Source organism: Acidobacteriota bacterium (assembly GCA_016208495.1).
Taxonomy (GTDB): domain Bacteria; phylum Acidobacteriota; class Blastocatellia; order Chloracidobacteriales; family Chloracidobacteriaceae; genus JACQXX01.
On sequence record JACQXX010000110.1, the window covers coordinates 1 to 57,671 of the forward strand.

A 57,671-nucleotide genomic window follows, 5' to 3' on the forward strand; every position below is an offset into this window, starting at 1 on the left:
CAGTTTGCTTGAATATTTTTTTGAGTCGTCGCTCATCGTGCCGACTCAACCCCAGTTCTGATGGACTCCTCGCTTTTCTCATCCGTCGAGCTTAACTCTCATTCGCTATTTTTCAAATAACTTTTGCTAACTCACTTAGGTGCGCGGTTCGGGAAAAACGTCGCCTTGTTTTATGGCCGATACCCTCAACCCTGGTTTTTCTATGGTTTCACGTGAATTGATCGAATATGTACTGTGCCAATTTCAACTGAGTCACCGAGGGATCCACGGCGTGTCGCACTGGGCACGCGTCCGGGATAATGGTCTGAGGCTGGCCAAAGTAACCGGTGCAAATCCAACTGTTGTGGAGCTTTTTGCCGTGCTTCACGATTCCCAGCGCCATTTAGATACCTGTGATGATGATCATGGGCTGCGAGCCGCGATGTTTGCCGCCCAGTTGCAGGGGAAATATTACGACCTCCCGCCAGATGATTTGCGGTTGTTACAACTTGCCTGCGAAGGCCATAGCCACGGCAAAACACAGGGCGAGATTACGGTGGTGACCTGTTGGGATGCCGACCGGCTCGACCTTGGCCGGGTTGGAATCCCGCCACTCGCCAAATACCTTTGTACCCGTCCAGCCAAAGACCCAAAAATGATTGCCTGGGCTTACAACCGCAGTCTGAAATGGAAAGAGCGGTTTGATGGAAAAGACTGGCTGCCAGTGATACTTGAAGAATTCCTTGAACCGCGAACGGAAGATTTGGAATTGAGGGAGTCGGGTTGAAGACGTCAGGCGGAGGAAAATGGTCTCTCGCCCCAGACTCGAAGGCTTCAGCCCGAAAAACTCATGCGCATTTCCGGTGTCGTGACTTACCGTTTTCCGTCAAGATTGGCCCACTCGCCGGATTGAATAAAAGACGCCCAGTAGAACGGATGATTCCAGCGTCGGCTTTTGAGCAGTTCAAGTTGAGTATTTTGGAGCGCGTCGCTTCGGCCTTCGCCAGCTTTCAACCGACGATAAAAACCGCTCATCAATTCTTTTGTTCCTGCTTCTACCGGATTTTGTGTTATGCCAGGTCAACGTTGGAAGTAAAGAACTTGTCAGTACCACCCGCGTGAGCGGGTGGGGTTAGAAAGAAGCAAGCCAGCCCACCCATTGACGCGGGTGGTACTGACTGATTGGTTCTTCTGATTTGTCTCCAACACAAAATCCGGTAGAAGCAGGCCCATTTCACGGCATCTGCATTCTGAAGCAGGTCTGTAAGCTCCTGTTCTGTTTGCTCGATTTTGGTCGGAGTCTGTAACTCGCTGACCCTCACTTCATATCTTCCCGCAGGTGCGGTTGTATCAGTGGAAACAACCTCGACGTGATAGGTGCCGGCTCCAGGTAAAATACCAGCCAGTACTTTGGATCCCTGAGGGCCGTTTGGAGTATCAATTTCAGTCAGTTGCTTTGAATCAGGTCCGAACAGTCGCAGGTTGACGTCAATTCCTTTTGGTTTGACCACAAGGTTTAAGTACTGGCTGCTTTTCACCGTGATCTGATAAGTACCTTGTCATAAATTTCCTGAGATATTGGGTTTGGTAAGTGGTTGATCTTTTTCGTGTTTTTCGTGTTTTTCGTGGTTAAAATGTCTGGAAACTTTCGGTAAGGTACTTAGAAATGACGCTCGCCGCCGTTGAGATCGCGTTCCTGGTGAAAGCCTTCGATCAACTGAACTTCTGATTGAGTTAATTGAGTGGTGGGAGATGCCGGAGCATTCGTTGACGGGTTTTCCTCGACCCCATCAGCCCTGGTTAACCAAATTGGGGCAAAGACACCGATGAACAAGAGAAACAGTGGGTTGAACACGTGATTCATCACTTGATCCTTGGGCAAATAGATTTTGAAAAGGGGTTGGCCTGAGCAGATTCGTGAAGTTGTGCGGTTGAATCAAAGGAAGGTCGCCTGACAGAATATCATTGAATGAATGAGTCAGGCTATCTTTTCATCAACTGTTCCCTCTGTTGTGGAAAGGTCGGTTTTCGCCCGCAGGGCGCCGGAAAATAGCCGGTGTGGAAGCCGGCTTTGCGGCGCACCCACCGGAATGCGGGCCGTGAAGCGTTCGCGCCCGGCAGGGCGCTGGACCAAAGTCTCAAAAGTTACGGAAAATTGAGGATTCCCGACCGACAAGATGTTCCAGCGCCCATCCGGGCGCGAAGCGATGTGGACCGGGATCCGGTGGTGTGCCCAAAGCGGCAAACCACCGGCTATTTTCCGGCGCCCATTCGGGCGGGAGTTGTCAAGCCCAGGCGACCTTTCCGCAACGAAGATCAACTCTTCCCTCCGTTGTAGAAAGGTCAATCAAACTGGACAAGCCCTATCTGACCAGGATTAAACTGCGCGAGATACGTTCAACCTGGATGAAACCCAGCGGCCCCAGATGAACGTTCCTTTGCACCACAGACTCATTCCCCTCAATATCCCATTCAAAATTCAAAAGGATTCCATGAAACAAAGTATTTTGACAGTATTAGTTTGGCTGGGTATGACAGGTTTCGTTTTTGGTCAGTCTCCGGCATCTCCCCAGTCTCCGGCTGGCAATACCTCAACGACCACTAAAGAACCAACCGAATTGTTTTCCACGATCTCCCGGCTGGACAGCCAGCTTTTTGAAGCGTTCAACACCCGCAACCTTGAAAGAGTAAAAACAATGTTTGCCAAAGATGTCGAGTTTTACCATGACACCGGCGGGGTGGCGAATTACGACCAGACGATTGAAAACCTGAGAAATCTGTTCGAACAAAGCAAAACCAACGGGTTACGAAGAGACCTGGTGAAGGGCAGCCTGGAAGTGTATCCGATCAAAGATTTTGGTGCCATTCAGATTGGCCAACACCGGTTTTGCCACAAGGAAAACGGGCGAGACGATTGCGGCACGTTTAAGTTTGTACACATCTGGCGCTTCAAGGATGGAGAATGGAAGATTTCGCGCGTGGTGAGTTATGGACATTAAGAGCCTGGGGCTGAAGAAAACGGGCTGAAGAGATTGGGCCTGGAGTTGAAGAACCTGAAGTCTTCAGCTCTTGGCCCTAAATCCAGGGGGACGTCCTTAAGTTATATCCAATCACCTATATAAAAAATGATACGATTTCACCTCAATACTGCTTGCCAATGATAGAACCCTCTCCTAATATTGGCTGATCCCCAGAATGATCGAATGATTGACCAATCAGCAAGATACGAAGTATCTTTGCTCGTTTTTGCCGGGTGTCTAGTTTCTATATTTTTGTTGTCAGGCTACACATAGAAAGATGAACACCTGCTTCTGATTTGGGAAAAACCGTAAATTGGAGGGGCAAACCCGATGAAGAAACAGATCTGTCTGGCAGGTGTGATTACTCTTCTCTTTGTACTTCAGGGCTGTTTTCAATCTTACGCAAACTCACAAAAACCTGCACCAAAGCCAAAAGGAAAGCCTGGAGACTTGTGGTATGAAACAAACCGGTTCCAGGTGACCATAACAAGCGCGGACAGGAAGTCAGTTGGAGTATATGAATTTCGAAAAAATAAGAGCGACCTTCGGTTAGAAGTAAATAATCAGGCAGACAATGAATCGGACTCTGGAACCATTCTGGTCATTGAGGATGCGGTATTGCTGATCAAGGAACTGAAAACAGAAAGCGGGTATGAAATAGACGTCCTGGATGTAAACATATTATCGGTCAAACTTGCCTATGCACTTTTAGTCCGAGCTTTCCCAAAGGGCCCCGATTCAATCAGTGATCCCCTCGATGCCAGCATCGTTGAACGGAAGAATGAAATCTCGGTCAACAATATCAGTGCCGGTTTAGAAATTCCTCCACCCTGGAGTTTGAAAGGCACCGCAACCCCGGTTGGTACAGAGTACATTCAATTTGATCTTACCTTTATCTTCCAATCTCCTGACGATGAAAAAGTCAAAGAAACAATGCAGTTCACTGGAAAGTGGTACAAGAACTCACCGGAACTTGAGATTCCAGCCGAAATGCCAATCCAGGACTGGCAGATTTTTTCACTGGGGCCAATCCAATCAACCACCGCTCAAGGTGGGATGATTTTTGATTATTCAGCCATCAAAATGAAGAAACTTGGTACCATTGGTGAACTGAGAAAAGCTTTGCAAGCTGGGAAACAAGGAAAGAAATAGACACCATGGCACAAACTGGCAAGCGGAATTGTGTTTTGTGTGTCCCTGGCTGAGAACTGTTACAACTTTATGGAGATCAACAGGTTATGTCAGAAAACCTCTTTCCACGTGAAACCTACGATCTGGATGAAAGCGGGTACTGGAAGCAAGCCCAGATATTGAGTGGGGTGCTGTTTGGAACCGGGATGTGGGTTGCCGGTGCCGGTGCCTTGCTTTTTGTTTTCAAGGGTTTCGGGAACATTCCCAATGCAGAGGCTGTGCTTTTTGTTGGCACACTGTTGGGTGTTTTAAGTGGGATTTTCTTCGGCCTGACGTGGGGTTGGATCATGCGCCAAAAGGTAAAAAAGTTCATGGATCGGCTTTACTCACGGGATCCGGCACTTGTGGACCTGCCCGAACATGACGAACAGTTCCGATATCGGTTGCCTGGAAGCTATATCCCCACGCCAAATTTCGCTGTGGGAGGCATATGTTACTTTGGTGACTCAGGGTTGCTCTTTATTCCGCACAAAGGAAACCTACCTCGCGATATGAATCGCATTTCCTGGAGTCACACATCAATTCATCAAATCCAGCTTGTCGAGCAGGATTATACGCTGTTGAAGCGGTTGCTGATGAATAAGTTACCTTTCCTTATCGAAGTAACTACTGAATCTGGGAAGGCGCGGTTTTTCTTACCTTGTCCTGAAACAACCATCGGGATTCTGAAAAAAGAGATCAGCCGCAATCAGATTGTTTAACAGGTCCTCAAAACCAAAAGGAGTTTGTATGAATGTGGTTTATCAATCTGGAAATCTCTCACCAGAACTTCAAACCTGCATTGATGAGCTTGTCAGCGGGCATTACTCACACCCGAATAACAACCCAACTGATCCACAGGTGTTTCTGAGACTCAATAAGTTGGGAGATGTTCTGAATGGGACTACATTGAACCCAGATTCCTATCTGGCAGGACCACCATTTGTATTTCTCACCCTTCCACAGGAAATCAGTGGTCTTACTTTACAACAATCTCTCTATAAAGTTGGGTACTCCAGTAACGACATCAAGCAATTTGTGGGTTTACATCCAATGGCAGCCATTGTGTTCAAGTATCCTGATGAAATTCAGTATTCATCAACTGTTACCAGTCAGTGGCAGAAGCAAGTATTTCACTCAACCTGGAGGAATGTTTTTGAACTGGTGGAAAGGGTTTCCAGCCAGGCCGAAATCAGTCCCGGTGTGCTCAATAACCATTCCCAAATTTTCTTTTCATCTTCCCAAGACCGGGACTTTGCCGGTTCTTTTCCCGATTGGGGAAAACTTAGGCTTCAAGGTGTTTCCTATCAAGAGCTTGAAAGAACTGGTGGAGCAGACTGGTACTATCGCAAAGAAATTCTCCAGCGGCGGTTTGACATTACTGAATTATTTAATGGAAGCGGCAGGACCTGGTGTGAAAAACCTGAGTTGGGAAATGCACCAGAATTTCTGGGACCGAATTTCGCTCTGACTGAACTTTCCCATGTGGGAGAACTGGCAATTATTGATTTAGGGCACCTTTCGTAAAGACTTGGGGCTGAAGAACGTAGGTAGAGTCTCTAACCCATATTCTTCAGCCCAATATCTTCAACCTCGGTTTTTCAATGCTTGCCGTATTCCATGGCAACGCCTTTGCGCTGGGCCATGATGTAGGCTTCGATGGCGCGCATTTTCGGGTCATCCGCGTCAAGTTTTTTGCCCCGGGACGGGTTCTCAATGCACCAGTTGATCATGTCGCGGAGCAGGGCCACGCGTTGGAGCTGAATCTGGTACTTGGGATAAGTCTCCGGATGGGTGTTGGCTGCGTTTGGATGGCACATCGCACAGGAGACGCCATTGGTGCTGCCGACAAGTTTGTCATCGTGGAAAATTTGATTGCCATATTCGACTTCGCGGGCAAGTTCACGTTCCCAAACCTGACGCTCTCGGGCCGTAAACACCCCGTCCTGTTCTGACTGACTGGCCGGTGCTGCTTTTTCCGAACCTTTCTTTTGAGCCAGTGCCTCAGCCATTTCCTTTTTCCAGGCTTCGGCGACGTTGGGGTCGGTTTTGGCAAACCACATTGACATCAGTTTATTCGCTGCGGTTTGCGCCTGGTCAGGGGAAAGCCGTTCGTCGGGTTTGACCCCTTTCATTTCAAGGTTGGTTTCACCGTCGCACAACTGAATCACCAGGTTTTTGCCATCGCCAGGTGCTGGCGGATGTTGTGGAAGCGGCGCTGATTTTTGTTGAGCCTGGGCCACGCCATAAATTGTCAGTGCCGCCACCGCGACGATCAGAATGAAACTCAGTTTGAACCACTGCCGTGTTTTCATTGGAACTTCTCCTTTTTCTCCATATGGAACCGATGTGCTCACAACCAGGGCTGAGGGCCTGGGGCTGAAAAACCATATCCAATCCCTACTCCCTATCCCCAGCCCCCTATCATCAGTAAGACGGGATCGTCGTTTTGGCTGGTGAATCTTCCGCGCCGTTGGAATTCAAATAGCGGGCTGAGACTTTCATCGGGTTGCGGTTCCAGAGGTTGTAATCTTTATCAACTCGACCATTCGGTTTCACCTGAATGGTGCCATCGCCCATGCCTTCGGTTTGATTGAACGGGTCAACGCGGTTCATTTGAACTGTCAATTTGGGCAGCCCTTGTGGGGCATATGGCCACGGCCAGGCGGTTGACAGCATGCCGTGGAAGTGGATGTTGTCAATGCGATTGGTCAAAACCTGATGGGTGTGTCCGTGAATGACCGTGACGGTCTTGAAGGGCCGTAACAGCGCCTGGACTTCTTCGGCGTCATCAGTCCAGAAGTTCCAGTTGCGGTAGAGTTTATACAGCGGGGAATGTGAAAAAACGACCAGTGGCGTGTCTTTCGGGACTTTTTCCAGATCGCGTTTGAGCCATTCGCGTTCTTCTTCGCCGACTTCAAAGGCGCTCTGACGACCATCATCCAGACCGGAAACAATCTGCATGCGCTGCATTGGCGTCAGCCCTTTGGCGGTCCAGAAATCCTTTTCATTGACGCTCATCAGGGTGACAAAGTGGATGCCTTTATGGTCAAAGGAATAATAAGCCGGCCCAAACATGTCTTTCCACAAGTCGCCCATATCCAGAAACCAGTCGTGTTCGCCAACCATCATTTTGATCGGTGCTTTGACATCCTTGAGAATTTGGGCACCGATTTTTAATTCGGCTGGTTGACCCAGTTGGGCCAGGTCTCCGCCATAAAGCACAAAATCTGGTTGTGGGTCGAGGGCATTGATGTCGGCCACGGCGCGTTCAAGCTGGCGGACAAATCGTTCGTTGAGCGTTTTTTCATACAAATGCGAATCTGAAATATAGGCAAATGTGAATGGCCGCTCATCGGCCCGAATTGGCTCAGCCGCCTGGACCACTTCCACCAGTTGGAAGGATTGTGGTGTAAATGATTTGACGGCGGCTGCCGCCCCAGCCCAGGCCGTCATTTCCAGGAATCGCCGCCGGCCCATCATGGTTTGGCCGGCCTGCATCAGTTCGTTGAACCACTGTTCACGTTCGCGCAGATACTCTTCGCGTCGCTTGCCCCATTTTAAGGGAAACATAGGTGTTGCCTCCTTCTCGCTATTTCGCGGGTTCGCGGGTTTGCGGCTTGAGCGCCTGCATTCGCTGGCGGCTGGTGTCACTGGTGAGGGTTTTCAAAAACTCGACCAGATCATTCATTTGCGCATCAGTCATTTTGAGCGGACGCATGCCGCCATCCAGATTTGGATTGAGTTCTCCGCCCTTGTCATAAAACTTGACCACATCGAGGAGTGTTTTTTCCGACCCGTTGTGCATATAGGGGGCGGTCAATTCGATATCGCGAAGCATGGACGTTTTAAATGCGCCAATGTCTTTGGGCTGTTTGGTGATGAGATAGCGGCCAAGTTCTGAAAAACCAGGCTGTAAGGCCAGTTCATCCACCACCAGGGCGCTGTCTTTGCCCTGGGCAATCAGTTGCCGGGATTTGCGGGCCAGGGCCGGGAAGTTTTGATCTTTGGCGGCAACGCCGATGTTGTGGAATTTGAAATCGGTGAAGAACGGATTTGATGGGTTGAAGGCATGGCACGAAATACAGCGTGCCTGGCCATTGTATAAATCCCAGCCGCGTTTGGCTGACTCGGAAATGGCGTTCTGGTCTCCGGCGATAAAGCGGTCAAATGGGGCATCACCCGAAAGCTGGGTTCGTTCAAACGAAGCAATCGCCCTGGCAATTGTGTCAATGGTAATGCCTTCATTGCCAAAGACTTTGGTGAATTCGGCTTTGTACTCGGGGACTTCTTTGACGCGCTCGACAACCTGCGCGTGATCTTTCATTCCCATTTCAAGCGGGTTGATAAGCGGGAGTTTGGATTGTTCTTCAAGCGACGGTGCCCGGCCATCCCAGAACTGAACTTCATTAAACATGGCGTTGAGGATCGTCGGCGAGTTGCGAGCACCTTTTTTCAACTCGATACCGATGCCGACCATATTGCCATCGGCAAAACCCATCGCCGGGTCGTGGCAGGTGGCACAACTGACCGTCCGATCAGATGACAGGCGTTTATCAAAGAAAAGCTTTTCACCCAGGGCAATCTTTTCAGGTGTCAGCGGGTTGTCTTTTGGAATTAAGGATTCAAACAAATCCGCCGGGATTCCCTTGGGAATCGCAACGGGCAATTTTTGTGGAACTGAACCGGTGGCGGCATCAGTGTGCTTGCTGATTGAAGTAACTCCAACCGTAGCCAGTGCAAACACAACTAGAATGAAAACTTTCACCCACCATAGCCGGTGACGCGGCTGGGTAGAATCAAACCGCGATGTGAGCACCAGAAGTGTTTTGTGCATAGCGGGCTCCTTCGTTGAAATATTTTGGACTGCGACGGCTTGACGCCGCTCTAGGGACTCAAACAAGTCGAGTGGAAGGGAGGAGATGACTTGTGTGAAGCTGGTCTGCGGGTAAGAACACCCGAGATGGAGGTTTATTCCGTCGAATTTGGAAAAAAGGGAAGGAATTTTTTCTCGGGTGAGGTGTTATATCAGTTTGAAGTCAGTAGTCAGTAGTCAGTAGTTCACTAAGTTTAGTTGGTTGAATCACTTGACTGTTTGCTCACACAAGGATTTCAGTGCAGATTGGTGGTATGCTGCCAGTCACCTTCTTTCACATCACAGGCCGGAAATGAAATCAGACCCGACGCAATCTTCCCAATTTAGTCAGTCAGCGTTGGAGCACCTGGATGCGCTCTACGGCTTTGCCATGGCTTTGACCCGCAACCAGACTGAGGCGGAAGATCTGGTCCAGGAAACCTACCTCCGGGCCGCCCGGGCATTTGGACGATTGCTCCCTGACAGCAATCTGAAAAGCTGGTTGTTTGCCATCATGCGCAATATCTGGCTCAATCAGATCCGTCATCATCGGAGCGGTCCGCAGTTTGTGGAACTGGATGCCGAGGAAGATTCCCGCCGTGACTGGCTTGATTCCGAGCAGAGCAACCCGCACCTGCGACTGGTTCAGAAAATTGAACGTGAACAGGTGCAAACCGCCATCAGCCGACTTTCAGAGACCCATCGCGAAGTGGTGGTCTTGCGCGACATCGAAGGGTTCAGCTATCAACAAATTGCCAGCATTCTGCAATGTCCGATTGGGACGGTGATGTCCCGGCTTGGACGTGCCAGAGAACAGCTTCGATTGTTGCTGAGCCCTTCAGACATGAATCCGTCTCCTGGTGAAAGGTAATCTGGTATTTTCAGCGATGACTCAGTGTGACCGATTTCGAGATCAAATCAGCTTTTACCTGGATGAAGAACTGGGCGAACCAGAACGCGCGCAGCTTGCCGACCATCTGGGTCAATGCGAGTCGTGCCACAAGGTGTTTGAGCAAGAACAGCAGTTTCTGGCGCACATTCGTGCCTGCCAGCCGCTCTACCGGGTCAGCTCCAATTTTCGAGCCAAAATCGAACAGACCATTTCCGAAGTTTCAGCCCCGCACCGGGCACCGGCGTCGCTTCGGGACCGAATCCAAAAATCAATGGACGTTCACAACAGTTCGCCAACGAGTTCCTTCTGGAACTGGAAGCCGCTGGCCGTGGTCGCATCAATTCTGGTGATGGTGCTGATTGGGATTTGGGTTTTGGGATTGCTCCCAATAAATCGCCTGATGCCAACCCCTTCGGAATTTGCCCGAATGGCGGTTGATACGCATGTTCGCCGGTTGCGCGGGCAGCTTCCGCTTGAAATCACGACTGCTTCGCCCGATCAAATCTCAGCCTGGTTTGCCGGGAAAGTCGCGTTCCAATTGAAGTTGCCAAATTATCAGGAATCTTCAGGCCAAACGAGACTATACCAGCTCGAAGGCGCCCGCCTGGTCGGGTTTAAAAATGATTATGCGGCGTTTGTCGCCTATGAAATGCAGCACCGTCCGATCACGCTCGTGGTGACAGCCAATTCAGTCGTGATGCCGTCAGGCGGCGAAGAAATCAAATCAAAGGGGATTACTTTTCACTGTGATTCGATCAATGGGTTGAAGGTGATTTCGTGGGCTGATCGCGGGTTGACCTATGCCCTGGTTTCCGATCTTGAAGAACGCGGGCAGGATTCGTGTTTTGTCTGCCACACTGGCACCAAGGATCGTGATTTCATCGAGAATTTGAAGCTGGCAAAATAATGTCAGTTTATGGTCAGTAGTCAGTGGTTAGTAGTTGATAAGTCAGTAGTCAGTAGTCAGCAGACAAAACTCAGATTGTTGAATCCGTGGAATTCTTGAAAAGGATTGTTCCTAAATAACTCAAAAAGAACCAAATAGACTTGATAGATAATTCAAAATTCCAACACTCAGCTACTGACTACTGACTACTGACTACAAACTGGTATTGGTTAAAAATTCAATGTACTGAGCTGTCATTTCCGGTGTGGTGAACTCAATCAAGATTCGGTTCTCGACCCAAAACTCAATCAACTCAAAGGGGCCACGATGGCACCGCTCGGTTTTCCATCCTTCACGCTCGCCAATCTGTACAATGTGATTACAGGGTGCCGTCACTGAAATAAGGGCATGACTGGCTGAATATGGTGAACCGGGCTGGGTTTGGATAAACGTTGGAATCCCATCTCCAGGTTGAAGTTCCGTACCGTACGGCATCACCTCAATAAAAGAACCGTACTCATCTCTAGCCAGTACAAACCAGGAATCGGACGGGAATTCAGGCGGTGCTGGAGCCACTTGACCACCAATGACTTCTGCCAGGATATCGGCAACTTTTCGGGTATTTTTTGCTGAAATCGAAATATGATGAATCATTGTTACAATCCTTTTGTGCGATGGTAAGTACTCTGTCGTAAGTTTCCTGAGATATTGAATTTGGTAAGTGTTTGATTCTTTTCGTGTTTTTCGTGTTTTTCGTGGTTAAAATGTCTTGGAATTTTCGGTAAAGTACTTATTTAATCTTGATTGAGCTGAGATAGCCTTATTGGTTTTGCCAGGTATAGCCTTTCAGAAAAAGGTTCAGCATATCGTCTTGAGACGAGAGGTTTTTTCTTCCGTCCCACCCAGCGCGTCTCACGCCTGAAGGCGTTACTTCGGAACAGAAATATTTATCTGAAAAGTCATTCATGTCGTTTTCAACGACGCCCAGAAACAATGAAAAACAAGATGGGCAGCGGTTCAGTCAGGTATTTTTCAGAGGAGCTATAGATGGCTGTAGCAGAGTCTTTTGAAGGAAATTTCCGTTGCGGAAAGGTTGGGATTTGCCTGGAAGATGATGGAGAGTGGCCAACTCTTTATGGATAAAGGGCATTCCAGGCTGGTTCTGACCTCAGGGATTATCTGAATCCATTGCGAACTGCTGTCATCCAGAGTTCATTTTTCGGCTGCAATGCGATAATTGCCCGGGGTTCAACGGTTTGATGTGGAACCAACTGAAGTCGCCACTGTTGGGCCAGGGTTGCGATCAGGAGCACCCCTTCCATTCGGGCAAAGCTTTCGCCAATACAAACGCGTGCCCCGCCGCCAAACGGAAAGAAAGAAAACTTTGGGCGTTCGGCTCTGGCTTCGGGTGTCCATCGGTCCGGATCAAAACGGAATGGGTCAGGAAAGTACCGTGGATCGTGGTGCATCACCCAGGGACTGAGCACAATGGTGGCTCCCGCAGGAATGTGATAGCCGCCGATGTCAAACCCGTTGATTGCCCGTCGGCCCAGCGCCCAGGCTGGTGGATACATCCGCATGGCCTCATTGAAAACCATTTCGGCGTACCGCAGGTTTGGCAAATCTTCAAAGGTTGGAGCTCTACCCTTGAGAACCTGGTCAATCTCGGTCTGGAGCGCCGCTTCAGCCGCCGGATTTTGTGAGAGCAAATACCACGTCCAGGTCAAGGCATGGGCTGTCGTCCCGTGCCCCGCCAGAAAGATGGTCATTGCTTCGTCGCGCAACTGACGGTCATTCATTCCGCTGCCGTCGCCTTCTTCGTCGCGGGCAAAGACCAGCATCGAAAGCAAGTCACCGTGGTCGTTGCCGTTGAGCCGTCGTTCTGAAATCAGGCGATAGATCACGCTGTCGAGCATCTCAATTGCCCGCCAAAGCCGAATATTGGACGGGAGCGGCAATTTGTCGAGCCATTCGGCAAACGGCAGCAGCAACCGGTTGAAATTTTGCTCAATGACATTGAGAGCGGCACCAATGTCTTCGGCATCGCCCTCAACATCAGTGTCAAAGAGGGTTTTGCCAACGACAGCCAGTGTCAATCGCATCATTTCTTTCCTCATGTCGAGCCGGTCACCATCCTGCCACCGGGCTCGCATCCGTTGGGCCTGTTCAACCATCACGGTGCCATACGCGGCAATGCGCTGGCGGTGAAAAGCTGGTTGTGAAAGTCGGCGCTGACGGCGCCAGAATTCACCTTCACTGGTTAATAGTCCTTTTCCCAGAAACACTTTTGTGCGTTCGACCCCCCGACTCTTAATAAAATTCTGGTTGCCGGTCATCAATACATCGCGAATGTAATCAGGGTGATTGAGAAGGTAAATCCGCTGATTCCAAAATTTCAGATGGACGATATCGCCGTGCTCAAGGGCCACAGCTCGCAGAAAATCGAGTGGGTCACGACGAAAATCTAAAAAACTCCCAAAAAATGGGATCCCTTTTGGTCCTGGAGGAAGCTTAATCCCGGCTGGTTGGGAAATATCCAGGGATACACTCATTGTGAAAGTCTCCTTTCATTTCAGGTGACGAGAACAGTTATTGAAATAAGCGTTTTTTTGAGCTTTGTATCTGCATCGGACATTACTCTGTCTTGAATCCATACAAATTGATCGTGTTTTCACGCAGCACCATTCTGGCCAGTTTCAGGGCTTGATCCCTTGTGATTTCACCCTCGTTCATCATATCGGTGAGAGCCATCCCAAGTGCCTGCCGGCTGGTTTTCGTGGTAAGCCAGCCGGTTTCCTCCCATCCAATCTCTGGAACCAGACCAAAGGCATCTGTCCCAAACAACACTTTTTCCGGGACAAACTCCAGCCATTGACGGATCACCAGACTTAATTCGTGCGGTTGACGGAGAAATGTCTGAGCGGAAAAATCTACATAGACGTTCGGTTTTGTAAGTAAGGCCGTTGTCTGTGTAGAAAAGGGCCAGCCGCCATGCACCAGCACAAAATTTGTCTTGCGCAAAGTCGGATCATTGAGGGCAGACTCAAGCAAAAGCGGATTGGATCCGGTAACATTGAAATAGGCACCAATACCAATCCCTGTGTGAATATGGACGGCAAGACCAAGGCGGCCTGCTTCTCGTGCGATGGAACGGAAAAGGTAATCTTGCAGTATTTTGTATTCGGTAGCCGGTGGCTCACCACCTCTGACATAGTTTGCATAGATTCTTTTGGCGTCAGCTTCATCGGCATCTGCAAAGTCCAGAGTACGGAGATAAGCCGCTTCAAATTTGACCCCTACGACACCATCGCGTTTTTGTTGTTCCAGAATGGGAGTCACAACCGTTGCCAAATACTTATCCAACGTCGCCGGCAATGATTTAATTCCTAGACTGGCAAGATAGTTTTTTAAAAGGCGCTCTTCATCAAGGTAGAAAGAACAATAATCGGAATTGATGTTTCGTGCCGCTTTTGTGCTCAGGGGGAGCAGTAAGGCATCAACAAAGCTGACCCACCTGAAACGTGGTGATTGAAGACCAGTCCCCATGGCTACCCGGTTGGCAAACATGGTTTCAATCCCCAACTGATCAAGCACCCAGGCTGGATACATATCACCCTGTTTGCTCATTACCTGTCGTCTCAATTCCTTCAATTCACGCAAATGTGCTTCAGTTGCATCGGTGTAAGGATACCCATAGAGAGCCTTCCAGGCTGCAATATATTCGGGGTTATCTGGACGCAAGCGTACAGGGAGGGGAAACGGTTCAATGCCCTCAAGCGTGAGCGCATCTGATTCATTGTCCCCCTCGCCGTCCTTCACCAGCCGCATCGGATGGGCATGGTGGTCAATCGCTTTGATCTGTTTGATCGCAGCCAGCAATGCTGGATCGGGAGTTGTGTGCGCGGCTGGTTGATTTGAGGTGCGAGCATTGGCCAAATTCAGCATCAGAACTGGCAGTGCCAGTACCAGTGTGACGAACAAACGTGGCAATGAGGAAGGATTTGAGTTCATGGCAATGGGTATTTTTTCCTATAAGGTTTGGGATTGAATTTCAGGGAGCCAGGATGATTTCCTGTGTCACACGATTGCCCGAATCGAGCGCCCCTTGCATCCAGCCGGGCCACATTGAGGTGTGCTCTCCGGCGAAATATACTCGACCTTCTGGTCGCGCAATGTGAGGGAAAAGTGAAAACATTTCCCCAGGCTTCAAGATCGAATAGGCACCACACGCCCACTGGTCTTCATCCCAGCAATAACTCACGCCGCTTTCCAGGGTCTCGCTCAGTCCTGGGAAGACTTGCTCAAGCTGGTTGCTCACAGCCGAAATCCGGTCTTTTTCAGAAAGCGCCGACAGTTGCCGGGCTTGAACGCCTGAACGGTAAGAAACGAGTATTCCCCGTTTGCCCGTCTGGTCAAATGTCGGATGCCAGATTTCTTCAGGTAGATCAGTCCTGGCAAAACCACTTACCCCTTCTTTTTCCCAACTCCGCTGGTTTGTTTGAAGGAAGACCCGCGTAACCGAGTCGTAAGCATGGTGATTGATTGCCTGCTGTTTGTCGCTTGAAAATGGTGGGGAAATTTCGATGCGCCGCAGGGTCGTGAACGGAGTGGCACACACCAGATAGTCTGTCGAAAGCTGGCGTGTGGTTCCAGCCTGATGATATGTGATGGTCACGCTTTGGCGGTCGTGCTCAATCCGGACAACCTCAGCGCCATAATGAATTTTCGTAGCCAGCCGCTTTGCAAATGCTTTGGGAAGCAGATCGTTTCCGCCTTTAATTTTATAGTCCAGTTTTTGGTCTTTCAGGAGCGCTGCTTCGCGTAACCACCACAAGGCTGAAATCTGGTCGTCTTCCGGTTTGTAGTAAGGCATTTCCAACAGTGCAATCGCATCGGATGAGGCCCCACACTCACGCAAAAGTTCTGCAAATGTCAGGCGATCAAATTTTCTGAGCGATTCAGAAAGCCAACCTTTCGTTTTAGGACGTCCAATTTCAGTTAAGACAGGTGTGACATAGCGCTCCCACAGGCCAGGTACGCCACCTTTCCTCTCTTCTGGTTTGAGCGACAAAGGTAAACTTGAAAGCTCAATATGCCTGCCAGCAGGAACCTTTATTCGTTTCCCTCTGAGATAAGAAGTATCGGATTGCCCGTAAGGCGAAAATGGAACCAGTGTCAGACCAAAGAGACGAGCATATCTGATTGTTTGGTAATGAATGTCTGGAATGTGAGCCGCACCGGCTTCGGCATACAGCCCATCGGAGAACGGCTCCCGCAACGTGTAAACCCGGCCCCCGGCACGTGTGCGGGCTTCAAGTACCATCACGTCGTGGCCAGCCTGGGTAAGTTCATAAGCGGCTGACAGCCCCGCCAATCCAGCACCGATGATTACAATTCTCTTTCGCGTGCTGGGCCGGTGATGTTTTTGTGCGCCGGAAACACTGACGCTTGAAGGAAAAAGGGCCGCCAGTGCAGCGTGTTTGAGGAATTCTCTTCGGTTAATTGGGTTTTTCATTATGTTTTTTTGGTCAGAAGTGGTGGCGGTTGCCATCACTCCAGCTCTCTGGCCAAATTGGTGCTGCCGCCTTTGGTGTGGCCGGCTGCTGGGTAAAGAGTTACCCCTCGAAACAAGGTTGAATGCGAACCAATTTTCGTCTTTGGATGAAAGTTCTCAATCGCAATGAATGAACGGAAGTCGAGTCAGGGCAATGCTTTTTGGTATTGTTTTAACCGTGTGACAGTTGCCGAGTCGAAAGTAAATGTGGCCGGGCATATGAACCATATGCCCCGAAGCTGGGGCCAGGCGACTGAGCACTCTGGCACTATTGAGTGCTGACTCGGGTTCGTTGGTACCTTCCACGACATGAATCCAGTAATGATGGGCGGCTGCATTGTTGGGGTCGGTGGCGAGGACTTCTTTTACCAGTTCAAGACTCCGTTGGCGATTTTTTGAGGGCTCACCGGTCAACTCAAAGCTATGAGAAAAATCATAGATAAATAAAAATTGAGCCAGAACCAGTTTGGCCTGGATGTCATTGGGATAGCGGGCAATCAGGGATTCCATCTCTTGCTGATAGGCAAGTCGGCCTTTTTCACCGCCCAGTGATTCACGAAGTTCAATCGCTTTAATATATGCCTGTTCCTGAGGAGAAACCTTTGGGCCAAGGTCAAGAGCTTTCTTCAGGAAGCCCTTTTTCTCATCAGGCTTGTCAGCGCCAGTGATTGGATTGGACATAACCTGATACATGCCCCAATACGCCATTGCACAATTGGGATCAAGTCGAATTGCTTCTTGAAAGGAACGCATGGCTTCGTTGCCCCAAAAACAGTGCAGAAGTGCCAATCCCTGGTTGAAGTATCGTTGGGCGCGGGGTGATTTGGTGGTGATTGTGAGTGCGGCTTTCCCAATTCCAGTCATCAAGCGTGGAGGAGACCCTGATTCTGGCAGTGGAAGGTCTGATTTTGAAGAGAGGCAGTGGTTTTTAGAGGGATAGTCCTGAGCCGAAAGCGGAAAAGAACTAATGAAAACGATAGATAAAAGAAGGATTCCTGATCTCATGGATTTACTGAATACACAGAAGATTACCCTGTTGATCGAGATCTTTTGACCAAAGTCCTCAATCAATTCGGATTGAAGTGGACTAAACTGGGTGGGAGTCTTGTGAGAAGGCTATAGTGATTTAGACTTGCAATGGAGTTTGGTGGGGCTACGAGGGAGTGACCAAAAATGGTTTTCGAACTCTGTATTTGCTCAAGTTATTTCTTGATGCCGACCCGGTACTGACCAGAGGTGTTGACAAACCATCAAGGACAACGGGAATTTGGGAGGAACTACCTGCTTCAATCTGACCTGTGGATTCAGTGGTTGTTCAAATTTGTGAACGCGTTCACAACGGGTCAAATAATTGAAAGGATTAGGCTTAAATGGTCCTAGACAGAAAAGATAGGATCATTTTTGGTCAACTGAGCCGGCAGGTCATGACAGTGTACTGTTGCTGGTTGCCAGGTCTTACCAGTTGAGTCCATCCGTGCTTCTTTTTCCCTTTTTGCTTCAAAGAAATAGGGGGTTGTGGTAGCTTAGCGCGGTTTTATACACCATCCGCTGTACTTCATTCAGCATCATTTCAAAAAAGGCGAGGATTCGAAGATCATCATGAGTGTAAATAAAGAAGATTGCATTCTGTTTAGCGGCGGCGCCAACGGTGCCGAAGCTGAATTTGGTGCGGTAGCCGAAGCCTTCGGCATTGAAGAAGTCAATTTTACCTTTGAAGGCCACAATATTGCCCGCCAGCGTGGTCTGCGGGTTCTCAACCACGAAGAGTTGAAAAACGGAGACGTCAGCCTCGAATATATTTCCCGGCTGATGAATCGCCGCTACACCGACAGCCCGATTTTTCGCAAATTGTTACAAAGCATCTGGTATCAAATTAACAATGGCCAGGAAATCTATGTCATTGGCGAGATTTTAGAAGACAAAACCGTCAAGGGCGGCACTGGTTGGGGGGCTGAATTTGCCAAGTTATGCAATAAGCCATTGCATGTGTTTGATCAGAAACGCGATGCCTGGTTTACCTGGAATCAAGTCGAATGGGTTGAATGTACCCAGGATAATCTTCCAGTGATTACTCACACCCATTTTTCCGGTACCGGAACGCGGTTTATCGAAGACAACAGCCGCAAAGCCATCCGGGAATTGTTTGAACGATCATTTTCTTAAAAACCAGGGGCTGAGGGCTTGGGGCTGAAGAAATCGGGTTCAATACTCTGAGCTCAACTTCTTCAGCCCGCTGTCTTCAGCCCAATGTCTTCAGCCCGCTGTCTTCAGCCCCGTTTCTTCAGTCTTCAAACTTGCCTCACGTTCAAATCGCGTAGCGTGATCATAAATCCGTGCTTTTGCTGATTTTCAATAAAATTGATCAGCGTTTCTGATGTGACGGCCACCGTCAACATCACCAGATTGCGAGCCAGCGGATACTCACACACGTCATCCTGGGTCGCTGAAGGCACCCGATACCGTTCATTCCAGGTAATTTCCGCAAAATCAGAAGCCATTCCGGCATGAAGACAGGCCATTGCGTACGTCTCGCACGCCTGTTTGACGGCTGCCCGTGAGAGGCTGTTGTCAAATGTATCAACCACAATCTGGCTTCCTTGCAGAAGTTTACGGGCATTTTCCGAAGTCAATCGGTCAGCAACCGAATCAAGCTGGATTCCCAGTGCCCGAAAAAGAGAATTGGCCAGGATTTTCACCTTGTGGGCGCCGATGTCGCTTCGGTAGTAAGGCTGTGACGACAAATTCCGCTCTTCGACGCGATCAAAGTCAATGACGCGAAGTTTTCGGAATCCAATCCGGGCCAGCGTTTCAATCAGGTTTGCCCCCAGTGCCCCGGCGCCACAGACCGTGACCTGTGTTTCGCGGAGTTTGAGCAAAAGTTCCTGGGTGCGATAGAGCTGTTCGTGAAAAGTAAATGAGTGTGACATACAAATCAGGGTTCAGGGTTTTCGGAAGGGATGAGGGATGAGGGATGAGGGATGAAAAAAATCACCTTTTCACCATGTCATTTTTTCACCATGTCATCCTGTCATTATGTCCTGGTTTTCGCCGCCGCAGCGGTGGTTGAATTGAGGCAGGTCGTTTACGGCCTGAAAAACAGAAAAGACAGAAAGGACATACATTCGAAAACCCGGAACCCAGACCAGATGACCAAATGACACGGTGAGAGGGTGATTTTTTTCATCCCTCATCCCTCATCCCTTCTGAAAACCCGGAACCCGGAGCCCGAAGAATCAGTCTTCAAACCGTTGTTCAATCACATTGACCAGTGACTGCAAATCAAAATCCCGGTCACGTCCACTTAAACAAATCCCCGAGCTCACCACCGTCAAATCGTGCTTATTGATGGCTGAGGTATGCGTTTCGCCGGATGGGGTTTGCCATTCGACCAGCCAGAATTCGTCACGGTCGGTATACTTCATCAGCTTCCCGCCACCCAGTTCCAGGGCCTGTCGCAATCGCTGGTCATTAGTGGTTGCTGGTCGCTGAACGGTACGCCTGGCGGAATCTGACCGAATCGGGGACACACCACTTCTGGCAATTTGATAGGTTTGGCGCATTTCGGGCGTCATCCCGGAAAATTTGAGTTGATCAAACCCGACCAAATTTTCAAACGCTTCTCGCATTGATTCGGCTGGGAGTGGGTCGGCTCGACGATCCAGATCTTCGTACCACCAGACCTGTCCACTGCCACGCACAATGACTGATTCAAACCGGCTGCCTTCGGTGACCAGATGGACCATCATCGGTCGGGCGGAACCAAACCGGGCCTGCATATCAGCCCCATTGACTGGATAGGCAAGCCACGTTCTCCGATCCAGATTGGCAATCAACCGCACCCGAAGTGCCTTGAGTAATGCACAATAGCGAGCAATGACATCAAGAGAAGCTTCTTCGATCAGGTCGGCAGTATTGAGGTCTTTTGGTTGGAAAATACCCCAGCCTTCAAATGTCTTTGGCACTGGGGAAAACGTGCGAACCAGACCCTGAATCCGGGTTTGAACTTTCCCACGAAACACGCAGGGCGCCACAAACCGGGTTGTTTGTAGCGCCTGATCTGCTTCAAGCAGAGATTGAATTAACTGGTTCAGGGTGTTGCGCTGTCTCATAACATATCATTTTGCAATGAAGTGTTCATATGAAAAAGTAGTCAAGTAATTCAATCAGATGGACTTAGTGAATTACTGACTACTGACTACTGACTACTGGCTGATATAAAAAACCACGCTTGCCAAGTCGAGCAACTGATCGAGCGACGCGTTGGCGGGGTGTTTGCAACTGTTCGGAAATCTCTCCGATCAACGCCAGTGGCGATTGAACCACTACATCCAGAACCTGCTGGTCAAACGCCAGTCCTTCAAATTCCTGCTTCAACTGGTTGATAATCACCTCAATCACTGAACCCTGGACAGTTGAGCAGGTACCACCCGTGAAGGTCGCCAGTTCGGAAAAGGCGGCCCGGGCATACACACAGCCACCCATCAACAGACCGTGAATGGTAATCATGTGGGCTTCAGCCTCAGCAGTCACTGACCGGATGGTACTTCCACAGGGACACCCGTTTGGCCAGGCATCGCCATTCATTCTGACTGGACGGTGCTGGTGCTGCCGTCGAGGTTGTGGTTCATCCGAAGCCGGCAGGGTATATCCATGCGGAGGCGCATCTCCGACAAGCAAAATCAATCGGTAACTGGTTGGACGCCACTTGACTTGGGTACAGGCCGCCACAACTCCGTCATAGACGGCTTCCGGGCCATCGCCACCGCCTTGCGGAGACAGTTTCTTGATGTAACTTTCAACCTGTTTGAAATCCCCAGTCGGCACAGAAACTCGCGTCACAAACGAGTTGTCCTGGGGAGGATGGTCACGATATTCAACCAGCCCACAGTGCAAATCAACCTGGGTCAGTTTGGTCAGTTGACTCAAGGCATCCAGCAAATGCTTTTGAGCCTGTTGGATAAACCCACCCATGCTGCCAGTGACATCAATCACAAAACAAAGATCCACCGAATTGAGTCCAGTTGTGTACATAGTAATACCATTTCGGGTTCCAGGTTCCGGAACCCGGAACCCTAACTCGCTGCCTTCAACGCCTCACGTCGAGGCAGCGGCGTTTCCAAAATTTCCATCAACAGTTCAAGTCGTGATGGACGGGTCAACAACGGCACCAGATTTGGCAGTGAGTAGTAGTCACCCGCAAAGGTGAACGTCTCAAAATTGGCCTTTGCCTGCTTCAACTCCTGTTCGAGTTGATTGGTGACGTGTCCAATTTTGACGATGACCACTGTTGGCTGCATCTGAAAGGCTTTACAGTAAGCGTCATACACCTGGGCAAAGTACGGTGACTGGTTTTCACCTTCGTCCGTGACGATGATGATTTGTTCAACCACCTGTTTCCGGTTGAGCATAATCTGCAATGGTGCCCCAATGCTGGTGTTGCCACCTGGAAAAATTCGCTGGAAGGCTTTTTCCCAGTGTGACAGGTCGGTGCCTTCCGCCGTGATTGGATAGGCCATTGAGTCAAAGGCATACACAAACAGGTCAGACGTGGCAATTCCAGAGATCAAAGCTGAAATCTGCTTTCCGACCTCAATCGCTGAATCCATGCTGCTGCTTTTATCAATCAACAGCGCGGTTGGCCGCTTGATGGTGCCGCGTTTGCGAACCTGCCGGTTGGCGATTTCTTCAAGGTGCCTGGTGGTTTTTTGATCCAGGACTGTGACATCAGCCGCTTTCATCGCTTTCAAGGCTGAAACCCGATTTCCGTCGGCTGCCTTTTGGAGTTTACCGTCCACCAGTGCTTTGACTTCGGGGTTGGACATCACTCCCCGGTTTTTCAACGCCCCAAGATTATTGATGATTTCCTGCGGCGTCATCGAGTTGATCAACGCCACCAGAACGGCTGGAGTCAATTGCCGAATTGCCCCAATCGCAATTGTGTAGGGAATCCGGTGCTCGACGATCACTCGTGCCATGTCTGCCGGTTCGGTTGTCTTCGCCAGTTGCTTTAGGACAAACGCCAGGCTGTCTGCTGGCGGCGTGTCTTTAAACAAAACCGCGTTGGCCCGGTCACTGGGCTTAATCCGAAGCGTGGCATACAAATGCTTGAGGGCTTTGCGTCCACGGATTGCCGCCCGGTCAAACATTTCAGGGCGGTCTTCACGAAACCGAAGGTACTGCCGTACCGCAGTCCGTGCCGAACGCGGCATTTTGCTCCGAATCTGTTTCAGGTAATCCACAATTCGCGCCACTTCATAGGGTGGAAATTCCTGGAGGAGCACAAACCCGGCTTCGCGATATTCAGCCACATCGCTGGCTAGCAAATGGGCGACGAAGACTTCTTTGTGGTCGCGCACATCGCCATGTTGTTGATACCAGACAGCAAGATGCGCATAAAACAACGGGTCAAGCTGTTCCAGTTCGGTGTGCAGGGTTGCCACAGCACCCAACTCCCGGTGAGGAGTGGTCAACAAACTGTTGAGCATTTCAACCCGCAAATCGCGTTCAAATTGTGTTGTCATATCCTGAAACCCCGTTAGAAATGAAGAAGGTGGTTAGTGGTTAGTGGTTAGTGGTTGGTGTTTTAGAGCCAACACCTTCCAAGCCCCAAGCCCCAAGAACAAATTACTAACCACTAACCACTTAATGGTTTCTTCATTCTCAAGTCTTCATTCTTCATTCGTTTAAAAGGTTCTGTCCTGCACAAGTTGTAAAAGCAATTAGTGGTTACACACGGGATTTGAACCCGCTACCCTCTGTTCCAAAAACAGATGCTCTACCCAGTTGAGCTAGTGTATGTATGCTTTAACGGTTTGAGTGCAGGACAGAAAAAATTATGAATTAAGTACCTTACCGAAAATTTCCAGACATTTTGAACCACGAAACACACGAAATACACGAAAAAAATCAAACACTTACCAAATCCAATATCTCAGAAAACTTATGACAAGGTACTTATGAATTATGAATTATGAAAAACTGGCTCTGGTTTGGTTGCCTGTGAGTATTCCCCCACCATATGACTGGTCTCCAGAGAGATATTTTTCTTCATTCTTCGTTCGTTTTTAAAGGTTCTGTCCTGTACGAGTTGCAAAAGCTGTTTTGGGTTACACATTGGATTCGAACCAATGAATGTCTGCTTATGAGGCAGGTGCTCTACCACTGAGCGAGTGTATGTAAGCTTTTTCTGTCGGAGTACAGGACAGAACTCAATTTTCAAAAAAAACAAAAAAGGAATTGTAAATCGCTAACCCTTTGAAAATAATGCTTTACTGACTACTGACTACTGACTACTGACTACTGACTACTGACTACTGACTTGTGATTGATCATCTCCGCGCAAGTTACTGAAGCGGTTGTCACTACGTTCAGTGTGTATCCATTTCACCACAAACCCAAATGGTGGATTTGACAGGAGTCGAACCTGCAGAGCCCGTGAGGGCCGCTGAATTAAATTGAGTGTGTATGCTTCACCGGTCAGAGCGCAGAGATGAAAAGATCAAATGTTCATTTATCCATAGACGGCTTCGGGGCGAATGATCACCGTGCCGTTGGCTGTTCGATCCACAACGTAGTTCTTGAGTCGCTCTGGGGCAACATTGAGCAGTGTCGCAACCCGGCGTAAAACATCAGCGTCGGCTGTGGTCGGTCGGATATTGGCCGCCTGCGGCTGGAAATCATAGGACCGTCCTTCAAATCGAATGTGTACCATACGGTGGGTGCTCCTTTGGAATCGGTTCGATCAGCACTGAGCGGCTGTTCTCTGACTGTGAGTAATGGCATTCTGTGTGCCAGTTCCAGCGACGAACTTATAGATTTTTTATAAAATATTGAAAATACAGGGGTAATTTTTTTTCTTAGGTTTTGCTTGCGATATTCTTTGTTGCTTAAAGTAAGAGTTCTTTAGAAAATCAGATAGTTTTCTTTGAATTTTGTCGAGTACTGATTTGATTCTTTCAACTCTGACTTGATTGGAATATTCGCAACCCATTGTTCGAAACTGGGAAACTGACGTGTCAGGAGCGAACACGGAATAAAGCAGCGTTACTGCCGCTTTCATAAGAAGAAATGATATAACCCATTCAATTACAGTAATTTAAACTCATTATTCTTCGTTTTTTATCCATTGGCACATCACTTGCACTTCTGAGTTGGTTTCAACGTCATTTTTATCCCAGTCAGTAGTCAGTAGTCAGTAGTTCACTCAGTTTATTTGATTGAATCGCTTGACTGTTTTCTAATGCAAGGATTCCATTCTAAGTGGGTATAAGGAATGAACATATGAGGTATTCAAAACTTTTGTTTGGGTCGGTGTGTATCGGCATTTTGGCCAGCTTGCTCAGTTGTACACTTTCCCCGCAACTCCAATCTGCAAGTGCCAAAGCCCAGTCACAGAACGTCAATCGGGTTACCATCAAGGAAGCCCAGGCGCTTTTTGCCAGACAGGAATGGGCTCAAACCGCTGTGGTCTGTGAGGAACTGGTCAAGACCAATCCCTATAATGGAGCGATTTGGGACATGCTTGGGTTTGCCCATCATCAACTCAAGCACTTTGACCAGGCCATCCCGGCATTTCAAAAGGCGGCGGAATGCGGCACCAAGCCTGCAACCCAGTTTTATAATATTGCCTGTGGCTATGCGTTGAAGGGCGAGAAAGAACAGGCCATGGCCTGGCTTGAAAAGGCAATGAAGACCCGCTTTTCAGATTTTGAAACACTTCGCAATGATTCCGATATTGACAGCCTGCGCAATGACCCACGTTTTAAAAAAATGATTGGGGAAAAGCCTGAAGGGTCATTCACTCGCGACGAGCAATGGCGCTATGACCTGCACTATCTGGCAAGTGAATTCAAACGATTACATTACAATGTCTACAACAAACTGGATCAGGCCCGGTTTGAAGCCACCCTGGCTGACATTGATCGCAAAATTCCAACTTTGAAAGATCATCAGATTATCGTCGAACTGGTGTGCCTGACGGCTGCGATTGGCGATGGACACACTTTCTTTATGCCTCCAACCAGTGGTCCGGGCGAGTTTCACAAAATCCCGATTCAATTTACCGAATTCAAAGAAGGGATTTTTGTCACCGGAGCGGTTGAAGAATATAAAGCCGCGCTTGGCATGAAGCTGATCAAAATTGGAAAAACCTCCGTCGAACAGGCATATCGGGCAATCGCTAAAACGGTTTCCCGCGATAACGACATCTGGTTGCGAACGCAAGTCCCCCGCCGGTTTGCGGTTCCAGAATATGTGCAGGCATTTGGAATGATTCCAACTCTTGACGAGGTCCCCTATGTGCTGGCTGATGCAAGTGGCAAGGAAGTGACGATCTCGCCCAAACCACGACCGTTTTTGGAGAAAGTCGAACTGATTTCTGTTCGTCCGAGTGGGCCAGAGGTCACGCCCCTCTACCTGAAAAATCAGGAGGATCTGTACTGGTACGAATACCTGAAAGACTCAAAAACTGTCTTTTTTCAATACAATGGAGTTCAAAACAAACCCGATGAGTCAATTGCGGCCTTTGTGAAGAAGATGTTTGCATTTATCAATGCCAACGAGGTGGAACGGCTCATCATTGACCTTCGGTGGAATGGCGGCGGCAATAACTTTCTCAACAAACCGCTGGTTCAGGAAATCATCCGATGTGACAAAATCAATCAACCGGGCAAACTGTTTGTGATCATGGGGCGCAATACGTTTTCAGCCGCGATTTGTGGTGCTTCGGATTTGCAACAACAAACCCAGGCCATGTTTGTGGGCGAACCCTCAGCCTCACCGCCAAACTTTATTGGTGAGACCATTTTTACCACCCTGCCATTCTGCAAATTGCGGGCGAGCATTTCCACACTCTACTGGCAAAATGCGCCTGCGATGGATTACCGAATGTGGATTGCTCCGGATCTGGCTGCCGAACCGACCTACGAAGCTTTTGTCGCCAATCGCGATCTGGCGCTCGAAGCCATCTTCAGCTATGGGAAGGAATGATTTGGGGCTGAGAAAACCAGGGCTGAGGGCTTGGTTTTTTCAGCCTGATATCAGATGAATGGACTGCAGCAACCGGGTTAAATCATCAATGGAGAATGGTTTGACCAGCCGATTGATAAATCCATGTCGCTGTGGAAAAACCATGCATGGGTCGTTGACATGTCCGCTGCAGGCTACGGCCTGGACGGTTGAGTCCAGTTTCTGGAGTTGATGAAGAGTATCCACACCGCCAGTTCCACCTGGAATCGTCAAATCCAAAATGACCAGATGAAACGGGGTATGATGCTGTTGAGCGGCTTGAAATGCAGAGATTGCTTCAGTTCCATCAACCACTTTGGTGACTTCACAGCCCAAACATTCGAGAGAATCCTTGAGTAAATCCCCAACCAGTGGATCATCTTCGAGGACTAAAATCCGGAGGTTTCCAAACTGGGGCGAATTTGAGTCAACGTCAGGTGACAACAACTCAGTTGGTGTGACTGGGATGGCTGGGACCCAAATCGTAAATTGAGTTCCTTGACCGGGTTGGGAATTGACGGTGATGTGTCCACTATGGCGGCGGACAATGGAATGAACCACCGCCAGACCTAACCCGCTTCCATGATTTTTAGTCGTGAAATAGGGGTCAAAAATTTTATGAATGTGTTCAGGTTGGATTCCAACGCCTTCATCTGAAAATCGCAACCGAAGGTAGGCTCCGGCTTTGAGTGGCAGGGGCGAGTCTTCGTCAAGCATTTCGTTGGTGGCTGAGATGGCGATTTGTCCGCCGCCTGGCAAGGCATCACGAGCGTTTAAAACCAGATTTTGAACCACTTGCCCGATCTGGTTCGGATCCACATTGGCCTCCCACAATCCGGAATCAAATTCGAATCGGCATTTCACATTTGACCCGCGCAAGGCAAAGATGGCGGCTTCGGAAAGCACGGAAGTGATATCGGTTGGCATTCGGTGCGGGGCGCCGCCTTTCGAGAACGTCAAGAGCTGCTGGGCGAGTGCCCGTGCCCGATCAACCGCATTTTCAACCACTTGAAGTTTCGCATCAACCTTTGTCGGGTTGTCGAGCATATGTCTGGCGAGCGAAACATTGCCCAGAATCGCCGCCAGCAGATTATTGAAATCGTGGGCAATGCCGCCAGCCAGCACGCCCAAACTTTCCAATCTGGAGAGTTTCTGGCGTTCTTCTTCCTCACGCCTGCGTTCTGTCACATCAATATTGATCCCAACAATCCCACAAATTTTACCTTCATCCCAGATGGGCAGGATCAGTTGCCACAGCACCCGCTCTTCACCATTGACCAGAAACACATTTTCCTCATCAATATGCTCACCATTAAATACGCGAGCGTGATTGGCTTTCCATTTGGCGATGGTTTCCTGGGGCTGGTTGGCTTCATCTGGCAACTGGCCGACAATCGAACCCCAATGTTTGACGGACTGAGCGTTCTGGTAAGTGCATCGGTGACTGATGTCACGGATCCAGATATCAAACGGGATCACCTCCAGGAGGGCCTGAAAATGGGCCCGGCTTTGACGGAGGGCTTCGGCGGCTTCGCGTTGTTCGGTCAGGTCAATCACCAGCCCTTCGAGCAAGATTGGATTTTCTTCGGCATCAAACACAATTCGGAAGCGATCCTGTACCCACCGAATATTTCCGTTTTTATGGATCACACGATAGGTCAATTCACCTTCAGGTTGAACCTTACACTTCTCAACCCGCTGGCGGACGATCCCCAAATCGTCTGGATGAACACACGTTTCCCATAATTGTGGTGTGTGAAAAAAATCAGACGCCGGATATCCGGTAATTCCTTCAATGGCTGGGTTGAGATACAGAGTCCGAAAATCAGGCAATGAAACCGACCACAAAATTTCCCGCATCCAGTTTAAAATACCATTCAGACGACTCTGGCTTTGTTTGAGTGCTTCCAGGGTGGCTCGCTGTTCAGTCACATCTCTGAAGTTCACCACAATGCCTTGAACAATCGGGTTTTCGAGCAGGTTCCGACTGTACATTTCGACCACTCGCCAGTCACCGTTGGTATGTTGGATTCTGGTTTCGATGATGCGGCCTTCATTTGGATGTGACATAAAGATCTGGGTCTGTTCCCGGATCTGTTCCACTTCATCTGGATGGACGTTGGCATAGGGACTTTGCCCAATGATCTGGTTTGGCCGCCGACCGGTAATTTGCTCAATGGGGGGGGTGATATAGGTTACAATTCCGTGTTGATTGACCACGGCCATCGCTTCAAATGATTTCTCCACCAGGGTTCGGAACCATTCCTCACGCTCACGGAGCCGGTCTTCGGCCAGTTTGCGTTCGGTGACGTCATGAAAACTAAATACAATTCCCTTGAGCTTTGGATTCGAAAGGTGATTTTGAGCTTTTCCCTCGATCCAGCGCCAGGTGCCATCTTTATGTTGAATTCGAACTAAGGCCGTTTTGATGATTTCCGGATGAATGAGTAGTTGATCAAATTCTGCCTTTAAGAGTGGAACGTCATCTGGATGAATAAATGTAAACCCATTGATTCCCTGGACTTCAGGTAACTCGCGCCCCAGAACATAGACATTATTTTGACTGGTATATTTGGTTGATCCGTCAGATGAAACCAGCGTGACGGCTTCTGGAATTTCATTGACCAATCGTCGGAGCCGACGATCAAAATATTCGCGATGGAGTTTGGTGATGCATGTCTTGAGTCGCCTGGGTGATTCCAACAAGACATAATCCTGGAGCCGACCTTGTTCAAGCTGCTCAAGTGCGGTGTCTTCTTCCTGGGCTGTGACCACACCAATGATCGGGATGAGATGAAACCGGGTGTTGAGCTGGGTCAACAGCGATGACTCAACGTGTTGAGTCACCACAATATCTGGGATTGCACTGAGTTCGGGGCCAGGAGGTGGCGTGGTCATACTGAACGAGAATCCAGACTGGCTCAGGATGTGGGACAGTGGATCAGGGGCCGTTGAAATCAAGAGAACGTGCGGTAAGAGTAAATCCTCAACTGGAGGTGACGGCTCAAACATAAAGGTACCTGGCAGGAAATCGACTGGCTAAACTTCTCTGTTAATTGATGTTCTCAACATATCAGGAATGAATGAGAAGCAACAATCGTTTTGCGGCACCTCAGAAGGTCAGCTTCTCAAGTGTGGTGGAATTTCGAGTGGACTTATTCAGGATTGGTTCGAGTCGAGGGCAGATTTTGGGTTTCCACCAGATTGGTGCTGGTAAACTCAGCCGTGGGTAAGGCCGCAATCTCCCGATTCTGGTCCGCTGATCGGGCTGAGTGCGGAAATTGATCACTTTCTTCAGGAAGTATATTGAAAATCTGGGCAATCTGGTCCGCAAATTCCTGGGCAGTTGGACGATCAACTGGTTTCTTGGATAACCCACGCAAGACCAGTGCTTCAACGGCCTCAGGAACATATTCAGCAAATTTCCGCACCGGTGGCGGGGGATATTGCAGATGAGCCACCACCAGACTGGCAAACGCCTGGGCATGTTCGGCAAATGGCTGCCTGCCGCACAGGAGTTCATACATCATCACGGCCAGGCTGTAGATATCAGAGCGGCCATCATACGAGTGAGCCGCCAGACGTTCCGGCGCCATATAGGCCGGAGTTCCAACAATACCCCCAGTTGCTGTAAGTTGCATCCATTCGCCAGTATCATCGCCAAACATTTTCGCCACGCCAAAATCAAGCACTTTGACGATCTCTCCGCCTGGTCCCTGGTGCAGAAAAACATTCTCGGGTTTGATATCACGGTGGATGATTCCCTGGGTGTGGGCTTCGATCAGCGCAAAACACACCTGTTGCGCAATCCGCAAACTGTGCCGAACTGACAAAACCGGAGTTTCCTTCAATACCTCGCTTAGTGCCTGGCCCTGTAACAATTCCATCACCAGAAATGCGATACCGTCGGCTGAAATACCTGAGTCAAGAACCTGTATCGCATTCGGATGGATCACTTTTGAAGCCGAAATGCCTTCGCGCCGAAAGCGTTCGATGGCATCCGCACTGTCGTTGCCGGGTGACGGTTTAAACACCTTGACCGCCACCTGACGATTGAAGGCCAGTTGCGTGGCTCGAAACACAATTCCAAACCCGCCGGCGCCGATTTTTTCATCCAATCGGTATTTCTCATCCAGCACCGTGCCCGGCAATGCTTCGGCCAGCGCTGAAAAAATTCGGTCCGCCTGAATTTGGGACACGACCAGTTTCTGGTTCATTTCGGCCAGTTCCTGATTTTTGCGATCCAAAGCTTTATTTTGAATAGCCAGTTGGGCGGCGGCTTCGGCTTTGGCCTGGGCGGTTTCACGTTCGGCACGGGCGGTGAGTTCCGCTTCGCGAAGTCGCGCCCGGGTTTGCAACCGGTGCTGTTGAAACCGAAAGGCGCCGGCCACCATCCCCGTCAACAGACAGGTATATCCCACATACGCCCACCAGGTCCGCCAGGGCGGCGGCAGAATCACCACTCGGAGGGCGATCCCGGCTTCGTTCCACACGCCGTCATTGTTTGAAGCTTTGACCCGAAAGGTGTATTCGCCAGGATCAAGATTGGTATAGCTGGCAAACCGCCGGTGACCACAATAAATCCAGTCGCGGTCAAAACCTTCAAGCTGGTAGGCGTACTGGTTTTTATCCGGCAGATGAAAATTCAAGGCCGCAAATTCAAACGACAGATAATTTTCATCATAACGAAGCGGTGCAATTTCCTTGCCGTTAAAGCCTTCGACCAGATGGTCATACTGTCGAAACTGGGTTATAACGACTGGTGGAATGTACGGGTTATCGGTGATATCACGCGGGTGAAACAGGTTAAATCCATTGATTCCACCAAATAAAAGCTCGCCTTGCGGTGATTTGGCATAAGCGCCGGAATTAAATTCGTTACTCTGCAATCCATCCCGGATGTCATACGCCCGGATCGCTCGGGTGCGGGGATTGTATTTGGCGAGCCCGGTGTTGGTGCTTAACCAGAGGTTGCCATCGTCATCCAGCACAATGCCATAAATGTTGTCATCCGGCAGGCCATTTTGAGTGGTAACGGGCGAAAACTCTCCGGTTGTTGGTGAGAACCGGTTTAATCCCCCGTTGGTGCCAATCCACAGGGTGCCGTCAGCGTCCTCGACCAGACAAAAAACCCGGTTGCTGGTGATACTTTTTGGATCCGTGGGATTGTGAACATAGTGCCGAATGTGGTGTGAGGCCGGGTCATATCGAAACAACCCGGCTGAAGTGGCCAGCCACAGGAGATTGTGTTGACCAAACACAAGCGACCAGATCCGGTTGTTGCCGACTTCAGAGGCTTCTTCGGGAAATGGGCGAAAAACCTGGGCCGTGCCGGTATCTGGATCAAAGCGGTTTAAGGTATAGCCGGAAGATGAAAGCCACAGATTCCCAGTCTGATCCTCGGCAATCCGCATCACCGTGCTGGAGCTTAAACTCTGGGGGTTTTGCGGATCGTGTCGGAAACAGGTAAAGGTGTCGGTGTCGCGTTCATAGCGACAGAGACCCGCGACTGAGCCGAACCAGAGCCGATGGTGCCGGTCTTCAAAAATACAGGTGGCCACTTTGGCTGGAAACCCGGTTTTGCCGGTTATATCAACCGGATACACTTTGACGATGCCGGCAGTCGGATCAATCCGGTTGAGTCCATCAGGCGTGCTGGCCCAGATGAGTCCGCTACGATCTTTATACAAGGCGAAGACCGATTCATGACTCAGTGTATTGGGCAGGTCCGGATTGTGAGTGAAGTGCTGGAAGCGCCGGGCACGGTAATCCAGCCGATTGAGCCCGCCGCCGCTGAGTCCCACCCAGACATTGCCGGCTCGGTCTTGAAAAATGGACCGAATATTGTCATCGCCAAGCGTGGTTGGATCCTTGCGGTCGTGCCGATACTGGATAAAGCTATCGCTTTGTGGGTCATAGAGATTGAGTCCCAATCGGGCGCCAATCCACACTCGTCCCTGCTGATCACAATAGAGTGCCCGAATATTGCTGGCCGTCAGGCTCTTTGGATTGGCCGGGTCGCTGACATAGGTTTTCAGCTCGCCGGTGCTCACCGAGTAGCGGCATAGTTCTTTGGTCGTGCCGATCCAGAGATTGCCCTGGCGGTCAAATTTGAGCGAAATACAATGTGGGCTGGGCGCTTCAGGGTTTTTATCGTCAGTCAGTTTTACAGCGGAGAAAGTCTGGGTATTTGGATCAAACCGGTTGACGCCACCGCCATCCGTTCCAATCCAGAGAATTCCGTTCTGGTCCTGAGCAATCGCTCGAACGTAATTGTGACCAATACTTTGCGGGTTATTTGGGTCGTATTGAAACCGTTGAAATGAATTGGTTTTTGGAAGATATAAATGCAGTCCGTTGGTGGTTCCAAGCCAGATTCGGTGGTTTTGATCTTCAACGATGGCATCAACCCGGCTGGCCGCGAGGGCACTCGGATTGGCCGGGTCAGGATAGAAACGGGTGAACGTGCCGGTTTTGCGGTCAAACCGGGTCGCTCCGCCGCCATTGGTGCCAATCCATAAAAACCCTTGTGAGTCTTCCAGCAGACAATGGACGTCATTATTGATCAAACTATTGGGATTATTTGGGATATAGCGATAAATGAAAAATTCATACCCGTCATAGCGGTTTAATCCATCCTGAGTGCCGATCCACAGGTATCCGTCCTGATCCTGAACCATACACTGGACCGAGGATTGAGACAGGCCCTGTTCAAACGTGATGTGCCGAAAGACAGGGCGGGGAGGTTCAGCGGCAGACACCAGTGCCTGCCAGCCAAAAAGCAGCAATCCCAGACACATCAGACAGGCGAGACGAGGCATAGACAATGAAAAACAGGTTGAGCGAGAATCGTAAAAGCAAAAAATCGTGTAGAGGGTGGGAATAGCTCTGATTGAAAAAAGTGCGTAAGCCTAACTGAAATCAGGACATTTGAAAACCGGGGGTGGTGTTTTCCAGGTGAGGAGGTCAGACTGTCATCGCCTGTTGTTAAGAGAACCATTCTTTTTCGTAGTGGTACACTTTAGTTTTGTGTCACACAAATAAACTTTTGGGAAGTTTCTGATTGTATTTTGGTGTCATCCACCAGTTAGAAAACCTGATTCGGCAGTTACAAAAAAAGGTCAGGAGGTTAAGCCAGATGATCAAAGCACTGTTATCAATAGGAGTTGGGTTCATTCTCTGTTTGCCTGTTTTTGGGAATTCTCATCAGTTGAGTGACTTATCACAGAAAGAAAAAGCTCAATTTCTCATCTATGAGCCAGGCGCTAACCGCTCAACAGTGCTTATTGCTGGACAGTCAGTTCTTGTTTACCCACAACCTGGAGAACTGACTTCGCGTGGGTTTTCCTGGAACAGTGATATTCTCCACTATGGATTCCCAACTATGTCACCCGATGGAACCCGAATAGCGTTTGTGAGACGGTTAAACAGTCAAAGCCAGGATGAAACGATCACGGTTTATTCGTTTGCGTCCAAAACCTATCTCGATGTAATTACCCTACCGCTAAGTGTTTATGCCCTTGCCTGGTCCCCAGTGAATGACACCATCGCTTTTTTGGCCAAAGAGAAAGATGGATATAAGTTCGTTCTTCAACAGGTCAACCTGCAAGGCCAGTCAGCCCCAGAATTGCTGACACCGGCTGTTTTTGGCCCAAACGATTTATTTTCCTGGTCTCCAGATGGGAAAAAAATTGTGATTGAACAGTCCACCCCGAACGAATCTGATCCTGCGAAGGAAAAGCAGTTGTTGATTCTTGATTTGGAAACCAAAACCTTGAAATTTCTGACTTATGGGTACAATCCGTCCTGGTCCCCGACTGAACAAAAAATTGCCTTCCTAGATGTTCAGCAAAAGCATTGTTTTCAAATCAATTCCGATGGCACAAAAAAACAAAAGCTGTTTACCTATCGGGAGTTACTCCCTTCTGGTCACACCTTGGTCGGTCCGTTGGTTTGGTCGCCTGATTCACGATTTCTGGTCTACCATATCACTGACGGGATGAAAGGGGATCGTCGAAAGGTTTTTTGTTTCGAGTTGAAAAATGGAAAAAAACGACGAGTAAAGTGTATTAATTCTTTTTTACTTGTTAGCTGGAAAAAAATAGTGAAATTTTCTGAGAAAAATTAGGTAATGTTATGGAAAAAATATGCTATTCAAAAATAAGACTCATTGGATATATTGCCTGGGTCGCTTCCTCTTTTTTGGCTTTGTCAACCCTAGTATATTCAATTGGGCAAAATTCATTTCAGAAAAGTAAAACTCAATTAATCCAGGAGGTTTTACTGAATCAACCTGATTTTTATGCTCAACTCACAACACTGGAAAAGAAGGAGAAGGGAACTTTTCGTGTTGCTAAGAAAGAGGAATTCCGTCGATTTGAGATTGTTGTTCCATTGGAACGACAACATAAAGAAACAGTTGTTTTGATAACAAAAAATAAGCAAGCAATTGCTTCATTATTGCCAGATAGAAAAGGATTTCTTGATTCCCCAGAAATAGGCTTGCCTGGTAATGTGAACTTTCTTCCTCTGGCACTTCAGATGTGTTGTGATCAACCAACATTGATTGAAAAGGTGGTGGCTGAGAAAGGCATATTACTTTCGGAAGAGGGATCCAAATGGATAGATGGTTATGAATGCCAGGTGATTAAGATAGTTGAGCCGTCATCCAAAGTTGTGTGGCGAATCTTTTGCGCAAAGGAATTGAGCAATTTGATAATCAAAGTTGAAGTACCTTCAGAAAGGTTTTCATATACCTTGAGTGAGATCAAGTTAGTTGTACCACAAGAACTTTTCCAAATTCCTTCTGACTATAAAAAAATTGACTTACTCAAGGACCAGGCCAGGTAAGTTAATGTAAAGTCAACCTTTTTCTCATTCTTGGTCCCCAAGGTTTACTGCAATTTAAACGATGTTTCTGGATATCGTATCTTACCCGTCAGTCCAACCGGGAGTTCTGAGACAAAGATAATTTTCCGGGGAATTTTGAAGGCGCTGATTCGTTCTTTCAAAAAAGTCTCAAGCGCCAGTTCAGTTAAGGTTTCATCTGACCGGGTGACAAACGCCCAGGGAACTTCTGAAGTATCCTTAGATTGAGCCGATATCACGACACAACCCAAAACTGCCGAATGGCTCAGTATGGCTTGCTCGACTTCACCGGGAGAGACGTTGTCTCCGGTGCTCAGGACAATGATGTTTTTCTTGCGTCCGGCAAACCAGAAATATCCTTCATTATCCTGATAGGCCAGATCGCCGCTGGCCAGCCAGCCGTCTACAAAGGCAGCCTGGGTGAGCGGGGCATTATTTAAATATCCAACCATTGTTCTTGGGCTTTTGATGTAAATTTCGCCGACTTCACCAGTGGGAACTTCAATCCCCTGTGAGTCCACCAGTTTAATTTGAATATCGGGGCCCGGTTTTCCCAGCGCCAGGCATTTATCGAGGCGTCCCTCAAAATTCACCAGGGCCCAGCTTGATTCCGTCAGCCCATAACTGACGGCTAACGGCTTTCCAGTGAGCGCAATAAATCTATTTTGAACTCGTGGAGTCACGCGATCAGCCCCTACGGAAGCAAACAATACGTTCTGAAAGCTGCTTTCCGAGATCGCTGGATGATGCAGCAGGCGGTCAAATGGGTTGACGGTCATCATCAAATGCGTCGGCTGGTATTGATCAACGGCAGCCACCAGTGGTTCAAGATCATAAGATTCAAGCAACACGATCCGGCCACCTGCCGCCAGCAATGCCAGACTTTGATGAAGGCCGACGCTTTGAGTCAAACACGATGCCACAACGGCGGTGCTCTCTGGCGTGAGTTTGGTGTGGTTGAGCCGGAAATGTAAGATGTGATTGAGGTTGCGGTATGAGAGCACCACACCTTTGGCATACCCTTCAGAACCCGAAGTGTGCAACACAAACCCTGGGCTGTCTTCTGAAAGGCAGGGGGCAATAAAGTCCCGCCGGGTATTCGTCAATTCATGATAAGTGCGAAAGGGTGCGGACTGCTGGTCTGACTCAATGACATAAATCTGATGAAGGCTGGTCGTGGCAAACTCCACGGGCCACTCGTCAAGGATTTTTCGTGAGGTGATCAGGTTTTTGGCCTGGGTGGCAACCAAAATATGATGTACTTCCGACCAGGTCATTCCCTGATGAAAAGGCATCGGAACAATTCCGGCTTTCAAACAAGCCAGAAAAATACACAAAATTTCAGGGCAATTTGGCAGCCAGATCGCGAGTAAGTCACCAGGGGTGGCAGTTTGCAATAGTCCGCAGGCCAGCCGCGAAACTTCATCTGAGAGGTCTTGATAGGTATAAGTCCAATCCTGATAAACGAGCGCCGTCTTCGCCGCCATAGCTGGAAGACTGGAATCAAGAATGTGGCGCACGTCAATTGTCATAGATCCAAGAGGGTTCAGGGTGTTAGAGGGTTTCAAGACATTGTTAACCACGAAACACACGAAATACACGAAACAAATCAAATACTTGCCAAAACAGGTGTTCAGTAGCTTACTTCAGGCAGCGGAAGGCCGCCGCGAATCGCCCCGGCCTCAGTATTTTGAAAGAAATAGTGTTTGTACCGAGGCGACAGGGGGCGTGAATTGGGCACGGAAAGCCAGATTCGGGACAAATGCCGCCGACAGGCTTCGTTTGTTTGATCATCTTTGAATGCGGCTCGGGCATGAAAGCAGACGAAATTATTCACAAACACCATATCGCCCGGCTGATACTGAAAAGTGAGGTGCCATTTCTCGTTTTGCAATTCGCCTTCAAACGCAGCGATGGCCTGGTGTTGGTGGGGCGTAAGCCGTGGCACTTCAGCAAGTTCCTGGGCCTGATCAATATAAAACCGCGAGTATTTGCAGGCAAAATAGCCTTGTTCCGTACTAAAAGTTGGCATCGAGTACACCCGTTGTTTGGGAAGCAGGTCCTGGTTCATCCCAGTTCGTACAAATAAATAATCCTGATAGGTGTTGGTGAAATCTTGATAGAGCGTTTGTACGTGTTTGGGTGACGATCTGAGCAGCGCATTGTGGATGGCCACGCTGCTGGCAAACAGCCCCTGACCTCCAGACAAAGCTGGTTTAATACATAAAAAGGAAATGGCATCGCACGGGTCGTTGTGAAACGGCAGGGCACGGTTGTGTTTACTGCCACGGCGTTCGATCAGTGATGCCTGCCCGACGTCTTTGATGTCTTGGACCATCTCTCCAAAAACGGTTTGCGGGCGTGGCGTCCCGACATAGCTGGCAATTCCAGCGTGCAGCAACTGTAGTTCCTTACCTGAAAAACCCGAGACCGGCACGCCTTTCAACAAAACCAGGCCATATTTTTCTTCCAGGTCAGTCTGGACTTGTTTGAGTCGCGGGCCCAGGGTTGGCAATGGAAAATTGGCTGGCTGCGGGGTCATATTTCCGTGAAGCCACTGAGCGGTCAGCCCTTGGGAATGGGTGGTATCCTTAAAAAATTCCAGGGCAGAAATCAATTCGGCTTGTTGGGAATCAGTCAGGTGGATAATCCAGGAAGTATCTCGGTGGAGAGTTGCTGCGTCCCAGGCAGCCAGAATTTCAAACGGTTGTATCATAGGGGGATTGGGGCTGAACAGAAAATGCAGAATACCAGGGTATTGACTGGTTGCTGATTAAAGATGGGAACCCCCAATTTTGTCAAATAAGTATGAAAAGAAGAATTTGACCTTCTGGTCCAATCTCATTCGTCTGTACCCGGAAGTCCAACCAGAATTTCACGACAAAGAACATAGAGGAACACCGAGGCATTAAATGGGGGGATGGAATTTCGGTGATTCCGAATTGGCTTTCGCCCGGATGGGCGCCGGACAATAGCCGGTGGTTTGCCGCTTTGGGCACACCACCGGATCTTTGGTCCGCAGTGGGTTGCGCCCGGATGGGCGCTGGAAGCTGGTTCGGGTCCCGGTTTTCGTGGAAGTTTCGACTGCTGGCTTACGACTCCTGTTCCAGCGCCCATCCGGGCGCGAACCCGTGATGGCGGCTCTGTCCGGTGGCCGCGTGTCCAAAGCGACACTTGCCACCGGCTATTCTCCGGCGCCCATCCGGGCGAAAACCAATGTTTCTGCCAGCGAGTGGTCGAATTTCATCCCCCTTTTATAGGGACTTGTACTAAGTTTGGTTGATTGAATTACTTGACTGCTTTTCAATACAAATGTTTCCTTGCACAATGGCATAAGGTTTGAAAATGTGCATGAAAAAGAGGGTTGGGAGATTCCCAACCCTTTCAAGAGGCATTGTTACCCATGCTTTACAATGCACCATTGCAAAAGTGACTCGACCGCGCCCATTGGAACGCTCGTTTTTCAGATAAATAGTTCCTCAGTCCGTATTCGGTTGGAATCTCGGAAATTATTGAAGAAACTGGATTTATTTTCCGTGTAGTTCGTGTATTCCGTGGTTTCTTTTTCTGATAAAGAAATCGTTCTCTCTGACACTACACAGGGAGTCACTTGCCTTATCCAACAACATTCACCTGTCTCAAAAAGACACCCGCTGGATCGTCCAGTAAACCGCGATACAGGCGATCAGCATTGATGCTGGGACGACGATGAGACGGCGGTACCAGTCGCGATGGGCGCAATACCATCCGACAAGCAGAAAAGCTGCCCCGATCACAGCCAGTTGTCCAGCTTCAACCCCGATGTTGAACGTCAACAACGCCATTACAAATTCCGAGCGGGGCAATCCAAGCTCCTGAAGTACTCCCGCGAATCCCATCCCGTGCAGTAGCCCGAAGGCGAAAACCAGAGCCACCCGCCAGGATTTCAGCTCTGAAAGATAGATATTTTCAATGGCGACATACACGATGGAGAGAGCAATGAAGGGCTCGACGATCTTCGGCGACAGGGCAATCAGTCCGTACATGCTCAGCCCCAACGTGATGGAATGAGCGATGGTGAACGCACTGACTTGCCACAGAACGGAGCGAGCACGATTGCTCAACAGGTAAATGCCAAGCACAAACAGAATGTGATCCAGCCCGTAGGGCACAATGTGGGTAAAGCCAAGCGTGAAGTACCGCCAGGCAATCCCAAGCCGATCAACCGATTCTGTCGGCGGAGTCAAGGTGAAGGGAGCGCTGCTTTGACCGCCGTCGAGCCATTCGGTTGTGACCTTCTCAGATGTATCCCAGCCAGACGTCAATGAGTAAGCGGCAAACGTCCAGCTATAATTCCAGGTAAAGTGCCGTGCCTCTGGAGGAATCTGACCGGTCAGTCGGATGGTTGCAACTGCTGGTAACAGGGCATCGCTTGCTGGCGCGACAGAATACGTGATGACCGGACGAACTTCCGACGAATCAAATGCCAGGTTTACTCGCTGGCGAAATTTCTCATCGAAACTGGTAAGTAAAGCCTGAAGATGCGCTGGACTGGTGTCGGCAGGTACCGGGCCACCAGTTGAAGCTTCGAGCTTCTCGACGAGTGTCACCGCATCGGTCACAATTTTGACTTCGTAAGTCCGATCTTGCTGAAAAAAGAGGACTGACACGCGCGTGGTGCCGATTTCATGGGCGCGAACCACGGCACAGCACAGAAACGCAACAACAACCGCGCATAGCGTTGGGCCGATAAGCCACCGTCGCCCCGAAGCTGAACGCACAACCGCCAAAATACTGGTGCCCATTCCTTTATGACCTTTGGATTCTGTGATTCCTCATTCCTATGAGGCACTTTTTGTTCGAAGTTCGAAGGTGAGTGATGCCCAAAAGCTTTCCCATTGGGAGATGGTGCCGGGTGCCGCCGGAACCATATGAACGGCTTTGATCAGCCACATCCCGTTTGGTCGCAACCGGAACCGCACGCGACCATTGGCATCAGTCCGAGCTGACAGTTTTTCGGAAGGGTTCAGACGGTTCATGGCAACGACGAGCGCGCCAGCGAGCGGACGGTTCTGATACACCAGGCAAACCGGGAGATCCTCACCGGCGCGGAGGGTGTACGGATTTCGTTCCGCCACGAGTTCGAGGGGAAAACCGAGGCGCCGATCAGCTTGTGCTTTGCTTGGAGACCCCGACAGCACCAGGCTTTTGGCGCAGCGTGTAAAGAGTTCGCGGGTACTGGCGCCAGTTTCATTGCGACGGGCTCTGAGTGCCGTAATTGTATCGAGCCCCTCCTCTTTCAAATATTGATTGAACTTGCCTGCCGCCAACTCAACAATGCTTGGGTGGCTATAATAACCGATGACGAGCAAGCCGGGCCTGGCTATGCGCAAGAGACCAGCCGGATCAGTGCCGTTCCGACCATAAATCGGATTGCGGCCAGACGTGTCTTCGACGATAAACTGATTGACGAGCGCGGGATTGCGCGGAACTGGATCGCCGAGAAGGTTTTGCCCCAGACGTAATCGCACGCCAACGATTTGACCTCGTTCCGGAGAAAAGGTCGTTGGTTCGATCCATAGATCATGCGCAAGAATGGGTGTTGGAAGCAGAATGGTCACCGCCAGCACCACCAGCCGACGAAATATTGATGGACTCAACCGAAGGGAAATCATGGGTATTCTCACCTGTCTCCAGAAAAAAGTTCAAGCTTTAGCTTGCGAAACTTTTTACTTCAGAGTGCTCAAATTATTGATTTTATTTGAATTATAATAAATAACGGCCCCCGCGAGCGGGGGCCGTTCTGATTCTATCGCTGGCAGGCTATGGGAGCGGGACATCTGGAACCGTCGGTTCGTTGATATCACCATGTCCCTGGAGCAGGCCCTGGTGAGCCGGTGCCAGGAACGGAAACCGGTTGAGATAGTTTTTGTCGTTGACTTCAACGCCTTTGGCGAGACCGGCGGTTGCGTCACCGGCCACGATCAGGCTGATCAGCACACTATTGACATTGACCTGATTGCGGTTTGGCGCCGTTCCGCCACCCAGGCGGCGACCATTGGGGAAGCTCGAATCAATGGCGGCATCGAGCGTAATGACATCGCCCGTGGAACCGTCAGCAACTGGGATTGGCCGTCCCAGGTTGATGGCACTGATGATGTCCATGCGAGGCCCTTTGAGTTTGGCAACGACGCTGTCTGGAACACCAAGGGCTTTATAAATGCCGAGGGCTTCGGCGTCGCGCACAAGCACTGGAAACAGGATATCGGCGCCAAAGTTGGTCACGTCGCGGAGCGGATTGGTGCGCAGATAGAGCGTCTGCCGTTGCGTTCCGACCAGCCCGGCGTTAAACAGCGGCAACGCGTTGCGACCAACCTGGACATACGGGCCAGAACCTTTGATGCCGGTGATGATGTTGCTCATATCAACGACTTGCTTCTTCTGACGAAGGATTTCTGAATGCACCCGAAGCAAGCTGTCGGTTGATTTCGGATCAAGCGTTCCGTTGTGCGGAATGCCGTTCGGGAAAATGTCAGTAATTGGCACTTCAAGCGCAATCGAAAGGACATTGAAGCCCGTGAACACATCTTCCGCTGGGGCGCTACGCCCTCCTGGAATTCCACCAAGATCGTTGCGGTTGAAGTTGACCAGATCGAAAATGCCCTTTTCATCAAGTTGATAGGGATCGTCAAACTGGCCGGCGATGATCCGTCCGCCGTTCGAAAGCGTGTGAATAAAGGAATCCACGAAGGTTTGATCATACAGACCGACAGAACGGCTTGAAGGATCTTTAGAATCGTACCCCGAGAAAGCGCCAAGTTTGTAAATCAGCCGGTCAGTCTGCGGGCCGTGGTTGTTTGGAAGTACTGGAAGGTCTTTGCCCAGGATGACGTCGGGTTGCCCTTTCACGAGCCGGGTAATGGTCAAGGTCTCTGTGCCGCCGGTGAGCTGCCAGAGAAGCTCGTTGCCGCCGCCCAGCGGATCCGTGGCACTGGGGGTTGCTTCTGGCAACAGCGCGTTTTTGAACTCAACGCGATACACCACTTTATCTTCAAGACTGGCGCCGATTCCGATGTGAAACTCATAGCGGTAGCCATTGGAAGTCCGCAGGCCCTGGTTCCCCTGGCCCGGCTCGTGGAGCGGGTTGTAGTTCATGATCAGGTAGAGTTTATCGTGCGTGCCGTCTGACACCCAGGCATAGGTATCAGTATTGTCGGCAGCCGGTTCGTTCAGAACCGCCAGCGCCTCACGGTGGCTTGATGCCTGTAATGGCAACCCCGTTACGACCAGTAGAGTTATTGCAAATAACGCTTTGAATAACAGTTTTTTCATTTCGATCTCCTTTGGGTTCTAAGGTTTGGCTTCAAAATAAATGATGATTTAGATTGAGTAATTTGAACTGAAAACCTCTGTGGAAAAGTGAGGCGCCAGATCCTGGCGTTCCAATGAATAAGGTAAAAAAACAATCAAACCAGAGGACTTCTTCAACTTGCGGTTTCTGAAGCAGAGAAATGATGAAGTTCTTTTGAGGCAAAACCTAAAATTCTCATTTTGTTTATTGAACCCCAGTGAAGGACACTCAATCGGTACAAAGATCCAGGGTTTAAGTAGAAGAGGCTCTGAACTGGGAAATGGTAGGTTGAGTTCTCCGCAAAAATCCTCAAGAAAATCTCAAATTGTTATATGGTAAGGCGGGCTTAAATATTTTTTTGAAGTGAAAAGGAAACTTGCCTGTAGTGCAAACTATTTATAATAAAGAACTTGGTTGAGTTTAGAAAAAAAATGACCATACTCATTTTCTGAAAGGCGATGGTTCAGGGCTGAGCCGAAAAATAATTGCGGCCTGTCGCCTGGGGTGAAATGCTTGCAAAAAATGAAAAGAGCGTGTAGCACTTCAGCCTCACGCTCTTTTTTAGGGTTCCGGTGTTTAAAAGACAATAAGGACGAAAAGGACTTAAATTCGAAAACCCCCGAACCCCCGAAACCCTGGACAAGATGACAAGATGACAAGGTGACAATGGGACAAGGTGACAATGGGATTTTTTCATCCCTCATCCTTCATCCCTCATCCCTCATCCCTTGAAAGAACCCAGAAACCCTGAACCCTGAACCTCGAAACCATGAACATTTCTCAACTGATTGCTGATGAACTTTCGCTTACAATTACTCAAATTCAGAATGTTTTAGCGCTGTTTGCCGAAGGCGGTACTGTTCCGTTTATCGCCCGCTACCGCAAGGAACGGACTGGCGAACTCAACGAAATCGTTCTGCGCGACATTCAGGACCGCTATGAGTACCTGACCGAACTCGAAGACCGGAAGAAAACGATCCTTGATTCAATTACTGAACAAGGGAAGCTGACCGATGAACTCCGCCAGCAAATCGAATCGTGTCTCAACAAAACCGAGTTGGAAGACCTCTACCTGCCCTATCGTCCAAAACGCCGAACTCGGGCGACGATTGCCCGCGAAAATGGCCTCGAACCGCTGGCCATGCTCATCAAGGACCACAACCAGCCTGGCGCACCGGAAATTGCCCTCGAACTCGAAGCCCTCAAGTTTATTTCCGAAGATGGCAATATTAAGACGATTGTTGAAGCGCTACGGGGCGCCTCGGATATTTTGGCGGAGGAAGTTTCGGAAAAAGCCGAACTCCGCGCCCATTTGCGCAACTATTTTCTCAACGATTCAGTTGTGGTGGCGCAAATCAAGGAAGAGTTTCCCCTGGGTACAACCAAATTTGAGATGTATCGCGACTACCGCGTACCAGTAAAAGACATTGCGCCGCACAATATGCTGGCGCTCCGCCGGGGCGAAAACGAAGGCGTGTTGACGTTCAACTTCGAGTTTGACGATGCCCATGTTCAACAATACCTCGAACACCAGGAACTCCACACCGATGCGGTGCAACTGCGCAAGTTCTATCAGGAACTGCTGGCCGATGCGTTTGACCGGCTGATGAAAACATCGCTTTTGGGTGAAGTGCGACTCGAAAAGAAAAAATATTCAGATGTGATTTCGATTCAGAACTTCGAAGCGAATTTCCGCGAACTCCTGCTTTCAAGCCCCGCCGGGATGAAGCCGACGCTTGGGGTGGATCCTGGGTTCCGAACTGGCTGTAAAGTCGCGGCGATTGATGAAACTGGAAAGTTTGTCGGGTATGAAACGGTCTTTCCGCATCAGTCGGAAAACGAACGGGCGCGGGCGGCTGATACATTGCGCAAGATGATCAAGCGCTATAACATCAGTTTGATTGCGATTGGCAATGGGACGGCTGGCCGCGAAACCGATGCCTTTGTCACCGAAGTCATCAAAGAACTCGATACCCGACCCATCAAGGTGATGGTCAACGAATCAGGCGCTTCGATTTATTCAGCGAGTCAGGTGGCGATTGATGAATTTCCCGACATGGATTTGACCGTTCGCGGCGCCATCAGCATTGCCCGTCGGTTGCAGGATCCACTGGCGGAGCTGGTCAAAATTGATCCGAAATCCATCGGTGTCGGCCAGTATCAGCACGACGTGGATCAGAAATTGCTCAAGAAAAAGCTGGAAGAGACCGTTGAAAGCTGCGTGAACTTCGTTGGTGTTGATCTCAACACGGCTTCGAAGGAATTGCTCAGCTATGTGGCGGGGATCAATTCGTCGGTTGCCAAAAACATTGTCAGCTTCCGCGATGAACACGGTGCTTTCCGCAGTCGTCAGGAGCTGATGAAAGTGCCGAAGTTTGGCCCGAAAACGTTTGAACAGGCATCGGGCTTTTTGCGGATTCGTGACGGGGTAAACCCGCTCGATAATTCAGCGGTTCACCCGGAAAGCTACCCGATTGTCGAGCGGATTGCGGCTGATTTGAACGTGCCATTGACGGACATTACCCGGATTCCGGATCAGATTCAAAATCTGGATATCCGCAAGTACGTCACCGCTGAGGTTGGCGAACCCACACTGGCGGACATTAAAAATGAATTATTGAAACCAGGGCGTGACCCACGGGCGGAATTCCGGTACGCGACCTTCAACGAGGAAATCAAGGAAATCACGGATCTGTCGCCAGGGATGATCCTCGAAGGCACCATCACCAACGTGACCAATTTCGGAGCGTTTGTGGACATCGGTGTTCATCAGGACGGGCTGGTCCATATTTCACAGATGTCGGCCAAATTTGTGGATGACACCACCAAAGTCGCCAAAGTTGGCCAGATTGTGAAAGTGCGGGTGGTTGAGGTCAACGTTCCGCTCAAACGCATCAGCTTATCAATGCGGCTCAATGAACCGACGGCTGCCAAACCCAAGGTCCCAGCCGCCGCACCACAGGCCAGGCCGCAGACAACCGGAAAATCGAAACCGGTGCCGGCGGCCCAGCCAGCCAAAAAGCATGCCACAATTGATGACCTGATGGCCAAATTCAATCGCAATCGAGGGTGAGGAACAGGGTTCCGGGTTCTGGGTTTTCGAATTTATGTCCCTTTCGTCCCTTTCGTCCTTTATGTCTTTTAAGCCCTGAACCCTGAACCCCGAACCCTGAACCCTAAAGTTTTAGTCCTATACAAATTACACAGAAAGGGTTTTTATCGAATGGGGAAGCAATTTTTGGATAAAGTTGTGCTGGTGACTGGTGGTGGCTCCGGGATTGGTCGAGCCACCGCGCTCGCCTTTGCCCACGCTGGCGCTCAGGTTGTGATTTCTGATGTGTCAGTCGGAGGCGGGGAAGAAACTGTAAGGTTGATTCAGGAAGCCGACGGGAAAGCCAGTTTTCTCAAGGCGGATGTGTCAGTGGTGGCCGAAGTTCAGGCGCTGATTGAGAAAATCGTTGCCGACTTTGGACGACTCGATATTGCCTTTAACAATGCCGGAATTCCGGGTGATTTAGGAAAAACGGCTGAGTGTTCGATTGAAAACTGGGAACGCGTGGTGGCGGTTGATTTAAACGGCGTCTTTTACTGTGCCAAGTTTGAATTGCAGCAAATGCTCAAACAGGGTGAAGGCATCATTGTGAATATGGCTTCGGTCGCTGGGCTGGTCGGAACGCCATTTGGAGCGCCCGCCTACGTTGCCAGCAAACACGGCGTGGTTGGGTTAACCCGATCAATGGCGCTGGAATATGCCCGGTCCAATATCCGGGTCAACGCGGTTTGCCCCGCGTTTACTGATACTCCAATCTTGGATCCGCTCCGCGCCTTTGACCCAACTATGGTGGAACGTTTTGCCGACCGCCAGCCGCTGGGCCGGCTTGGAAAACCCGAAGAAGTTGCTTCGGTCGTGTTGTGGTTGTGTTCACCCGCCGCCAGTTTCATCACCGGTGCGGCAATCCCAATTGATGGTGGAACGACAGCCAATTAAAAAGCGAGTAGCGAGTAGCGAGTAGTGAGTAGTCAGAAAAAGATTCTCCGTTCAAGGTGGTTTGAAATTTGCGGATCTTTGGTATTTCCCGTGGAAACGAGCAAAACTCCAAAAACGAATATTGATTCTAAAGAATTTACCGGTTCAAATTTTCATCAAAATGCCAATTTTCACGGCAAATACCAAAGAGCCAATTTTGCTTTGGTAACTGTGAAGTACCCAAAGGCTGAAAAGTGAATTCAAGTACCAATGGCTTGACTACTCACTACTCGCTACTCACTACTCGCTACTCTTGCTACTCACTATTCGCTTTTTGATCAATCCTTCACTCAAAAGAGGTTCTATGAATGATCCGATCCAGCGATTTTCCACCCGTGTTGAAAACTATGTGAAATATCGGCCTGGCTATCCGGCTGGGGTCCTGACGATGCTGGAACAGGAATGCGGACTTACCGCTGAGTCAATTATTGCCGACGTCGGCTCCGGCACCGGGTTTTCAACTGCCCTGTTCCTGGAGCATGGAAATCAGGTCTATGGCATTGAGCCTAACCTGGAAATGCGAACCGCAGGGGAAGCCTATCTGGCCAAATATCCTAAGTTTGTGAGTCTTGACGCCCGATCTGAAGCGACCACCCTGCCAGACCAGAGCGTTGATTTTGTGGTCTGTGCCCAATCCTTCCACTGGTTGAACCGTGAAAAGACCCGACCGGAATTTGTGCGGATTCTCAAACCCGATGGCTGGCTGGTGATCATTTGGAATGACCGATTGATGGACACAACCCCTGTCCTTCGGGCTTATGAAGATGCACTGCAGAAATACTCGACTGATTATTCAGTGGTGAATCACAAGCGAATTGAATATGCGACGCTAGCTGAGTTTTTTGGTGGCGACCATTTTCAGGTGCGGCATTTTGAGAATATCCAGGAGTTTGACTATACCGGTTTCATTGGCCGGGTGCTGTCATCATCCTATGTGCCCGAACCCGGCCATCCAAACTATGAGCCGCTCATGCAAACCCTGAAGACGGTGTTTGATGAATATAATCAAGATGGAAAGGTCAACTTTGAATATGACACGCAGGTGTTTTTTGGAAAATTGAAATCATGAGTGGTTCGGGATATCAGGAAATTCTTTCCAAAATGAAGTGAGTTGAAATCCAGCCGATTTTTCGGATCTGGTTGGGTTAAGGGAATTGATAAAGGCAAAGCACCGCAGGTAGAATGGTTACCCGAAGCCGGGGAATTTTGAGTTCATCAAAAACATCCCCGGCTTTGGCTTTCTGGCCGCAAGTCTCCTTTATCCAGGGAAATTGTCTGACGTTGTTTGATAGGACTTCATCCCGTGACCAATCACATCCCACTGACACCAGAAACATTTTTTACCGCCCGTCAATTTGTCTTAGATCGGTGGCGCGCCCGGGCGCGTGAACTTGGCCGTCCAGAGCCCTCCGATCTTTCACGGGCCTGTTTATTTGCTTCCTTGTTTGCCTATCAGGTATTTGGAGGAATGTTGCAGGGAAACCGCTTCCATCAATACACGGTCAAAGCCGGGCATCTGATTGATTTAACGATTGGATCCGAGGATTTACAAAAGCTCCGCGAAGCTGGAATTGACCCGCACGAACACGATCCACGCTGGTGGGCCAACCCGGTGCATTTGGAAGCCATGACGTCATGTTTACCTCGGGTTGAACGCTGGGTTGAAGAGTTCCTGAAGGAACTGAACCCTGGGGACGGGGACTTTCCTCCGCTGCAGTCACCCAACCAGGACCAGGATTCGAGAAGTTATCGTCGGTAAGGACAGCCCTTCAGAGATACAGGTTGTTCTTGATCTAATTGCGTCTGATAAGCTTAGATATAACTTTCGTCAATGCTCACATCCATCTTCGCCACCTTGCTCATGTCATTTCTTCCATTTGGCCCTCAATCAAGTGAAAAACCTGCTGCTCCACAACCAGGAGTTCCACTTGAACTAGCTCAATGGCGCGCATCCCACCACCACAAAATTCAATATTTACTGACGCTGAACCTGACACCAAACTCGGAAAAACTCACTGGTACTGAAGAAATTCTGCTCACATTGGACAAAGAGGTTTCTGAACTGGTACTGGACTGGCGACCACAAACATTTGCCGACCAGAGTCTCGCCAAAGTCTGGAATATTGAGGTCAACGACCAGCCTGTCTCCGATGCCCGATTTGAAAACGAACATCTCATCATTCCGAAGATTTACCTGAAATCTGGCATCAATCGGGTGTCGTTCAAGTTTGAATCGCCTGTGAAACGATCCGGGTCAGCCGTGACGCGCTACGTTGATCAACAGGATAATTCAGAATATATCTACACGTTGTTTGTCCCATCTGATGCCAGCACCGTGTTTCCCTGTTTTGATCAACCCGATTTGAAAGCCCGGTTTATTCTCGAACTCAATGTTCCGGAAGACTGGAATGTTGTTTCCAACACCGACGTGGCCTGGTCCAAAGTGGAAAATGAATCAAACCAGTTGCGCGTCCGGTTTCATAAAACCGAACCCATCAGTACCTATCTGTTTGCGTTTGCCGCCGGCCCATTTGAGATTTTGCGGGATTCCAAAGTCGAAGATCCAACCCGCCTGTTTGTCAGGAAGTCCAAAATGGCCCGTGCCCGCCAGGATGCTGACGAAGTGTTGCGTCTCAATCGCGAAGCAATGCTGTACTTTGAGCGCTACTTTAAATACCGGTTTCCCTTTTCCAAATATGACCTGGTCCTGATTCCTGAATTTCCCTATGGCGGGATGGAGCACGCCGGAGCGACGTTCCTGCGGGAAAATGCGATTCTGTTTCTCTCAACGCCCAGCGGAAATGACCTGGTGGGCCGGGCGCAACTGATCTTTCATGAAACCGCCCATCAGTGGTTTGGTGACCTGGTCACGATGAAATGGTTTGATGATTTGTGGCTCAAAGAAGGCTTTGCCAACTTTATGGCTGCCAAGGCCACCGAAAAAATCCTGCCGCAATACAATGCCTGGAATGCCTTTCACGCCGCCAAAACCAATGCTTACCGAACGGACATCACGCCCGGCACCACGCCAATTTATCAGGTCATCCCTAACCTTTCGGCGGCGAAATCAGCCTATGGAAATATTGTCTACAACAAGGCCCCAAGTGTACTGCGCCAGGCCGAGTTTTATCTGGGAGCGAAAACCTTTCAAACGGCGGTTCAACGATTTGTCAAACAGCATGCTTTCGCCAATGCGGAATGGAAAGACCTTGTCACATCATTTGAACAGGCTTCAAAACGCGAACTCGACACCTGGGCTGATGCCTGGGTAAAACGCCGGGGTTTGGCCAATATCCGCGCCGGATGGGAGCTTGATCAACACCAACGGATCCGTAATTTTACACTCACACAGGAAAATGCGCTGGGCGAGGCCGGTGTGTGGCCAATGCGCCTTCAAATCCTGGCCCACTGGAGTGACGATAAGACCAAAACCCTGGCTGTCGTGTTAGATGGCGCTAAAACAGTTGTTCCGGAGTTCAATGGGTTGCCGGCGCCGCTTTTTGTGTATGCCAATGCTGGTGATTATGGCTATGGCCGGTTTTTGCTCGATTTGCACAGTCGAAAATCGCTTCTGACCGAGTTTCAGCACGTTGAAGACCCATTTTTACGGTCACTGCTCTGGGGAGCGCTCTGGGATGCGGTTTTGGATGCTGACCTGGCACCGCTCGACTATCTAAACCTGGTTCTGACCAATCTGCCCGTTGAACAGGATGAAGTGACCATTTCAGCCTTGCTTGGGCGGACATTTACCCTCTGTGAAAAATACCTGTCTCCCGCCCAACGCCAGCAGGTAGCCGAACCGGTTGAAAAAATGCTGGCACAAGGCATGCTCAATCATTCGCACAAAGGGACGCGGATATTATTTTTCCGGGCATTTACCTGGCTGGCGGTGAGCCCGTCGGCCCAGGCGAAACTGATTGATTTGCTCAATGAAAAGGTTTCAATCCCCGAAATCAAGCTCAGTTCCAGTGACCGGTTTGATATCGTGGCCAGGCTTATCCAACGCAATCACCCTGACGCTGCAACCTGGTTTGCCAGACAAAGCCAGCTTGATAAAACAGATGATGGCCGACGGGCGACGTTTGCGGTCAAAGCTGTCAGTCCAACGGTTGAAACGAAACAGCAGTATTTTGAAGCTTATTTCAAAGATCAGTCACTTCCGGAAAGCTGGATCGAAGACAGCCTGTCATTTTTTAATGTCCCCGATCAGGCCGAACTCACCCAGTCTTTTTTGAAGATGGCGTTGACTGAAATTCCAAATCTGAAAAAGAAGCGCAAAATTTTCTTTATCAATCGCTGGCTGGGAGCATTTATCGGAGGCCAGACCAGTGGTTCGGCGTTAAACGTGGTTGAAACATTCCTGGCTGAGACCCAATTGGAGCCGGATCTGAAACTCAAAGTCCTTGAATTTCGGGATGGACTGGAACGATGCGTGAAAATCCGGGAAAAATATGCTCGCCCCGAGTAAAAAATCTGTAAATTGGAGTGAACTCTTTTTTTTAGAGGGGCGTATGGGGCGACGTCATCAAACACATCTTCCCAATTCAAATCAGCAAAAGATTCAGCTATCAAAGAGAGGTTCTTCCCATGAAACGTGTATTCCCGACAATTCTTCTGGTGTTGTTTTTGGCCATTTGGGCCGTCTCCATGGCCATTGGTCCCCGGCTGAAGGGCAGCGGAACAACCAAAGCCGAGCCCCGCGCGGTGGCAACGTTTAATAAAATCGAATTACGCGGCGCCTTTGACGTCAAAGTTATTTGTCAGCGTGACCAGAGCATTGATATTCAAGCCGATGATAACCTGCTCCCGTTTATTTATTCCGAAGTTGACGGCTCAACCCTCAAGATCGGCACCCGCCAGAAGTTTTCAACGCGCACTCCAATTCAAATCACCATCACCGTTCCAAATCTCGAAGCCCTCTCTCTGGCTGGCTCCGGCGATGTTGAAGTCATCGAAGTCAACAACCAGCAACTTGCCATCAATCTGGCTGGTTCCGGTGATGTCAGACTGTCTGGGACAACCAAGGCCGTGAACCTGTCATTAGCTGGTTCAGGCGATATTGACGCCCAGGAATTATTTTCAGACAGCGCGAAGGTGTCAGTCGCCGGCTCAGGAAATGTGGTCGTCAATGCGGAAAAAGACCTTGAGACGCGCATCGCGGGTTCAGGTGATGTGACCTACTTTGGCAACCCAACCAACGTGGTCAAGAAAGTTGCCGGTTCTGGCAGCATCCATCACGGATCAAGCGAAAACTAATCAGAACTCAGGGCTGAATCAGTTCAAGGGGTAACAAAAAACCGTTTGCGGAGTGAAAACTCGCAAACGGTTTTTTGTTTTTGGATAAGGACTTATACCAGTTTGTAGTCAGTAGTCAGTAGTTCGCTAAGTTTATTCGATTGAATTACTTGACTGTTTTCTAATACGAGGACTCCAGTACAAATTGGTATTAGAGAGCTAATAGTTGCCAACACTTTCACCAGTTTCGGGTTCTGCTCGGTTCCACTGTCTCAACGCGCCGATTGGGTTCAACTGATTCCTTATCTGGTGGCGCGTCCCCAGGTATGGGACTATCTTCGGTTCGAATTCGAACTGCCTGAACAGAGCCATTTTCAAAAATAATCCATAATTCCCAGTTCGAAGCCCCAAATTCCAGAGGAGTAGATGCACTTAACAGGTTCGGAGCATACCCCACTGTAATTTCAGGAGTTTTGTATTTATTGACAATGGCTGAAGCTTCCTTAAAAGACATGCCAGGCGATACTTCCTGGTGAATGCGAGTGATTACCTGTCGTTGAGGAGCATCTTGTTCCCATCTATATTGTGCAAATCGCAAAACCCCTAAAATAACCAGAACAATACTAAGGCACACAATCAGCGGACCTTTACGATCCAGCCAGGCTCTCAACGATGACTGTTCACCTGGATGACGAGGGAAAAAGTAAGGGTTGAGCTTAACTGGTGGAGGCAATGGGTTCATAAACTCACTTCTGATCTATGCGGAAAGCATTTTAACCTTTTGGTTAAAGTTTGTAACTCACTGAAAAAAGACCTATTCAAGGGTGTCTTCTTCGTGAAATTCACCATAGAACTCAGCCGCAATCTCAATCTGGCCCACAATCGAATTGTTAAATCTGAGTACATCATCCGAAAGAATCTGGTATTCACGAAAAGGTGTGCCGTCAACCGGTTCGGTCCGGTAGTTTTTGAGAAACTCAAGCGCTACGTCACATTGCGTCACAAACCCTGCCGGAGGAACACAAAACCGGGCAATCCAGTCACGGGCAAGCTGCTCGGCATGAGCAAACTGCAATGACAAACACAACACCGGTTGATCAGGAAGTCGCGGTGGAAATCGGGTAAACCCACTGGCTTCAATCATTTCAAGTTCTTGCAAACTGATGGCGCGATAGAGTGTAATCGTTGACATATATTTGGGGCTGAAGAATATCGGGCTGAGAAAACCAGGGCTGAGGGCTTGGGGCCATGAGCGCCGGGATAAGGAAACAAAGTTCGATCTGGACAAGGGACAAGGGGACAAGGGGACAAGGAGAAAAAATATTCTCCCGCTCCCAACGTCGGTCGGAGGATCTCCTTGTCTCCTCAGCTCCTTGTCTCAAACAGGCTCACATTTCCTTATCCTGGCGCTCATGGGGCTTGGGGCTGAGAGCTGAAGAAAGTGGTTTTATTTCATCCCTCATCCTTCATCCCTTCGATTGCTCCGAGCTTGCGAGTCTTCAGCCCCAAGCCCTGAGCCCGTTTTCTTCAGCCCGAGGATTTTTCATCCCGGTTCTTCCTCCGTCCACACCGCGAGACATTTCCTGTCCTGCCAGAATTGTTCAAGCGTCATTTTGGGATCCCCGATGACAGAAATGTGCAGCGGGCTGAGCCGGATACTGATTGTGTGTGACGCCTGTCCCTGCCAGCTTCCAATATCCATCACTTCTTTGCCATTGAGCTTGAGATTCTTTCGCTGAAGGTACTCTAAAATCGCTGGAACCTGCAGGTCAACACCAGTGGTAGCTTCGGCATGCGGATTTCTCAGTGTTTTGGCGGTCGAGATCAGTTCGGACAGATCCTCTGGATGGGCAGCGAAGTGGGCTTCATAGCTTCGATAATAAATTGTTTCCAGGGCGTCTTCCTGTGTAACAAATTCGCCATCAATGACATAGCCGATTTGCCACATCCCGTCTCCATATTTTTGGTTCCACTGGTGCTGGCGGGCAGTCCGCTGTTTGATTCCGCCGGCGCGTCCAATACGGCGTTCGACAACTTTCCAGGGCATAAAAAAAGAGCCTCTCAATTTTTTAGATGTGAGAGGCCCAAGCATAAGGGATTTCAATCAAAACCAACAGTAAGAAGAAAGAAGGAGAACCAACGCACATTCACGGATGAAGTATGAATGATGAAACCAATTGAACCTCACATCCTCACCACAAGCAAAACCTGAATACTTAGAGGACTTCTATTCACTTGAGCCTTAAGCTCAATACCAGGTGATCAACCGGCTGAAGTTTCTCAATCATTCATACTTCAATTTTCAAGTACGCTCACAGGCCCGCAGTTCACGCTCGGCCAAAAAACCAGCGCCAATGCAGATCAACACGTAGATGTGAAACACAATCGCCAGGGCACTGCCAAGGAAGGTGTACAGCAGTCCGTCCAACGCATAGAGCGCTAAACCTGGTAAAAACCCCCAGTAGGATCGGTGGCGAGCCATAACACCAAAGAATACAAATAACCCGGCAACCATCAGGTCAAAGAAGACTGAAATAACCACTCCGATTGGACCAGTAAACATCCGAAATCCAGTATCTATGATTTGGGTTACCGCCAATCCCAGCACAAAGCTGATATCACCGCCCAGATGCTGAATCACTGAATTAACCAGTGACAACCCGGCAATCCAGTAAAACCAGTTCCCCCCACTGTGAATTCGCTTGAGAAGCAATTCCTGCTTTACAGGATCAATGAGTGTCACTGAAACCGGATCCGGCTGGTATCCGGCATAATTTGCAGGGACAGGTTGTTGATATGAATAGGGTTGTTGCTCCATAGAGGTTGCTCCTCAACCGACGGGAATTATTTACATTTGGCCAATGCTTGCTCAAGAAACCTGTCGAGACCACCAGTCTCACGCAACGAAAACAACTGATCGGCAAACTTCACTTTGAGTTTTGGTTTGCCAGCTTTCATAGTGGCGTAGGCTTTGAGAATTCCATCAACCCCGGCCCGGTTCACAGCCACAGGATCACTCGCTTGATCAGGATGTTCCACAATGAACCGGGCCTGGCTGAATATGAAGTGACCAAATAAAAAGGTGGATTCGTCAGAGTCGAGATCATTTTTCTCAGCGGCCAAAACATCGGTACAAACCGTCACTGTCACGTCTGGAGCATCTGCCAGCCAGGAAAAGACCTCGCTCGCCATTTTCTTTGAATCCGAATGATATGGATTGCTTTCCATGCGATTGATGAGAGCAATCATTTTGGCTTTTTTTTCTGGTGAGGTTGGTTTTTCAGCCAAAAGCACGGTGCTGCCAGACAGCACCAGGACCAGGCACCACCCCCAAACCATTCGACGAATGAAACGCATGACTTTTCTCCGAACTTTGCAAAGTGCCTGCCATCAAGCTGAAATAAGAACTTCAACACCTTCAACCCAGCTTGTATAAAGCGCTGTCAGCCAGTGATTCATGAAATTGAGGGACGGGGTTGAAAGGTGATTGAAGTCAATCGCCAGTGAGGTTCGGTCTTTTCGGTTTTCGATGGTATCCATCTCAAGCAGAAGCTCTTCAACTTCTTTGACATCCATATGCCAGGGATGGTCACCATCAATTTTCAATGCCCCAAACCACAATAAAATCGAAGCACTCATCATCGGAGTCAAGGGTTGGTTATTGGCAAACAGGAGACCCATCAGGAAATTAGAATTCAACCGAACCTTTTCGTTTCCAATGGGATCTTCCCATTCAATTGGCTCTTCCAACTCAAAGAGACCGTTTTCACGCATTTCGCTGGCAATCCCCGCGAGTTCAACCTGCCAGGCAATCGCCTGCATAAACAGTTTTCCACCCAATGTAGTTGCCGGTTCCAGATTTGAAACCAGCCAGTGCTCAATTTCAGCCGGGATTGGGTATGACATAGATCGAAAACAGCCAAATGGTTGACAGGATGGGTTGACCGGACAGGATTTACATTTGGTTCGAAAATTCAAAAGTCCAGCCGCTTCAGCTCGAAGCTCAACAAATGGCAAGGGCTGGAGTTCGACTCCATTTGATGTTATGCGGCGAAAAGTAGCTGACAACGTCAATGGATTTAATTGGTTTTGGTGGGCAAAAACTGCCATTTCATTTGAGAGGTGGTGAGCACGAATTTTGGTATCCAGAACTCCAGTTCCAAATTCGACATCACCTTTTCCCAAAAACATTTTGACTTCACAAGGGTAGTGAACAACGTAATCAAGCGCCACAAGCGTTCTCCTTCACATCTTCATATTTTTTACTGATTTACCGCGGGGCTGATCACGGGTGGAAAAACCGGGATGGTTTCTTTCAAGCCGTGCATGACGGCTTATTACATATCAACCTGTGTGCCAGAACTTGTCAAAAAGTTGAACTTTCTATCTAAACTCATATAATAAAAGAGCTTAAACTTTATATTCAATCATTCGCTTACACTGAAACAGCCATTTATTGGCATTCAAGGACTCATTATTTTAGCTTTTTGGTTAAAAGTTTTAACCAAAAGGTTAAAGTGAGGGCGGAAGACATCGGACGGAAGAAATTGGTTTTATTTCATCCCTCATCCCTTCGATTGCTCCGAGCTTGCGAGACTTCAGCCCCGAGCTTTCCAACCTATGCGTAAATTCCGAGCGTCCCTTCAAACTTCAGACACACTCAATGAGCGGTGCCTCGGCCAGCCGACGCGAGGAAAAACCGCACCCAATCGGTTGCGGCAGACAGACGTCTTTCTGGCGATTGCTTTTCCTGGAATCATCCAAACCTGGAACTGCCGCTATGTTGATCTTGGCTATGGTGAATCACCAATTACGACCCTTGAAACCTGGGAACGCCTGAAAAAAATCAATCCTGGGATTCAGGTTCTAGGGGTCGAAATTGACCCTAATCGGGTGGCGGATGCCCAGCCTTTCGCCCAGGAAAATCTGGAATTTCGTCTCGGAGGCTTTAACCTGCCGGTGGCACCAGATGAAATGGTCAATGTCATCCGGGTTTTTAATGTCCTTCGCCAGTATGAAGAAGACGCCGTTGGTCTGGCGCTCCGGGCACTTGGCCAGTCACTGGTGCCAGGAGGGCTCATCCTTGAAGGAACCTGTGACCCAACCGGACGATTTATGGCATTCCAGCTCTTCCAGAAACGTAACTCTGATGACCTTGACCACATCGGTCTGGTGTTTGCCCCCCGGCTACGCGGTGAATTTTATCCGCGCCAGTTGCAATCGATTCTACCCAAGAGCCTGATTCATCATGCTGAACCCGGAGGCACAGTTGACCAATTCTTTTCGTGCTGGCATATCTGCTGGCAGACCGCACGCGCCCAGCTTCCTGGACACACTCAACAACAGATTTTTGCCCAGGCGGCCCTGAGATTAAGAGATATGTACGGTTATCACCTTGATCAACGGCTCACGCTGCTCAAACGTGGGTTTCTGGTACTTTCCCCAAGGCACTTTTAACCACGAAATACACGAACTACACAAAAAAAATCAAATCCCAAACCTCCGGAAAGCGACCAAATTAACCGTACGTTCAGGTACCGTATGCTAGGGTGTCAGGTACCAGGAGTATGGTCTCTCTGGCACGTGTGCCTGCCAGATCTTGCATGCAGGCACGGGAGGTTCATATGAAGAAGGTTATTTTTTTCTCAATCCTTGTCGCCTGCATATTGATCGTGTGCGGGCTCAGATCTAAAGCCCAGACACCAGTCACAGCAGAGCAACCAATCCGTGAAGCGCTTATTTCAGCAATTGACGATGAACGCCAGGCCCAGGCGTATTATGCGGCTGTACTTGCGAAATTTGGTCAGGTTCGACCCTACACCCAGCTTGTGAAAGCCGAAGCTCGTCACG

At 49.4% G+C, this 57,671-nt stretch carries 50 protein-coding genes, 2 tRNA genes and 1 pseudogene (1 of these 53 running past the window's edge); 21 read left to right on the top strand and 32 right to left on the bottom strand.

Annotated features, from left to right (window positions below; genetic code table 11):
* The first annotated feature begins 202 nt into the window (after positions 1-202).
* Positions 203-766 (top strand): hypothetical protein, encoded by a 564-nt coding sequence (locus HY774_22600; protein ID MBI4751280.1) that lies wholly within the window; start codon positions 203-205, stop codon positions 764-766.
* 86 nt (positions 767-852) lie between these two features.
* Here the strand turns inward: HY774_22600 and HY774_22605 are convergent, their stop codons facing one another.
* The 3 genes from HY774_22605 to HY774_22615 form a co-directional block, all read right to left on the bottom strand.
* A complete protein-coding gene (locus HY774_22605; GenBank protein ID MBI4751281.1) occupies positions 853-1,014 on the bottom strand; it encodes a CHAT domain-containing protein in 162 nt (53 codons plus the stop codon).
* 35 nt (positions 1,015-1,049) lie between these two features.
* Positions 1,050-1,517, bottom strand: a complete 468-nt coding sequence (locus HY774_22610; protein MBI4751282.1) for a hypothetical protein — start codon at positions 1,515-1,517, stop codon at positions 1,050-1,052.
* A 122-nt stretch (positions 1,518-1,639) separates the two neighbouring features.
* Positions 1,640-1,843, bottom strand: coding sequence for a hypothetical protein (locus tag HY774_22615; protein ID MBI4751283.1), 204 nt, complete (start codon positions 1,841-1,843; stop codon positions 1,640-1,642).
* Between the two features lie 192 nt (positions 1,844-2,035).
* Here HY774_22615 and HY774_22620 point away from each other — a divergent pair, with 192 nt between their 5' ends.
* The 5 genes from HY774_22620 to HY774_22640 all read left to right on the top strand — a co-directional run bounded on the left by HY774_22620 (position 2,036) and on the right by HY774_22640 (position 5,696).
* Positions 2,036-2,317: a hypothetical protein gene (locus tag HY774_22620; protein ID MBI4751284.1), complete on the top strand. Its 282-nt coding sequence runs from the start codon at positions 2,036-2,038 to the stop codon at positions 2,315-2,317.
* 193 nt (positions 2,318-2,510) lie between these two features.
* Positions 2,511-2,978 (top strand): nuclear transport factor 2 family protein, encoded by a 468-nt coding sequence (locus tag HY774_22625; protein MBI4751285.1) that lies wholly within the window; start codon positions 2,511-2,513, stop codon positions 2,976-2,978.
* Between the two features lie 498 nt (positions 2,979-3,476).
* Complete coding sequence (locus tag HY774_22630) at positions 3,477-4,151, top strand: hypothetical protein (protein MBI4751286.1); 675 nt, start codon at positions 3,477-3,479, stop codon at positions 4,149-4,151.
* Positions 4,152-4,237: 86 nt separating this feature from the next.
* Positions 4,238-4,891, top strand: a complete 654-nt coding sequence (locus HY774_22635) for a hypothetical protein (GenBank protein MBI4751287.1) — start codon at positions 4,238-4,240, stop codon at positions 4,889-4,891.
* Positions 4,892-4,919: 28 nt separating this feature from the next.
* Complete coding sequence (locus HY774_22640; GenBank protein ID MBI4751288.1) at positions 4,920-5,696, top strand: hypothetical protein; 777 nt, start codon at positions 4,920-4,922, stop codon at positions 5,694-5,696.
* A gap of 74 nt (positions 5,697-5,770) precedes the next feature.
* On the opposite strand, the gene HY774_22645 is transcribed toward HY774_22640, so the two are convergent.
* The 3 genes from HY774_22645 to HY774_22655 form a co-directional block, all read right to left on the bottom strand.
* Positions 5,771-6,484 carry a cytochrome C gene (locus tag HY774_22645; GenBank protein MBI4751289.1) on the bottom strand — a complete coding sequence of 238 codons (714 nt, stop codon included), beginning with the start codon at positions 6,482-6,484 and terminating at the stop codon, positions 5,771-5,773.
* Between the two features lie 112 nt (positions 6,485-6,596).
* Entirely contained in the window at positions 6,597-7,670 is a 1,074-nt protein-coding gene (locus HY774_22650) for a metallophosphoesterase (GenBank protein MBI4751290.1), read from the bottom strand.
* Positions 7,671-7,761: 91 nt separating this feature from the next.
* Positions 7,762-9,006 (bottom strand): cytochrome-c peroxidase, encoded by a 1,245-nt coding sequence (locus HY774_22655; protein ID MBI4751291.1) that lies wholly within the window; start codon positions 9,004-9,006, stop codon positions 7,762-7,764.
* Positions 9,007-9,337: 331 nt separating this feature from the next.
* Here HY774_22655 and HY774_22660 point away from each other — a divergent pair, with 331 nt between their 5' ends.
* Both HY774_22660 and HY774_22665 read left to right on the top strand, forming a co-directional pair.
* On the top strand, positions 9,338-9,895 hold the full coding sequence (locus HY774_22660) for a sigma-70 family RNA polymerase sigma factor (GenBank protein MBI4751292.1): 558 nt from the start codon (positions 9,338-9,340) through the stop codon (positions 9,893-9,895).
* Positions 9,896-9,911: 16 nt separating this feature from the next.
* Positions 9,912-10,823, top strand: coding sequence for a zf-HC2 domain-containing protein (locus HY774_22665; GenBank protein ID MBI4751293.1), 912 nt, complete (start codon positions 9,912-9,914; stop codon positions 10,821-10,823).
* Positions 10,824-11,015: 192 nt separating this feature from the next.
* Here the strand turns inward: HY774_22665 and HY774_22670 are convergent, their stop codons facing one another.
* From HY774_22670 to HY774_22690, 5 genes are all read right to left on the bottom strand, one after another.
* Entirely contained in the window at positions 11,016-11,456 is a 441-nt protein-coding gene (locus tag HY774_22670) for a hypothetical protein (GenBank protein ID MBI4751294.1), read from the bottom strand.
* A gap of 521 nt (positions 11,457-11,977) precedes the next feature.
* Positions 11,978-13,354, bottom strand: a complete 1,377-nt coding sequence (locus HY774_22675) for a cytochrome P450 (GenBank protein MBI4751295.1) — start codon at positions 13,352-13,354, stop codon at positions 11,978-11,980.
* A gap of 82 nt (positions 13,355-13,436) precedes the next feature.
* Complete coding sequence (locus tag HY774_22680; protein MBI4751296.1) at positions 13,437-14,813, bottom strand: amidohydrolase family protein; 1,377 nt, start codon at positions 14,811-14,813, stop codon at positions 13,437-13,439.
* Between the two features lie 40 nt (positions 14,814-14,853).
* On the bottom strand, positions 14,854-16,317 hold the full coding sequence (locus HY774_22685; GenBank protein MBI4751297.1) for a flavin monoamine oxidase family protein: 1,464 nt from the start codon (positions 16,315-16,317) through the stop codon (positions 14,854-14,856).
* Positions 16,318-16,473: 156 nt separating this feature from the next.
* The gene (locus HY774_22690) at positions 16,474-17,223 is read right to left on the bottom strand and encodes a hypothetical protein (protein MBI4751298.1); all 750 of its coding nucleotides are present in this window, start codon (positions 17,221-17,223) and stop codon (positions 16,474-16,476) included.
* 732 nt (positions 17,224-17,955) lie between these two features.
* Here HY774_22690 and HY774_22695 point away from each other — a divergent pair.
* On the top strand, positions 17,956-18,519 hold the full coding sequence (locus HY774_22695; protein MBI4751299.1) for a hypothetical protein: 564 nt from the start codon (positions 17,956-17,958) through the stop codon (positions 18,517-18,519).
* Between the two features lie 125 nt (positions 18,520-18,644).
* On the opposite strand, the gene HY774_22700 is transcribed toward HY774_22695, so the two are convergent.
* From HY774_22700 to HY774_22730, 7 genes are all read right to left on the bottom strand, one after another.
* Positions 18,645-19,283, bottom strand: a complete 639-nt coding sequence (locus tag HY774_22700) for a ThiF family adenylyltransferase (protein ID MBI4751300.1) — start codon at positions 19,281-19,283, stop codon at positions 18,645-18,647.
* A gap of 306 nt (positions 19,284-19,589) precedes the next feature.
* A complete protein-coding gene (locus tag HY774_22705) occupies positions 19,590-20,447 on the bottom strand; it encodes a hypothetical protein (GenBank protein MBI4751301.1) in 858 nt (285 codons plus the stop codon).
* Between the two features lie 97 nt (positions 20,448-20,544).
* Complete coding sequence (locus HY774_22710) at positions 20,545-21,327, bottom strand: hypothetical protein (protein MBI4751302.1); 783 nt, start codon at positions 21,325-21,327, stop codon at positions 20,545-20,547.
* A gap of 101 nt (positions 21,328-21,428) precedes the next feature.
* Positions 21,429-22,877: a VWA domain-containing protein gene (locus HY774_22715; protein ID MBI4751303.1), complete on the bottom strand. Its 1,449-nt coding sequence runs from the start codon at positions 22,875-22,877 to the stop codon at positions 21,429-21,431.
* Positions 22,878-23,079: 202 nt separating this feature from the next.
* A tRNA-Gln gene (locus tag HY774_22720) sits at positions 23,080-23,152 on the bottom strand.
* A 306-nt stretch (positions 23,153-23,458) separates the two neighbouring features.
* Positions 23,459-23,532 (bottom strand) — tRNA-Ile (locus HY774_22725).
* 334 nt (positions 23,533-23,866) lie between these two features.
* On the bottom strand, positions 23,867-24,067 hold the full coding sequence (locus HY774_22730; protein MBI4751304.1) for a hypothetical protein: 201 nt from the start codon (positions 24,065-24,067) through the stop codon (positions 23,867-23,869).
* Between the two features lie 569 nt (positions 24,068-24,636).
* Here HY774_22730 and HY774_22735 point away from each other — a divergent pair.
* Complete coding sequence (locus HY774_22735) at positions 24,637-26,343, top strand: hypothetical protein (GenBank protein ID MBI4751305.1); 1,707 nt, start codon at positions 24,637-24,639, stop codon at positions 26,341-26,343.
* A gap of 39 nt (positions 26,344-26,382) precedes the next feature.
* Here the strand turns inward: HY774_22735 and HY774_22740 are convergent, their stop codons facing one another.
* Both HY774_22740 and HY774_22745 read right to left on the bottom strand, forming a co-directional pair.
* Complete coding sequence (locus HY774_22740; protein MBI4751306.1) at positions 26,383-29,373, bottom strand: PAS domain S-box protein; 2,991 nt, start codon at positions 29,371-29,373, stop codon at positions 26,383-26,385.
* A gap of 143 nt (positions 29,374-29,516) precedes the next feature.
* Entirely contained in the window at positions 29,517-33,182 is a 3,666-nt protein-coding gene (locus tag HY774_22745; GenBank protein MBI4751307.1) for a protein kinase, read from the bottom strand.
* A gap of 317 nt (positions 33,183-33,499) precedes the next feature.
* On the opposite strand from HY774_22745, the pseudogene HY774_22750 reads away from it, so the two are divergent.
* The 3 genes and pseudogenes from HY774_22750 (at position 33,500) to HY774_22760 (ending at position 35,211) form a co-directional block, all read left to right on the top strand.
* Positions 33,500-33,793 (top strand): annotated as a pseudogene (locus HY774_22750) (PD40 domain-containing protein).
* Between the two features lie 261 nt (positions 33,794-34,054).
* Positions 34,055-34,489 carry a hypothetical protein gene (locus tag HY774_22755; GenBank protein ID MBI4751308.1) on the top strand — a complete coding sequence of 145 codons (435 nt, stop codon included), beginning with the start codon at positions 34,055-34,057 and terminating at the stop codon, positions 34,487-34,489.
* 8 nt (positions 34,490-34,497) lie between these two features.
* Positions 34,498-35,211: a hypothetical protein gene (locus HY774_22760; GenBank protein MBI4751309.1), complete on the top strand. Its 714-nt coding sequence runs from the start codon at positions 34,498-34,500 to the stop codon at positions 35,209-35,211.
* 44 nt (positions 35,212-35,255) lie between these two features.
* Here HY774_22760 and HY774_22765 read toward each other — a convergent pair whose 3' ends face one another.
* The 6 genes from HY774_22765 to HY774_22790 form a co-directional block, all read right to left on the bottom strand.
* Positions 35,256-36,761, bottom strand: coding sequence for an acyl--CoA ligase (locus HY774_22765; GenBank protein ID MBI4751310.1), 1,506 nt, complete (start codon positions 36,759-36,761; stop codon positions 35,256-35,258).
* A gap of 101 nt (positions 36,762-36,862) precedes the next feature.
* Positions 36,863-37,945 carry a TauD/TfdA family dioxygenase gene (locus HY774_22770; GenBank protein ID MBI4751311.1) on the bottom strand — a complete coding sequence of 361 codons (1,083 nt, stop codon included), beginning with the start codon at positions 37,943-37,945 and terminating at the stop codon, positions 36,863-36,865.
* 192 nt (positions 37,946-38,137) lie between these two features.
* Positions 38,138-38,410 (bottom strand): hypothetical protein, encoded by a 273-nt coding sequence (locus HY774_22775; protein MBI4751312.1) that lies wholly within the window; start codon positions 38,408-38,410, stop codon positions 38,138-38,140.
* Between the two features lie 457 nt (positions 38,411-38,867).
* Positions 38,868-40,013, bottom strand: coding sequence for a HupE/UreJ family protein (locus tag HY774_22780; protein ID MBI4751313.1), 1,146 nt, complete (start codon positions 40,011-40,013; stop codon positions 38,868-38,870).
* 36 nt (positions 40,014-40,049) lie between these two features.
* Positions 40,050-40,883: a DUF4198 domain-containing protein gene (locus HY774_22785; GenBank protein MBI4751314.1), complete on the bottom strand. Its 834-nt coding sequence runs from the start codon at positions 40,881-40,883 to the stop codon at positions 40,050-40,052.
* A 148-nt stretch (positions 40,884-41,031) separates the two neighbouring features.
* On the bottom strand, positions 41,032-42,540 hold the full coding sequence (locus HY774_22790) for a DUF4331 family protein (GenBank protein ID MBI4751315.1): 1,509 nt from the start codon (positions 42,538-42,540) through the stop codon (positions 41,032-41,034).
* Between the two features lie 788 nt (positions 42,541-43,328).
* On the opposite strand from HY774_22790, the gene HY774_22795 reads away from it, so the two are divergent.
* The 6 genes from HY774_22795 to HY774_22820 all read left to right on the top strand — a co-directional run bounded on the left by HY774_22795 (position 43,329) and on the right by HY774_22820 (position 51,842).
* Positions 43,329-45,632: an RNA-binding transcriptional accessory protein gene (locus HY774_22795; protein ID MBI4751316.1), complete on the top strand. Its 2,304-nt coding sequence runs from the start codon at positions 43,329-43,331 to the stop codon at positions 45,630-45,632.
* Positions 45,633-45,782: 150 nt separating this feature from the next.
* Entirely contained in the window at positions 45,783-46,547 is a 765-nt protein-coding gene (locus HY774_22800; GenBank protein ID MBI4751317.1) for a glucose 1-dehydrogenase, read from the top strand.
* A 343-nt stretch (positions 46,548-46,890) separates the two neighbouring features.
* Positions 46,891-47,655, top strand: a complete 765-nt coding sequence (locus HY774_22805) for a class I SAM-dependent methyltransferase (protein ID MBI4751318.1) — start codon at positions 46,891-46,893, stop codon at positions 47,653-47,655.
* A gap of 234 nt (positions 47,656-47,889) precedes the next feature.
* Positions 47,890-48,345 carry a hypothetical protein gene (locus tag HY774_22810; GenBank protein MBI4751319.1) on the top strand — a complete coding sequence of 152 codons (456 nt, stop codon included), beginning with the start codon at positions 47,890-47,892 and terminating at the stop codon, positions 48,343-48,345.
* 72 nt (positions 48,346-48,417) lie between these two features.
* Positions 48,418-51,054 (top strand): ERAP1-like C-terminal domain-containing protein, encoded by a 2,637-nt coding sequence (locus HY774_22815; GenBank protein MBI4751320.1) that lies wholly within the window; start codon positions 48,418-48,420, stop codon positions 51,052-51,054.
* A 119-nt stretch (positions 51,055-51,173) separates the two neighbouring features.
* Positions 51,174-51,842 (top strand): DUF2807 domain-containing protein, encoded by a 669-nt coding sequence (locus tag HY774_22820; protein MBI4751321.1) that lies wholly within the window; start codon positions 51,174-51,176, stop codon positions 51,840-51,842.
* 217 nt (positions 51,843-52,059) lie between these two features.
* Here the strand turns inward: HY774_22820 and HY774_22825 are convergent, their stop codons facing one another.
* The 6 genes from HY774_22825 to HY774_22850 all read right to left on the bottom strand — a co-directional run bounded on the left by HY774_22825 (position 52,060) and on the right by HY774_22850 (position 56,054).
* Positions 52,060-52,563 (bottom strand): hypothetical protein, encoded by a 504-nt coding sequence (locus HY774_22825; protein MBI4751322.1) that lies wholly within the window; start codon positions 52,561-52,563, stop codon positions 52,060-52,062.
* A 72-nt stretch (positions 52,564-52,635) separates the two neighbouring features.
* Positions 52,636-53,013 (bottom strand): hypothetical protein, encoded by a 378-nt coding sequence (locus tag HY774_22830; GenBank protein ID MBI4751323.1) that lies wholly within the window; start codon positions 53,011-53,013, stop codon positions 52,636-52,638.
* A gap of 351 nt (positions 53,014-53,364) precedes the next feature.
* Complete coding sequence (locus HY774_22835) at positions 53,365-53,868, bottom strand: hypothetical protein (protein MBI4751324.1); 504 nt, start codon at positions 53,866-53,868, stop codon at positions 53,365-53,367.
* A gap of 255 nt (positions 53,869-54,123) precedes the next feature.
* Positions 54,124-54,639 carry a hypothetical protein gene (locus HY774_22840; protein MBI4751325.1) on the bottom strand — a complete coding sequence of 172 codons (516 nt, stop codon included), beginning with the start codon at positions 54,637-54,639 and terminating at the stop codon, positions 54,124-54,126.
* A gap of 26 nt (positions 54,640-54,665) precedes the next feature.
* On the bottom strand, positions 54,666-55,178 hold the full coding sequence (locus HY774_22845; GenBank protein ID MBI4751326.1) for a hypothetical protein: 513 nt from the start codon (positions 55,176-55,178) through the stop codon (positions 54,666-54,668).
* Positions 55,179-55,211: 33 nt separating this feature from the next.
* Positions 55,212-56,054 (bottom strand): hypothetical protein, encoded by an 843-nt coding sequence (locus HY774_22850; protein ID MBI4751327.1) that lies wholly within the window; start codon positions 56,052-56,054, stop codon positions 55,212-55,214.
* A gap of 387 nt (positions 56,055-56,441) precedes the next feature.
* Between HY774_22850 and HY774_22855 the strand changes: the two genes are divergently transcribed.
* Positions 56,442-57,278, top strand: coding sequence for a class I SAM-dependent methyltransferase (locus HY774_22855; protein ID MBI4751328.1), 837 nt, complete (start codon positions 56,442-56,444; stop codon positions 57,276-57,278).
* Between the two features lie 167 nt (positions 57,279-57,445).
* Positions 57,446-57,671: the 5' portion of a DUF2202 domain-containing protein gene (locus tag HY774_22860; GenBank protein MBI4751329.1), read on the top strand. 341 nt of this gene lie beyond the right edge of the window; the window shows 226 of its 567 coding nt (coding positions 1-226); it begins with the start codon at positions 57,446-57,448; its stop codon lies beyond the right edge, outside the window.

Coding starts and splice junctions, on each gene's coding strand:
- HY774_22600 (MBI4751280.1), top strand. CDS start 203: ATGGTTTCACGTGAATTGATCGAATATGTACTGTGCCAATTTCAACTG.
- HY774_22605 (MBI4751281.1), bottom strand. CDS start 1,014: ATGAGCGGTTTTTATCGTCGGTTGAAAGCTGGCGAAGGCCGAAGCGAC.
- HY774_22615 (MBI4751283.1), bottom strand. CDS start 1,843: ATGAATCACGTGTTCAACCCACTGTTTCTCTTGTTCATCGGTGTCTTT.
- HY774_22625 (MBI4751285.1), top strand. CDS start 2,511: ATGACAGGTTTCGTTTTTGGTCAGTCTCCGGCATCTCCCCAGTCTCCG.
- HY774_22635 (MBI4751287.1), top strand. CDS start 4,238: ATGTCAGAAAACCTCTTTCCACGTGAAACCTACGATCTGGATGAAAGC.
- HY774_22640 (MBI4751288.1), top strand. CDS start 4,920: ATGAATGTGGTTTATCAATCTGGAAATCTCTCACCAGAACTTCAAACC.
- HY774_22645 (MBI4751289.1), bottom strand. CDS start 6,484: ATGAAAACACGGCAGTGGTTCAAACTGAGTTTCATTCTGATCGTCGCG.
- HY774_22650 (MBI4751290.1), bottom strand. CDS start 7,670: ATGCAGGCCGGCCAAACCATGATGGGCCGGCGGCGATTCCTGGAAATG.
- HY774_22655 (MBI4751291.1), bottom strand. CDS start 9,006: ATGCACAAAACACTTCTGGTGCTCACATCGCGGTTTGATTCTACCCAG.
- HY774_22660 (MBI4751292.1), top strand. CDS start 9,338: ATGAAATCAGACCCGACGCAATCTTCCCAATTTAGTCAGTCAGCGTTG.
- HY774_22665 (MBI4751293.1), top strand. CDS start 9,912: ATGACTCAGTGTGACCGATTTCGAGATCAAATCAGCTTTTACCTGGAT.
- HY774_22670 (MBI4751294.1), bottom strand. CDS start 11,456: ATGATTCATCATATTTCGATTTCAGCAAAAAATACCCGAAAAGTTGCC.
- HY774_22675 (MBI4751295.1), bottom strand. CDS start 13,354: ATGAGTGTATCCCTGGATATTTCCCAACCAGCCGGGATTAAGCTTCCT.
- HY774_22680 (MBI4751296.1), bottom strand. CDS start 14,813: ATGAACTCAAATCCTTCCTCATTGCCACGTTTGTTCGTCACACTGGTA.
- HY774_22685 (MBI4751297.1), bottom strand. CDS start 16,317: ATGAAAAACCCAATTAACCGAAGAGAATTCCTCAAACACGCTGCACTG.
- HY774_22695 (MBI4751299.1), top strand. CDS start 17,956: ATGAGTGTAAATAAAGAAGATTGCATTCTGTTTAGCGGCGGCGCCAAC.
- HY774_22700 (MBI4751300.1), bottom strand. CDS start 19,283: ATGTCACACTCATTTACTTTTCACGAACAGCTCTATCGCACCCAGGAA.
- HY774_22710 (MBI4751302.1), bottom strand. CDS start 21,327: ATGGGTGGGTTTATCCAACAGGCTCAAAAGCATTTGCTGGATGCCTTG.
- HY774_22715 (MBI4751303.1), bottom strand. CDS start 22,877: ATGACAACACAATTTGAACGCGATTTGCGGGTTGAAATGCTCAACAGT.
- HY774_22730 (MBI4751304.1), bottom strand. CDS start 24,067: ATGGTACACATTCGATTTGAAGGACGGTCCTATGATTTCCAGCCGCAG.
- HY774_22735 (MBI4751305.1), top strand. CDS start 24,637: ATGAGGTATTCAAAACTTTTGTTTGGGTCGGTGTGTATCGGCATTTTG.
- HY774_22740 (MBI4751306.1), bottom strand. CDS start 29,373: ATGTTTGAGCCGTCACCTCCAGTTGAGGATTTACTCTTACCGCACGTT.
- HY774_22745 (MBI4751307.1), bottom strand. CDS start 33,182: ATGCCTCGTCTCGCCTGTCTGATGTGTCTGGGATTGCTGCTTTTTGGC.
- HY774_22760 (MBI4751309.1), top strand. CDS start 34,498: ATGGAAAAAATATGCTATTCAAAAATAAGACTCATTGGATATATTGCC.
- HY774_22765 (MBI4751310.1), bottom strand. CDS start 36,761: ATGACAATTGACGTGCGCCACATTCTTGATTCCAGTCTTCCAGCTATG.
- HY774_22770 (MBI4751311.1), bottom strand. CDS start 37,945: ATGATACAACCGTTTGAAATTCTGGCTGCCTGGGACGCAGCAACTCTC.
- HY774_22780 (MBI4751313.1), bottom strand. CDS start 40,013: ATGGGCACCAGTATTTTGGCGGTTGTGCGTTCAGCTTCGGGGCGACGG.
- HY774_22785 (MBI4751314.1), bottom strand. CDS start 40,883: ATGATTTCCCTTCGGTTGAGTCCATCAATATTTCGTCGGCTGGTGGTG.
- HY774_22790 (MBI4751315.1), bottom strand. CDS start 42,540: ATGAAAAAACTGTTATTCAAAGCGTTATTTGCAATAACTCTACTGGTC.
- HY774_22795 (MBI4751316.1), top strand. CDS start 43,329: ATGAACATTTCTCAACTGATTGCTGATGAACTTTCGCTTACAATTACT.
- HY774_22800 (MBI4751317.1), top strand. CDS start 45,783: ATGGGGAAGCAATTTTTGGATAAAGTTGTGCTGGTGACTGGTGGTGGC.
- HY774_22805 (MBI4751318.1), top strand. CDS start 46,891: ATGAATGATCCGATCCAGCGATTTTCCACCCGTGTTGAAAACTATGTG.
- HY774_22815 (MBI4751320.1), top strand. CDS start 48,418: ATGCTCACATCCATCTTCGCCACCTTGCTCATGTCATTTCTTCCATTT.
- HY774_22820 (MBI4751321.1), top strand. CDS start 51,174: ATGAAACGTGTATTCCCGACAATTCTTCTGGTGTTGTTTTTGGCCATT.
- HY774_22825 (MBI4751322.1), bottom strand. CDS start 52,563: ATGAACCCATTGCCTCCACCAGTTAAGCTCAACCCTTACTTTTTCCCT.
- HY774_22830 (MBI4751323.1), bottom strand. CDS start 53,013: ATGTCAACGATTACACTCTATCGCGCCATCAGTTTGCAAGAACTTGAA.
- HY774_22835 (MBI4751324.1), bottom strand. CDS start 53,868: ATGCCCTGGAAAGTTGTCGAACGCCGTATTGGACGCGCCGGCGGAATC.
- HY774_22840 (MBI4751325.1), bottom strand. CDS start 54,639: ATGGAGCAACAACCCTATTCATATCAACAACCTGTCCCTGCAAATTAT.
- HY774_22845 (MBI4751326.1), bottom strand. CDS start 55,178: ATGCGTTTCATTCGTCGAATGGTTTGGGGGTGGTGCCTGGTCCTGGTG.
- HY774_22855 (MBI4751328.1), top strand. CDS start 56,442: ATGCGTAAATTCCGAGCGTCCCTTCAAACTTCAGACACACTCAATGAG.